We start from the raw sequence: 53,028 nt of genomic DNA, 5'->3' as shown, positions 1-53,028 counted from the left end.
GTCAAAAACGTCTTCGCCGTAATCGCCACGCTCCACGGCATCGATCTGGGGCTGGGTGACGCCGACGCCGAGCGCGATCGGCACATGCTGGCGCCACTCATAGGCGCCGCCTTCGAGGTGCGCGACCTGCAGAATCAGCAGTTCGCGGTTCACCGGGCTGAGCTTCTGCTTGTGCAGGATGGAATTGCCGAGCCGCATCGCCGGGATCATGTTGGCTTTCGCATGCGCCATCATGCGAAAGATGTTCAGCTTCACCGGCATCCTGTCGAAGGATGCGCGGATATCCCCGCTGGTGGTTTCCGGATCAATCAACGGCAGTCTTGCCACGCGTGCCTCCCCCTGGCTTTTTTTGGCTTCCTGTCGAGGAATAGCACAGCGATCGGACTGTCGGGAAACGGGTGGCATGGCCGTCCCGGGGACAAGACAGTGGCGGCCTGTCGATTTGTCAGGAAGCCACACCATGCCCGCGCTCGACCAAACGCCTCGCCTGCCAAAAACCTTCAACCGGCTGGCTTGGTCCAATCTGGCGGCGCAGTCGGCCGAGCAGATCGCGCTGGCGGCCGCTCCCATCGTCGCCGTCCTCCTGTTCGGGGTCGGCGAGGGCCGGACCGGCCTGCTGCAGACCGCGCTGACGCTGCCATTCATCCTGTTCGCGATCCCCGCCGGCCTGCTTGCCGACCGCATGTCGCGGCGCCGGCTGATGGCGGGCTCGGAAGCTTTGCGCGCGGCGGCACTGGCCGCCATTCTCGGGCTGATCTGGCTCGACGGGCTGACCCTGCCGCTGCTGGCCCTGCTCGGCTTCGTCGCGGTGTGCGGTACCGTCGTCTACAGCGTGGCGGCGCCGGCGCTGGTGCCGGCGCTGGTGACACCGGGCCTGCTGCCGTCAGCCAATGCGCGGATCGAACTCGCACGCACCGTGGCCTTCGCCAGCGGCCCGGCGCTGGGCGGCGCGCTGGTGGGTTGGACGGGGGCTGCCCCCGCTTTCGGCGTGGCCGCTGCGCTTTCCGTGATCGCGGTGGTGACGCTGTCGGGCATCCATGAGCCGGCCCGTGCGCCGGTGCCGCGCCGCCATCCGCTGCAGGAGATCAGGGAAGGCGCCGCTTTCGTGCTGCATCATCCGCTGCTGCGGCCGGTGTTCGTCACCCAGTTCATCTTCAACACCGCGTCATTCCTGCTGCTGGCCGTGTTCGTGCCCTATGCGGTGCGCCGGCTCGGAGTGTCGGCGACCGGCGTCGGCCTCACACTCGGGATGTACGGCGTCGGCATGGTGGTCGGCGCGCTGCTGGCGACGCGGGTGATGCGCCGCCTCAGCTTCGGCACCGTGATCGGGCTCGGACCGGCCACCGGTTTCGCCGCAGCCTGCGTGATGGCGCTGACCACGGTGATCCCTTCACCATGGCTGGCGGCGTTCAGCTTTTTCCTGCTCGGCGCCGGCCCGATCCTGTGGGTGATCTCGACCACCACGCTGCGGCAGTCGGTGACGCCGCCGTCGCTGCTGGGCAGGGTCTCCGCAATCAACATCATGAGCTATGGCGCCCGTCCGCTCGGCTCGGCGCTCGGCGCCCTCGTCGGCGGTGTCTTTGGCGCAGAGTCCTGCCTCTATCTGGCCGCCATGATCTTCGGCGCCCAGGCGCTGGTGATCCTGCTGTCGCCCGCGGTGTCGCTGACGCGGCAGCCGGACATGGTCGGAGAGCCGGCGCAGGCATAGCCGCACCGTCGGCACGCCGACTCTCAAAGCCCAACGTCCCGTTATTGGGATGATGCGCAGCATCAGACCCGAAATCTTGAGATTCCGGGTTCCATGCTGCGCATGGCCCCGGAAGGACGGTTGCCTTTTTGCATCCCTGCTCCGTCCAAACCAGGTGTCCCGTTCCGCATTGTATGATATACATCATCCAAACCACCGCGGGAGTTCCGATGGCCGACCAGACCGTAGCGATCGACGCAGGCCCGCGCCCCGAGGCCTCCTCCACCGTCCTGCAGATCGCGGTGCTCGCCACGCTGGCCGCAACCGGAACGCTCGCCACCAACATCCTGCTGCCCTCGCTGCCGCAGATGGCGGCGTCGCTGCAGGTCTCGACCGCCGAAGTGACGGCATCGATCACCGTGTTCCTCGCGGTATTCGCGCTCGGCCAGCTCGTGGTCGGGCCGATCTCGGATCGCTACGGCAGGCGCTGGCCGGTGCTGGCGGGCTTTGCGGTGTTCATCGCCGGCAGCATCTGGTGCGGCCTTGCCACTGATCTCTCCAACCTGCTGATCGGCCGCGTCATCCAGGCCGCCGGCGCCTGCTCGACCTCGGTGCTGTCGCGCGCCATCGCCCGCGACCTGTTCACCGGCCCGGCGCTCGGCCGCGCCATGGCGCTGATCATGATCGCGATGGCGGCGGCGCCCGGCTTTTCGCCGCTGCTGGGCGGCGCACTCGATCAGGCTTTCGGTTGGCGTTCGGAATTCGCCTTTGTCGGGATCTTCGCAGCCATCGCGGCGATCGCCTATGCAATGGTGCTCGGCGAAACCCATCATGCGACGCGGACGCCGCTCAACCCGCGGGCGATCGCCTCAAACTATCTTGGCCTGATCGCCGACCGCCGCTTCGTCGTCCCGGCCGCGACCGTCAGCCTGATCATGGGTGGACTGTTCGGGATATTTTCCGCCGCCCCCCGCGTGCTGATCGAAGGCATGGGATTCACCCCGATCGAACTCGGCCTGTTCTTTGCGGGCACCGTCCTGATCGTGTTCGCCGCCGGCATGCTGGCGACCAGACTGGCGCCGCGCCTCGGGCTCGACCGCGCCATCCGGATCGGTCTTGTGCTCGCGGCCACCGGCAGCATCGCCATCCTGCTGGTGTCGCTGTTCCATGCCAGCTTCCTGCCGTTCCTCGCCGGGATGTGCGTGTTCCTGCTCGGCATGGGCATCGTCAATCCGCTCGGGACGGCACAGGCGCTATCGCCGTTCGGCGAAAAGGCCGGCGCCGCCTCGGCGCTGGTCGGCTTCTGGCAGATGATGAGTGCCGCGATCGCGGTCTGGCTCGCCGCCACGGTATCGCATGACGCGATGTTCGCGCTCGGCAGCGTGCTGACGGTGGCGGCACTGGTGGCGGTTGCGCTCTACACGATGCGGGCGAAGCAGATCTAGCCCGCCAGATACCGCTCATAACTGCCGGCCACCACCTCGTCCGCGGCAATGTCGGGATCGAGGGTGTAGAGATCCTGTGCGCGGCTGATGCCGCGCAGCGCGAACCGGCCGGTGGACACCAGATATTTGCGCCCGGTAGCGTCGAGGCCGCTGCGAAACTCCGACGACGTCAGCAATTCGCGATCCACCGAGCGGCACATCGAGGCGATCCGGCTGACCTCGTTGACCGCCGGTCCCACCACCGTGAAGTCGAGCCGGTCGTCGCTGCCGATATTGCCGTAGAACACCTCGCCGACATGCAGGCCGACATGGGCCGTTGTCACCGGCCGGCTCCCGGCGGATCGCTTCGCATTGAGGGCCTTCATGTTGTGCCGGAAGCGATGCTCGGCCCGCAGCGCCGCGCGCCGCGCCACCGTCATATTTGCGTGGGTGAACATCGCCAGCACGCCGTCGCCGATCAGTTTCAGCACCTCGCCGCCGGCATCGTGAATAGCGTCGATCGAGGCTTGCGCATAATCGTTGAGGAACGGGATGATCACGTCCGGTCCGATGCTTTCGCTGATCGCAGTGGAACCGCGCAGATCGGAAAACCACAGCACCGTGTTGATCCGCTCGGTGACGCCGCGCGAAATCTTTCCGCGCAATACCTGTTCCGACGCGTCGCGTCCGAGATAGACCCGGCCCAGCGTCCGCGCGATATCGACCTGCGCGGCTGACTTGATCGCGAGGCCGAGCACCGGCACCAGGTCGCGCAGGGCGGCGAGGCCCTGATCGCCAAAACCCTCATCACGCCGGGTCGTCCAGGTCGAGTAGAAGCAGTCCATCTGACCCATGGTACCGGCTTCACCGAACCGGTGCACGAAGGCCACGAAATGCTTGTGACCCTTGGCGGCGAGATCCTCGATCATCGAAAAGTCGAGCGAGCCGATGTCGGACAGATCTATCGTGATCTCGTCGGTGCCATGCTCGAGCATGTGGAAAAAGGTCGAGCGCCGCCAGTTCTCTGCAGCCGTGCCCTCATTGCTCGATCCGTATTCGAAGACGTCGCGCTCGTTGGTATCGGAATCGTTCCAGCGAAATCCGCGCCCCTCGAAGATCGGATGCAGCGTATCGACGAAGGCGAGACCGCGCGACAGGTCGAGCCCGCCTGCCCGGCACCGCTCGCAGAAACCGCGAACCAAATCGTTCTCGGGCAGGCCGGTCAGCCCCTGGCGGACCAGCCAGTTCATCAGACGCAGGCGGGACGTAAGTTCCATGGGCACATTATGCCCGCAATCGGTCTGACGAACATTCTTTCGAATTATGTCTTGATATGTCGACAGATAGATTAACAAATACCGGTATTTTCGATCATTTTCCTATCTTTTGGGGTCTTTTGTCACTAAATTGTCATCAGATAAGTCCAGAGATATCGACATGAATTCCAGATCGACCTCCCGGAAAGCTCCAATGGACGAAGGCAATCGCGAAGCGGTAGCCATCGAAGGCTTTGGATCGCTGGCGCAGCCGACCCGGCTCGCTGCGGTTCGCCACCTCCTCGCGGTCCACCCGCAAAGTCTGCCGGCCGGCGAGATCGCCCGGCTCTGCGACGTGCCGCACAACACGATGTCGACGCATCTGGGCATTCTCAGCCGCGCGGGTCTGATTTCAGCCGAGAAAGACGGCCGCTCGATGAACTATCGGGCCGACGTCACCGGCTTTCGGGGCCTGCTCGAATTCCTGTCGCAGGACTGCTGCCACGGGCGGCCGGAACTGTGCGGGGACGCTTTCGATCTGCCATCCCAAATCATCGCCACGGAACCGACGGAGAAGTTCATGACGCCCGCATTCAATGTCCTGTTCCTGTGCACGCAGAATTCCGCCCGGTCGATCATGGCCGAAGCGCTGCTCGAGAAGATCGGCCGAGGCCGTTTCCGGGCCTATTCCGCCGGATCGAATCCGGCCAGGCAGCCGGTTCCGGAGGTCATCGACCGGCTGACGGCGCTCGGCCACGACGTGTCGCGCCTGCACTCCAAATCATGGGACGAATTCAGGGGACCTGACGCTCCCCGCATGGACTTCATCATCGCCCTCTGCGACGCACCCAATAATCAGTTCTGTCCTGATTTCGGCAATCAGTTCGTCACCGGCGCCTGGCCCCTGCCCGACCCGGCGCTGTTCACGGGATCGCCGACCGAGCGCACCACGCTTCTGAACGAACTGTACGCGATGATCCGGCGCCGGATCGAGATCTTCACCAGCCTCCCCTTCGACTCGCTGGACCGCATGGCGATCAAGGCCCGCCTCGACGAGATCGGCGATACCATGCGCGAAGCGCCCTGAGGGAATCGAGATGAGAGTTGGCATCAATGGCATGGGCCGGATCGGCAGGCTCGCGTTGCGCGCGGCGCTCGGCGGCATCCATCGTCCCCAGAGTGATCCCCGCGCCGGCAACCGACTCGAGGTCGTGCATATCAACGAGCTGAAGGGCGGCATCGCGGCGACCGCGCATCTCCTCGAATTCGACAGTATTCACGGACGCTGGCACGAGCCCGTCGCGGTCGAAGCCGATGGTGTCGTCGCCATTGGCGGGCAGCGCATCGGCTTCAGCGAACAGGCCGGCCCCGGCGACATCGCATGGGGCGATCTCGGCTGCGACGTCGTGCTGGAATGCACCGGAAAATTCCTCAAGCCTGATCAGTTGCAGGCCTATTTCGACCGGGGCGTCAAACGGGTGATCGTGGCTGCTCCCGTCAAGGACGAAGCCGCCCTCAACATCGTGGTCGGCGTCAACGACCAGCTCTACGATCCGGCCCGGCACCGGCTGCTGACGGCGGCATCCTGCACGACGAACTGTCTGGCGCCGGTCGTGAAGGTCATCCATGACGCCATCGGGATCAGGCACGGTCAGATCACGACGATTCATAACCCTACCAATACCAATGTCGTCGTCGACGCGCCGCACAAGGATCTTCGCCGCGCAAGGTCGGCCCTGCTCTCGATGCAGCCCACCACGACCGGGAGCGCGACCGCCATCGCGCTGATCTATCCGGAGCTGAAGGGCAAGCTCAACGGTCATGCCGTTCGGGTGCCGGTGCTGAACGCCAGCCTGACCGATTGCGTGTTCGAACTGAAACGTTCGACCACCATCGAAGAGGTCAATCAGTTGTTCAAATCCGCCTCGGAAAGCGTGTTGGCGGGCATCCTGGGTCTGGAGGACCGGGCGCTGGTGTCGGCCGACTACAACAACGATCCACGCAGTTCGATCGTCGACGCGTTGAGTACCATGGTGACCGATGAGACCTTGCTGAAGGTCTACGCCTGGTATGACAACGAGGTCGGCTACGCCTGCCGGATGGTCGATCTCGCCAACATCGTCCAGCGCGCGGGCGTGTAGTTTCCATGGTCCGGAACTACCTCATCGTCACCGCGTCCTATTGGGGCTTCACGCTGGTCGATGGCGCGTTGCGGATGCTCGTCCTGTTCCATTTCTTCCGGCTCGGATATACGCCGTTCACCCTCGCCTTTCTGTTCCTGCTCTACGAGGCGGCGGGCATTGCCGCCAATCTCGCCGGCGGCTACTTCGCATCCCGTTTCGGCATTCCCCGCATGCTCGCGATCGGCCAGGCGCTGCAGATCGCCGGCCTGCTGATGCTGTCGGCGCTCGATTCCGGCTGGGGAGCCGTGGCATCGGTAGCGTGGGTGGTGATCGCCCAGGGCATTGCCGGCGTCGCCAAGGATCTGACCAAGACCGCCTCGAAATCAGCGATCAAGGCAACCTCGGCCGACGGCAGCGGGCAGCTGTTCCGCTGGGTCGCCTGGTTCACCGGTTCGAAGAACGCGATGAAGGGCATCGGGTTTTTCATCGGCGGCCTGTTGCTCGATCTGGCCGGATTTGCGCCGGCGCTGTGGATGATGGCCGCCTTGCTCGGCGTGATCTTCGTCGCAGGCCTGCTTCTGCTGCCCTCGCAGCTCGGCAAGGCCAAGTCCTCGAAAACCATCCGCGAACTGTTCGGCAAATCGCGCGGCGTGAACCTGCTGGCTGCCGCCCGCATCTTCATGTTCGGCGCGCGCGACGTCTGGTTCGTGGTCGGACTGCCGGTGTTTCTCTACGCCAATGGCTGGCGCTTCCTCGAAGTCGGCGGATTTCTCGCGGCCTGGACCGTCGCCTATGGCGGCGTGCAGGCCCTCGCTCCCATGCTCGTCAGCCGCAGTCCGGACGGCCTGAGCCGCGAGGTCCCGGCGGCGCGGATGTGGGCGGCGGTGCTCGCCGCGGTGCCGATCGCCCTGGCGGTCGTCATGCAGACCACCGGTGTCGTCCGCCCCGACCTCATCCTGGTGATCGGACTGGCGCTGTTCGGTTTGCCGTTCGCGGTGAACTCCTCGCTGCACTCCTATTTGATACTGGCCTATGCCGGGTCCGAAAAAGCCGCCGAGGACGTCGGGTTTTACTACGCGGCCAACGCCGCCGGACGGCTGCTGGGAACCGCGCTTTCAGGCGTGCTCTACCAGTTTGCCGGGATCACGGGATGCCTGGTCGGTTCGGCCGTGATGTTGCTGGCGTGCTGGCTGATCACGTTTCTGCTGCCGACCAACCCGGGCCTGTCGCCCGCGCACGAGCAGCCCGCCTGATCGGCGCTGGAGCGCTTCAGGGTCTTCGCAAAGCGGATGCGAGGAAACCGGATCTGCCTCATCGACGGTTGCAAGGACGATCGATGCTCGCGCGGGCACGGTGCATCGGTTTCGAGTGATCCGCCGTCCATTAGTGTGGACAGGTCTCGCCGAACAGGCTCGCCGTAATCGAACTGTCACAAGCCGGCGATACACCTCGTGACGGACAAGGGGTGGCGATGCTGGAAATTAGCAATCTTGCCAAGCAGTTCGGCACAATGCAGGCGCTGGATTCGGTCTCGATCCAGGTTCCTCCGGGACAGTTCGTCGCTGTCGTCGGCTGCTCGGGCGCCGGAAAGTCGACACTGCTGCGACTTATCAACCGTCTGGTCGAGCCCACATCAGGCGCGATCTCGTTCGACGGCCAGAACGTATCGCTGTTGAAGGGTCATCAGCTGCGCGAGTGGCGCTCACGTGCGGCCATGATCTTTCAAGGCTACAATCTCTCTCCCCGACTCGACGTCCTGACCAACGTGCTCGTGGGAGCCAGCACCTCCATTCCGCAGGCCCGCAGGCTGCTGCGGCTGTATACCAAGGCGGAGCGCCTGCGTGCGGCTGCTGTGCTTGACGATCTCGGCCTGGTTGAAAAGGCGTTCGAGCGGGCGGAACGCCTCTCCGGCGGCCAGCAGCAGCGGGTAGCGATTGCGCGCGCGCTGATGCAGAAGCCGAAGCTGATACTGGCGGACGAACCCATTGCGTCGCTCGATCCCCTGAATGCACGCGTGGTGATGGAAACGCTCAGGCGCATCAACGTCGAGCTGGGCATTACCGTTCTGTGCAACCTCCACAGCATTGAAACCGCCCGAATGTACGCAAGCCGCGCCATCGGACTGCGTCAGGGACGGCTGGTGTTCGATGGACCGATCTCTGCATTAACCGACGAGGCAACGTCGGAAATATACGGCGGCACACCCGCCGAAGCAGAAAGCGACGCGCTTTCCGAAGCGGCGTGAGTTGGACATCCCGGATATGAAAGGTGGATCTATGATGCGGTTTGCAACAATCGTTGGCGCCGGCATGGCGCTGATCACTTCCGTCACAATGGCAGCTGCCGCCGACTGGCGCGAGAAATACAAGGAAATCGGCTTTGGCGTCATTCCGGTCGAAACCCAGACCCAGACATCCAGCACCATGGACGGATTCGCCGCCTACGCATCGAAGAAGCTCGGGGTTCCCGTCAAGATTTTTACCGCGACCGAGTTCATCGGCATCAACAACGCCCTGGTCGCGGGCCAAATCCATATGGCATGGACGAGTCCGTCGGCCTATGCCGGCACCTGGCTGGACTGCAAAGGCTGTGTCGAGCCGCTTGTAACCGCCACCGACAAAGACGGAAACCTGGGTTACAACTCCGTGCTGATCGTGAAATCCGACAGCCCTTACCAGAAGTTTGAAGACCTCATGGGCAAGAATGTCGCCCGGACCGAGCCCAATTCACAATCGGGCTTCCTCGTGCCGACGGTCGAATTCGCAAAGATGGGCAAGCCCGTCGAGACCTACTTCAAATCGCCGATCTCCGGAGGCCATACCCAGTCGGTACTGGGCGTTCTCGGCGGGACATACGATGCCGCGTTTACCTGGACGACGAAGGGCGACGGCTACGGGCAGATCCGAACCATGATCGACAAGAATATGCTCAAGCGCGAGCAGATCCGGGTCATCTGGGAATCTTCGATCGTTCCTCCCCCTCCCGTCATTGCCCGCAGCGACCTCCCCGCCGACCTCAAGGCGGAACTGACCAAGCTGTTCGTCGAACTTCACAAGGAAGACATGGCTCTCGCCGAGGCGGTCGCCAAGGGCAAGACGCAGGGCTTCGTCCCCGTCGATCACAAGACGTATGACTCGACCGTCGAAATGCGCAAACAGCTCAAGGATTCGCGCAAGTCCTGATCCGGATGCCGGTCGAGAAAACATTCGGGCCGAAAATGCCTCATCCTTCTGGCCCGCATCAACGTCTGGCGGACTTCGGACTCGCGTCCCAGGCCCGTCAGGCTGCTTCTGTCAGGTTCATCAGCCTGGCGGCGATTGGATTCCTCGCGGCGCTGGCATTCGCCGCCCATGTCAGTCGCTTCGACATCTGGCAACTGATCCACGGAATTCCGCGCGTCGGCGAATTCCTCGGAGGCATGGTACCGCCGATACGCCTGCCAACCCTGTGGAGCGATATCTCCAGCTGGTATTGGGGCCTGGGCAAATGGCTCCGCCTGTTGTTGACCACCGTGACCATGGCCCTCTTCGGCACCGTGGCGGGCACCCTGATCGGCGGCGCCCTGAGCCTGCTCGCCTCGGCAAACATGGGCGTCAGGCCGGCCACGGTCTTTGTGGTCCGGCGGACACTTGAGGTGGCGCGGACCGTTCCGGACCTCGTCTGGGCGCTGATCTTCCTGTTCGCCTTCGGCCTCGGCCCGCTCGCGGGCGTTCTGGCGATCCTGGTTCATACGATAGGCGCCCAAGGCAAGCTGTTCGCTGAAACCAACGAGAATGCCGACATGCGACCGATAGAGGGCGTGCGGGCATCCGGCGGAACCTGGATCGATGAGATCGCGTTCGGCCTGCTGCCGCAGGTCATGCCGAATTACGTTTCCTATACGCTGTGGCGCTTCGAGACGAACATTCGGAGCGCAACCATCATCGGTTTCGTCGGCGCTGGCGGCATCGGCATGGAATTGTACGAGTCCATCAGTCTCAACTATTTCGATGATGCGGGCGCAATCCTGATCATCGTGTTTCTTGCCGTTACGCTCATCGACATGGCGAGCGAAGCGCTTCGGCTGCAAATTACCGGCCACGCCGCCTGACCCGGCAGGAAGGAACGGTTGACGTTGTCATTGACCCTCGAAGCATTGCCCGGCGCCCGCGCGGCCTACCTGGAAGCAGCGATACGGCGCCCGCTGAGCAGACGGATCAAGAGAGTCCTGTTCGCAGCCCTTGCGAGCGCGATCCTCGTGTACTCTGCCTGGGTCTGCGAGATCTTCTCTCCGAAGCTTTTGGCTGGACTTCCCAAGCTCGGCAACGCGCTGCTTCTGATGCTGTCGCCGTCGGGGTTTCAGTACCTTCCGGAATTCCTCTGGGGCCTTCTCGAAACAATCTCGATGGCATTTCTCGGAACGCTCATCGGCGCGGTTTTGGCGGTTCCCCTGGCGATCCTGTGCTCCAGCAAGACATTTCCCATTCGCATTCTGCAATTTGGCTTTCGACGCTTTTCCGACGCCTTGAGAAGTTTCGACCACCTGATCTGGGCCCTGGTCTTTGTCCGGGCAATCGGACTGGGTCCGATCGCCGGAATCATGGCCATTGCGCTGGTCGATCTCGGCACGCTGGCGAAACTCTACTCCGAGGCCATCGACAATGCCTCGAAGGGTCCCGTCGAGGGCGTGCGGGCGGCCGGGGGGACATGGCTTGACGAAATCCGCCTCGGCATTCTGCCGCAGGTTCTTCCCGTCATGCTTTCGGCCACCCTCTACATGTGGGAGTCGAATACACGGTCGGCGACGATCCTGGGCGTCGTCGGGGCCGGCGGCATCGGCTATCAATTGGCCGATCGCCTTCGGGTTTACGAATTCGGACAGGCAAGCCTGATCATCATACTGATCGTTGTGGCGGTTTCCGCCATCGATAAACTCTCGGCGTGGCTTCGCTTCCGCCTCATCGGCAGCGCCTGATCCGGATATTTGTTTCGCGGCAGCGAGCGCCGCTCCGCCACCGCGGCTGTGCGTTACCGCATGGTGGAAGTCTCGGCGGAATGGCGTTCAGGTCAGACGCGACACCACGCCGGCGCCGGCCAACAGCAGCACCACGACCCATGGCGGCACTTTCCAAACCGTGAGCAGCAGAAAGCCCGCGAGTGCGAGCGCAAAATCGCGCGGGGTCAGAACCGCGCTGGTCCAGACCGGGTTGTAAAGAGCCGCCCCGAGAATACCGACCACGGCCGCGTTGGTGCCGCGCATGGCAGCCTGGGCGGCGGGCCGTGTGCGCATCGCATCCCAGAATGGCAGCATGCCATAGACCAGCAGCATGCCCGGAAGCAGCAACGCGACGAGGGCAATGGCGGCACCGGCAAGGCCGTTCGGCGGAGGTCCGGTTACCGCACCGAGATAGGCGGCGAAAGTGAAGAGCGGCCCCGGCACCGCCTGCGCCAGTCCATAGCCCGCCAGGAAGGCCTCGGTGCTGACCCATCCGGGTGTCACGACTTCAGCCTGAAGCAGCGGCAGAACGACATGGCCGCCGCCGAATACGAGGGCGCCCGACCGGTAGAATGCATCGAACAGCGCGAGCGCCTGCGAACCGGTCGCCGAAACGACGAAGGGAACGATCAGCAGCAATGCGGCAAAGAGAACCAGCGCGATGACGCCGGCTCGCCGGGTGACCGGAAAATGCAGATGCCCGGAAACCGGCGCGACCTCTCCCCGGCAGAGCCAAAGGCCCGCACCTGCGCCAAGCACGATCGATGCGATCTGCCCGAACGATCCCGCGAAAAAAACAACGATCGCGATTGCGGCAAGTGCAATGCCGGCCCGGGTTCGATCGGGTGTGAGGGTTCGCGACATGCCCCAGATGGCCTGGGCCACCACCGCGACCGCGACCAGCTTGAGGCCGTGCAGAAAACCTTCGGCAACCGGTCCCGTGAATGCGGCGGCGCCCATCGCAAAGGCGAACAGGATCACGGCCGAGGGAATGGTGAAGGCGAACCACGCGGCAAGGCCCCCCAGCAGACCGTTGCCGCGCAGTACGCCGAGGCAAAAGCCGACCTGGCTGGAGGCGGGCCCGGGGAGAAACTGACAGAGCGCGACCAGGTCGGCATAGGCGGCCTCATCGAGCCATTTGCGGCGTACCACCAATTCATCGCGGAAGTAGCCGAGATGTGCGATCGGCCCGCCGAACGACGTCAGGCCGAGTTTCAGGAACGCGATAAAGACTTCACCGACGCTTCCCGAGACCGCCCTGGTACTCATCCGAAAGAATCCCCCTGCCGGATGTCGGCGCTTGATCGCTTCGCTCGTGAAGTAACGGACGCGGGCCGTTTGCCAGACCACGTCGCCGCTGGCCAGCTTGGTGCCCTCGGAGTGCGAACGATACCGGGAACCGGTCATGGGGCCAAGCGCGTTCCGCATTGTGTCACACGCCGCTGGCATGACCGGGCGCAAACTATATTTCTATCATTCTAGAAATATAGTTGACAACCAGGATGAAATCCGGCAATCTTGCATCATGAAACTCGATGACGCCGCCGCACATCTGGAAGCCCTCGGCAATCCGACCCGGCTGAAAATCTACCGCGCGCTGGTTCGCGCCGGGGATGCCGGGCTGCCTGTCGGCCGGCTGCAGGACAAATTGAAGATCGCGCCCTCCACCCTCTCCCATCACATCAAGGCGCTGATGGTGGTCGGACTGATCAGCCAGGTGCGGGAGGCAACGACGCTGGTTTGTCATGCAAACTACGACGTGATGCGGGGACTGGTGGATTTTCTGGTCGCCGAATGCTGCAGCGGTGTCGCCGAATGCAAGGACACCAAGACCGCCGCCTGATCTCGCGCGGCGCATTATTTCGATACTTCTAGTTTGACAGGAGGATACCATGAACCAGGCAAAAACCGTCACGATCATCGGAGCCGGCCCGGTCGGGCTGGCCGCGGCCGCCCATCTGCTGGAACGCGGGCTGAAGCCAATCGTGCTCGAGGCCGGCGACAGCGTCGGTCATTCGGTGCGGCAATGGGGCCATGTGCAGCTGTTCTCGCCATGGGAATACAATGTCGACCGCGCCGCGGAACGCCTGCTCGCCGCGACCGGCTGGAATTCTCCCGAGCCCGAGCAGTATCCGACCGGCAATGAGCTTGTAGAGCGCTATCTCGAGCCGCTCGCGGCCAAGACGACGCTCGCGAGCCACATCTATACCTCGGCTCGCGTCACCGACATCAGCCGCGTCGGCTTCGATAAGCTCAAGAGCAAGGGCCGCGAAGCCGCCCGCTTCGAGCTGCGCTATCAGAACGGGCAAGGCCCGAAAAGCATGCGGGCCGATGCCGTGATCGATGCGTCCGGCACCTGGCATTCGCCCAATCCGGCGGGCGCCAATGGCCTGCGCGCCACCGGCGAGACCGAGGCGGCCGGCAGAATTGCGTATGGCATGCCTGACGTGCTGGGCAAGGACCGCGCACGCTATGCCGGCAAGACCGTCGCGGTGCTCGGCGCCGGCCATTCGGCGATCGGCACACTGACCGATCTTGCCAGGCTCGCGACCGAGGCGCCGGAAACCAGGCCGGTCTGGCTGTTGCGCGGCAACGATCCCGCCAAGGCCTTTGGCGGCGGCGCCAACGACAAGCTCGCCGCCCGCGGCGAACTCGGCGCCACCTTTGCCGCGCTGGTCGCGGCCGGCCGGATCCAGGTCGAGAGCGAATTCCGGGTTTCGCACCTTGCCGCCGACGGCCCTCGCCTCACCGTCGCCACCGGTGCCGGCAGTTGCTGCCGCCAGGTGGTGGTGGACGAATTGATCGTGGCCACGGGCTTCCGGCCGGATCTCGATTTCGTCCGCGAGCTGCGCATCCAGCTCGATCCCGCGATCGAGTGCCCGGTCGCGCTGGCGCCCCTGATCGATCCCAACGAACACAGCTGCGGCACGGTGCGGCCGCACGGCGCGCGCGAGCTGGCGCAAGCCGAACCCGGCTTCTATTTCGCCGGCATGAAGTCCTATGGGCGCGCGCCGACCTTCCTGATGCTGACCGGCTACGAACAGGTGCGATCGATCGCCGCCGAGCTCGCCGGCGACCATGAAGCCGCTTCGCGCGTCGAACTGGTGCTGCCGGAAACCGGCGTCTGCAGCCGCGTCGATGCACCCGGCGCAAGCCAGTGTTGCGGCGGACCGGCACCATCGGCCGTTGACGCCTGTTGCGTCGCCGACGCAAATGCCAAACAAGAAGGAAAAGCCGGATGCGGCTGCGGCTAGCGCGGTCCGAACGGAGATAGGTGAGTCAGATTCCGCTGGAAGGCCGATCCGTCATCGTCGCGATGTGCCTGGGGCAACTCGGCAGTCTGCTTCCGCACGTCGTGGTGTCGTCGGTGCTCGCCGCGTTCCTGATTCCGGAATGGCAGTTGAGCGGCGCCCAGGCCGGCCTGCTGGCGGGCTCCGGCGCCGCCGGCTACATGCTGACCGTGCCGGTGCTGGCGACGCTGACCGACCGGATCGATGCCCGCAAGATCCTGATCGCGGGCTCGGCGGTCAGCGCACTCGGCACCCTGCTGTTCGGGCTGTTCGCCACCGGACTCTGGACCGGCGCGCTGTGCAATGCGATCGCGGGGATCGGTTTCGCCGGCGCCTATATGCCCGGCCTCAAGGCGCTGACCGACCGCCTGGCGCCAGGCGATTCTTCCCGCGCCATCACGTTCTACACGTCGAGCTTCTCGTTCGGCGTCGGCCTGTCGTTCCTGGTCTCGCAACTGGTTGCGGACAGTTTTGGCTGGCGCAGCGCATTCTTCGTCACCGCCCTTGGTCCGATCGCGATGCTGGGCGTCTGCCTGCTGTTGCGGCCAGTACCGCCGAAACCGGCGCAGGGCCGCCTGCTGGATTTTGCGCCGGTGTTCCGCAACACCCGGGCGATGGGGTTCGTGCTCGGCTATGGCGCGCATTGTTTCGAGCTCTATGGCATCCGGACCTGGCTGGTGGCGTTCTGGACCTTCGTCATCGCCAGCAACGGGCAAAGCTCTGTGTTTTCGCCGATCGTCGTCAGCGTCGTATTCACGCTGCTGGCGATGCCCGCCAGCATTCTCGGCAATGAACTGGCGCTGAAGTACGGCCGGCATCGCGCCATCACGGCCGTGATGCTGAGCTCCGCTGTCGTGGCCATGCTGATCGGCGTATTTTCAAACCAGTCGCCCTTGCTGTTGCTGCCGCTGATGCTGGTCTATGCCATCACGGTCCCGGCCGACTCCGGCGCATTGACGTCGGGCATGTCGATGGCGGCGCATCCCGATTATCGCGGCGCCACCATGGCGGCGCATTCCACCGTCGGCTTCAGCCTGTCGGCGCTCGGCGCCTGGGGCGTCGGCGTCGCGCTCGACCTCGCCGGCGGGCCGCTCAGCGCCACCGCCTGGATGGCGGCATTCTCGGTGCTGGCCGCCGGGATCTTGCTGGGGCCGGTGGCGCTATACTGGTCCCGAACCGCAGCACCGCAATCATGACGCCGCCCCAGCTTCCGATCGTCCTGGCGCTCGGCACGACGCAGACGCTGGCATGGGCCTCGAGCTACTACCTTCCCGCGATCCTGGCCGATCCGATCGGGCGCGATCTCGGCGTTTCCTCGAACTGGATCTTTGCCGCCTTCTCGGCGTCGCTGGTGATATCGGCCCTGCTCGGCCCGCGGGTCGGCCGGCAGATCGATCTGGTCGGCGGCCGGTCGGTGCTGTCGCTTTCAAATGTGACGCTGGCTGCCGGCCTCGCGCTGCTCGGCCTCTCCTACTCGATTCCGGTGCTGGTGATCGCCTGGCTGCTGCTCGGCGTCGGCATGGGTGCAGGCCTGTACGATGCCGCCTTCGGCGCGCTGGGACGGATCTATGGCGACGCCGCGCGCCGCTCGATCACCGGCATCACCCTGCTCGCGGGATTTGCCTCCACCGTCGGATGGCCGCTCACCGCCCTTGGACTGGAGACGATCGGCTGGCGCAACACCTGCTTTGCCTGGGCCGCCGCGCACATCCTGATCGGCCTGCCGCTCAACTTCTTCATGCTGCCCGCCGTGAAGGGCGCCAAGGCGGCCGTGGCGACGGCCGTCAAGCCGCACATCGCGATCGACCGCACCATGATCCTGCTGGCGTTCGCCTTCGCGGCGGCCTGGACCGTGACCGGCGCGATGGCCGCGCATTTGCCGCGGATCCTGGAAGCCGCGGGCGCCACCACGCTGCAGGCGGTGGCCGCCGGTGCGCTGATCGGCCCGGCGCAGGTTGCCGCCCGGGTTTTCGAAGCGAGTTTCCTCAGCCGCTATCATCCGCTGGTTTCGACCCGCCTTGCCTGTCTGACCCACCCGATCGGCGCCGCCATCGTCGGGCTGGTCGGCGGCCCCGCGGCCAGCGCGTTCGCGGTCTTTCACGGCACCGGCAACGGCATCCTGACCATTGCGCGCGGCACGCTGCCGCTGGCGATCTTCGGCCCTCAGAATTACGGCTACCGGCTCGGCATCATCGGCGCGCCGGCGCGGATGGCGCAGGCCGCCGCCCCGTTGGCGTTCGGCCTGCTGATCGACCTGATGGGCAGCCGGGTCCTGATGGTCTCCTCCGCGCTCAGCCTGTCGGCGCTGCTGGCGCTGTTCCTGCTGAAGAAGTCGCCGCCGCCGCCAAGAGACATGCTCGACGGATAGGGCTTCCCATCCCGCGCCGTTTCGCGCAAAACCAACGCATGGACAACGACACCGGCCCGATCCGACGTTTTGCGCGGTGGGCAATCACACCGCCGCAATCCTATGCGGTTTATTTGCTGGCTCTCCTCGTGGTGGCGGGATCGTCGTTCTATGCCGGGAGCCTGGCGCCGAAGAAGCCGACCGGGCTCGGACCTCCGCCGGTGTCGGCCCCGCGCAACTGAAATCCCGGACGCCGGCGCCCCCGCCCAAATTTGAGTTCCAACGACCGGAACAAATTGCGCGCTGCCGCTTAATAATCCCAAGCCGTTGCGCTGGAGATTGCGGATGCCAAGAACTGGCTCGAATGTACCCTATGGGGCGGATCAGACCGTCTATCTCGTCGTCGACCGCCAGGGCCGGCAAGGGGCGGTCTATTGCGAGATCGAGATCGAGCGGACCGACACCGAAACCATCGTCGCCGACCTCCTCGCCGGGCAGTTTCATGATCCCGTCCGCGTGACCGCCTACAACACGCTCGAACACTGGTCGCGGGACATCTCGAGCGATATCGCCGCCGAAATCCAGACTCGCTGCGACATCGAGGGCACGGCCGTACCGGGGCATGTCGAGGACTTCGTTCGCCACCACATCAATCCCGTCCCCCAAAATTCGCGGCGTTCTCAAGAGCGCGCGCCGGTGTTGACCCCGGTCGGTTAGGTTCGAAACGTCGGCACGTTGACACCCCGCGCAGGTTTCGTTGTAATGGGGCGATGGGGACGTTGCGATCTCCCCACGAGGCGTCATGCCCAAGTATCGCGTCCCGTATCTCTCACGAGGGCGCCCATGTCATCCTTCACAACGATATCTGCCGACAAACTCGCACGCCTGATCGGCACCGCGAGCACCCCTGCCTTGATCGATGTCCGCACCGACGAGGATTTTGCCGCCGATCCCCGGCTGATTCCCGGCTCTGTCAGACGAAACCACCAGCAAGCCTCCGACTGGGGCCGGGAATTTTCGGGCCGCTCCGCCATCGTGGTCTGCCAGCGCGGCCTGAAGCTTTCCGAAGGCACCGCGGCCTGGCTGCGACATGCCGGATCTTCCGCAGAAGCGCTCGAGAACGGTTTTGACGGCTGGAAGGCCGCCAAGCTGCCGCTGGTGCCGGCATCAAAACTGCCGGCGCGCGATGCGCAAGACCGCACCGTCTGGGTCACCCGGGCGCGACCGAAGATCGACCGCATCGCCTGTCCCTGGCTGATCCGCAGGTTCGTCGATCCGAACGCCGTGTTTCTGTTCGTGACGCCCTCCGAGGTGGTCGCGGTCGGCGAGCGTTTTGCCGCCGTGCCGTTCGATATCGAAAACGTGTTCTGGAGCCATCGCGGCGAACGCTGCACCTTCGACGTCATGGTGGAGGAATTCGGCCTCGCGACCCCGCCTTTGCTGCGGCTGGCGATGATGGTTCGCGCGGCCGATACCGGCCGGCTCGATCTGTCGCCGGAAGCTCCCGGGCTGCTGGCGGCATCGCTCGGGCTGTCGCGGATGTATGATGACGATCTCGAACAGCTCGAGGCCGGTATCGTGCTCTATGACGCGTTCTATCGCTGGTGCCGCGATGCATCGGGCGAAACCCATAACTGGCCCGGCAACAAGGCAAAGCCATGAGCGATACCGTGGCGGCTGAGAAGACCACGGGAGCGGATGCCGGCCACAGCATCAGCTTCGGTGAAGCGTTTCGGGTCTGGCTGCGGGTCGCCGTCCTGAGTTTCGGCGGCCCGGCCGGGCAGATTGCGGTGATGCATCGCATCCTGGTCGAGGAAAAGAACTGGATCTCCGAGAGCCGGTTCCTGCATGCGTTGAACTACTGCATGCTGCTGCCGGGACCGGAGGCGCAGCAGCTGGCGACCTATATCGGCTGGCTGCTGCACCGCACCGCCGGCGGCATCATGGCCGGCGGCCTGTTCATTCTCCCCGGCGTCATCGCCATCATGGGGCTGAGCTATATCTATGCCGCCTTCGGCAAGGTCGGGTTCGTCAAGGCGCTGTTCTTCGGGCTGAAGGCCGCGGTGCTGGCGATCGTGATCCAGGCGGTGGTCCGTCTCGGCAAGCGCGCGCTGCGCAACCGCATCATGGTTGCGCTGGCCGCCATCGCCTTCGTCGCGATCTTCTTCTTCAACGTGCCGTTCCCGATCATCATCATCGCCGCCGGCCTGATCGGATTCTTCGGCGCCCGAAGCGGACGCAGCGAGTTTGCCGCGGTCGGGCACGGCGGCGGCAAGGGGTCGGCGGCGGTCGACGGCATGCTCGGCGACGTCGTGCCCGACCATGTCCGCGCCAGCCTTCCCCGCGCGTTGAAAGTGAGTGCGGTGTGGCTGACGCTGTGGCTGGTACCGGTCGCGGCCCTGCTGATCGCGTTCGGCGAGGCCGATGTGTTCAGCCAGATCGCGCTGTTCTTCTCCAAGATGGCGCTGGTGACGTTCGGCGGCGCCTATGCCGTGCTGGCCTATGTCGCGCAGCAGGCGGTCGAGCAGTATCACTGGCTGCAGCCGCGCGAGATGCTCGACGGGCTCGGGATGGCCGAGACCACGCCCGGACCGCTGATCATGGTGCTGCAATTCGTCGGCTTCATGGCCGCGTTCCGCGATCCCGGCACGCTGTCGCCGATGATGGCGGGCACGCTCGGCGGATTGCTGGCGACCTGGGTCACCTTCACGCCCTGCTTCCTCTGGATCTTTCTGGGCGCGCCCTTTATCGAAACCCTGCGCGGCAACAAGGGCCTCGCCGGCGCGCTCGGCGCCATCACCGCCGCGGTGGTCGGCGTGATCCTCAATCTGTCGATCTGGTTCGCGCTGCACACCGTGTTCCGCGAGACCTGGCCGGTGCGAACGTTCGGCCTGTCATTCGATATGCCGGTGTGGTCGAGCGTCGACGTCGCCGCCCTCGCGCTGGCGATCGCGGCGGCGACCGCCATCTTCCGCTTCAACATCGGAATGCTGACGGTGCTGGCGGGTTCCTGCGCGGCCGGCGTGCTGTTGCGGCTGGCCGGGGTGATTTAAGGTTGGGGCCAACCGGATTCGCAAGCGCGCCATCCAGCAACCGGACTTCGTTGCTGCGCGATGCCCTCTCCGCGTCGTCCCTGCGAAAGCAGGGACCGATAGCCACCGGCGTTGGTGTGACAAAGATTGTTTCCTTCATCGCGCCATAACGAAGGCGCAACGCGGTATGGGTCCCGGATCGGCGTTCGCTTGCGCTCACTTGTCCGGGACGACGCGAAGGCGAGTTTCTCATTCAAGCGCACTCTTACACCACGTCCGCCGGCGCCAGTTTGCACGGTTCGCTGCCGGCCTCGATCTGCAGCGTGGCGTGCTCGATGTTGAAGCGGTGCGAAAGCTCCGCGCGCACGTCCTGCAGGAATGAATCGTCGGTGCCGCCGGGCCGCACCAGATGCGCGGTCAGCGCGGTTTCGTTGGTGCTCATGGCCCAGATGTGGAGATCGTGCACCTCGGTGACGCCGTCGAGTTGCGCGAGATAGTCCCTCACCTCCGCAAGCGCGATGCCTCTGGGCACGCCGTCGAGCGCCAGATTGACGCTGTCGCGCGCAAGGCCCCAGCCGCTCGCCCCCACCACGGCGGCGATTGCGAGGCTGATGGCAGGATCGACCCACAGCCACCCCGTCAGCATGATCAGAAGCGCCGCGACCACCACGCCGGCGGAGACGCCGGCGTCCGCCGCCATGTGCAGATAGGCGCCGCGGATATTGAGATCGCCCTCCCGGCCGCGCATGAACAACAGCGCGGTGGCGCCGTTGATGGCGATGCCGAGCGCGGCCACCCAAACCACCGTCCAGCCCGCCACTTCGGCAGGCGCCCTGATCCGGTCGATGGCCTCGACGGCGATGGCGCCGACCGCGACCAGCAGCAGGCCGGCATTGGCCAGCGCCGCGAGGATCGAAGCCCGCCGGTAGCCATAGGTATGCCGCTCGGTCGGCCGCCTTCGCGCCAGCCATCCGGCACCCCATGCCAGCACCAGCGCAATCACGTCGGAAAAATTGTGAACCGCATCCGAGATCAGCGCCAGCGAGTTGGCGGCATAGCCGAACACCAGTTCGGCCGCGACGAACGCGGTATTGAGCGCGATGCCGACGGCAAAGGCGAAGCCGAAATTATCCGGCGCATGACTGTGCGCGTGGTCGTGACGATCGTGGGGTTGGGCCATGACGCTTGCGATCATTGTGCGGCCGACTGGTTCGGCCGCTTGCGACTATAGCGCGTGAAATGGCGGATACTATTACGGGCATATTCGTCGTCCCTACGAACGCAGGGACCCACCGGCCGTGGTGTTGTGCGCAGTTCCGCATGATCGAGAGGACAACGCGGTATGGGTCCCTGCGTTCGCAGGGACGACAGGACTACTCCACGCCCTTGCCGAACTTGTTCGACTTCGGCAGGCCGTGCGCGAGGCGGCCGGCGTCGGCGCGGTTGCCGCGCCAGTCGGTCAAATCCTTCCAGCTCATGCTCTGGTCGCGCCCGGCGGAATCCTTCCAGGTCAGCCCCGCCTTGGCTTCGAAGGTCGCGACATCCGACAGCGACGCGCTCGTGTATTTCTGCAGCCGCACGCCGCGGCCGCGCGCCATTTCCGGCACCTGGTCCAGCGGGAACACCACCATCTTGTGGTTGGTGCCGATCACGGCGACGGTGTCGCCCGCCACGGTCGCGATCGCACAGGCTTCGTTCGGCATTTCGACGTTCAGCACCTGCTTGCCCTTGCGGGTATTGCCGACGCAATCGTCCTCGTTGACGACGAAGCCCTGGCCTTCGAGGCTCGCGATCAGGAACTTGCGGCCGCCCTTGTTGACGAACAGCGAGACGATCGCGGTCTCCTGCTCCATGTCGATGAACATGCGGATCGGCTCGCCATGGCCGCGGCCGCCCGGCAGTTTTGCCACGTCGAGCGAATAGAATCTTCCGTTGGTGGCGAACAGCAGCAGCTTCGAGGTGGTCTCGGCGAAGAACGCCTTGTCGAGCTTGTCGTCGGTCTTGAAGGTCAGGGTCGAGAGATCGGCGACATGGCCCTTCAGCGTGCGTACCCAGCCCTTTTCGGAAACCACCACGGTGACCGGCTCGCGCTCGACGAAGGCTTCCTCGATCGCGGCGAGGTCATGCTCCGGCGCGTCGGCGAACACCGTGCGGCGCTTGCCGAGCGGCGTCTTCGGCCCGAAAATGTCGCGGACTTTCCGCACCTGGTCGCCGACCTTGGCCCACTGCTCGGGCTCGGAGGCGAGAATGCCCTTGATGCCCTTCAACTCGGCACGGAGGTTCTTGTCCTCGGTGCGGATCTCGAATTCCTCGAGCTTGCGCAGACTGCGCAGCCGCATGTTGAGGATGGCGTCGGCCTGAACATCGGTCAGCTTGAACGCTGTCATCAGGGCCGGTTTCGGCTCGTCCTCGTTGCGGATGATCTTGATCACCTTGTCGATGTTCAAATAGGCGATCAGGTAGCCGCCGAGCACTTCCAGCCGGTGCTCGATCTGCTGCTTGCGGTAATTGGAACGCCGCAACAGCACGTCGCGCAGATGGTCGAGCCATTCGCGCAAACACTCGGCAAGACCGAGCACCTTGGGAATGCGGCCCTTCACCAATACGTTGAGGTTCAGCGGTATCCGGCTTTCCAGCTCGGTCAGCTTGAACAGCGATTCCATCAGCAGTTCCGGATCGACCGCGCGGGATTTCGGCTCGATCACGAGACGGATGTCTTCGGCCGATTCATCGCGGACGTCGTCGACCAGCGGCAGCTTTTTCTCCTGCAGCAGTTCGGCGATCTTCTCCACCAGCCGGGACTTCTGCACCAGCCAGGGGATTTCGGTGATTACCACCACCCAGGTGCCGCGGGCGCCCTCTTCCTGACTCCACTTGGCGCGGGTGCGGAATGCGCCGCGCCCGGTCATGTAGGCTTCGGCAATGCTCTCCTTGGAATCGACGATGATGCCGCCGGTCGGGAAATCCGGACCCTTCACCGATTTCAGCAGCGTCTTCGATTTGGCGTCGGGCTTGTCGATCAGATGCAGCGCTGCGTCGCAGAGCTCCGCGACGTTGTGCGGCGGGATCGAGGTCGCCATGCCGACGGCGATACCCTGGGCGCCGTTGGCGAGCAGGTTCGGGAAGCCGCCGGGCAGCACGATCGGCTCTTTGGTCTGGCCGTCGTAATTGGCGCGAAATTCGACGCCGTCCTCGTCGATGCCGTCGAGCAGCAGCCGCGCGACCTCGGTCATGCGCGCTTCGGTGTAGCGGTAGGCGGCCGGGTTATCGCCGTCGATATTGCCGAAATTGCCCTGGCCGTCGACCAGCGGATAGCGCGAGGAGAAATCCTGCGCGAGCCGCACCAGGGCGTCGTAGATCGACTGGTCGCCATGCGGATGGAACGAGCCCATCACGTCGCCGACGATCTTGGCCGACTTCTTGAACGGCGTGCCGGGGTCGAGCCGCAGCAGGCGCATGCCGTAGAGGATGCGCCGGTGCACCGGCTTCAGGCCGTCGCGGGCGTCTGGCAGCGCGCGGTGCATGATGGTCGAGAGCGCATAAGCGAGATAGCGCTCCTCGAGCGCGTCGCGCAGTCCGACCTCATGGATCTCGGCGGGTTCGTCAGGTGGAATCAGTCGTTTTCCCATCGGGACGGGTTATCCGCTGGCAGCGAATCGGGCAAGAAATGAATCGCGTTCCACACCCCCGCGCTCCGCCAAGGCTGCTTAACAGGCACTTCCGGCGGGAGCCGGCCGGGCTGCCTATCTGTGCATGGGGTTGTTTTCACGATTTTCGTCGGCTGCACGGCAAGCCCGTCATGCGGCTACGGCAGCAACGCCGTCGGCTTCGCCCGATGTCTGGTCACCGCATTGATGAACCCGTCCCGGGCGTCGGAATGGCCCTGCCCGCGCGGCTCCAGCACGTGGCGCAGCAGGAACCGGCCGGTGAGCACAAAACCGTCCTGCAGGTCCTGGTCGGACCAGCCATTGGCTCCCCCGCCGCCCTCGCGCAAGAACGCGGGCAGCCGCAACAGCCGCTCGCGCCAGGGATCGCCGGCCCGCCGCGATACCGCGCCGCCGGATTTCGGCGAGACGTAGATCAGGTCGGCGGTCTCGCCGGTCGCGGCGCAGTTTTCCAGATCGAGCCCGAAGCCGAGTTCGGCGAGCATGGCGAGTTCGAATCTTATCAACTGGATGGCGGCTTCGCCGATGTCGTCGAAATCGTCCAGCGTGCGCTCCAGCATCTCGTAAATGTCTTCGTGCGGATCGCGCTCGGGCAGCAGGCGCGCCAGCGAGGCCAGATGGGTCACGCCATAGGTCGCGTGCGAGGACGCCAGCACGGTGGCGGCGCGCAGCCGCGTGCCTTCCATGACGTAATAGCCGAGATGCTCGTCGAGCCGGGCCCGCCACACCGCCGACACGCTGTTGCCGGGCTGCAGCAAGGGACGCATCCGCTTGCCGGCGCCGCCGCGCACGAGGCCGAGATGGCGGCCATGGCCGCGGGTCAGGAGTTCGACAATGGCGGAAGATTCGCCATGCCGCCGCACCCCCAGCACGATGCCCTCGTCAGTCCATTCCATGGCGAGAGGATACAGGATTCCATTGGGGCGCGCAGCTCTCGCGGCCGTCATTCCGGGGCGATGCAAAGCATCGAACCCGGAATCTCGAGATTCCGGGTTGCGCTGACGCGCGCCCCGGAATGACAGGATGGGTGGAGACGCAGGAACATTCGCCCCCTCCGTCCGTTGTGACCGCTCCTTCCCCGGCCACGGCCTGACTTGGCGGAGGTCTGCATGGACCTCCGCGGATATCTTCTATTGGCAGACACCGTCCCCCCGATGATCAAGCTGCAGCAGCCCAAGGGCACCGCGCTGATCAATCTCGCAGTCGCAGGCCTGATCGTCACCGGTCTGTACTTCGCCCGCGAAATCCTGGTTCCGGTGGCGCTCGCGGTTCTCTTCAGTTTCGTGCTCGCTCCCTTTGTCATCCGGCTGCAGTCATGGCGGGTGCCGCGACGGCTGGCGGTGCTGGTCGCAGTGTTCGTCGGCTTCTCGATCATCTTCAGCCTCGGCGGCCTGATGGTGTCGCAGGCCAACCGGCTGGCCGAGGAATTGCCCGGTTACCAGCAGACGCTGCGTGACAAGATCCAGGGCCTGCGCGGGGTCGCAGCCAGCGGCTCCAGCACGCTGGAGCGCGCCTCCAAGGTGCTGCGGGAGCTGGACAGCGAATTGCACAATCCCGCCCGCGGGCAGGCCATCGACGGCCTGCGGCGGCAGCCGAACGACAAGCCGATTCCGGTGGAGATCAGGCAGCCCGATCCCGGCACGCTGACGACCCTGGTGGCCATCATCCAGCCGCTGATCCAGCCGCTGACCACGACCGGCATCGTCGTCATCTTCGTGATCTTCATCCTGATGCAGCGGCAGGACCTGCGGAACCGCTTCATCCGGCTGGCCGGATCGCAGGACATGCAGCGCACCACGGCCGCCCTCGACGATGCCGGGCAGCGGCTGAGCCGGCTGTTCCTGAACCAGATCATCGTCAATGCCTCGTTCGGCCTGCTGATCGGAATCGGGCTGCAATTGATCGGCGTGCCGAGCGCGCCGCTGTGGGGCCTGATCGCCGTGATCCTGCGGTTCGTGCCCTATGTCGGCACGCCGATTTCGGCGGTGTTTCCGCTGATCCTGGCCGCGGCGGTCGGCACCGGCTGGGAAATGCTGCTGATGACGCTGGCGCTGTTCGCGACGCTTCAGCTGTTCGCCGCCCAGGTGGTGGAGCCGCAGGTCTACGGACGCAGTTCCGGACTGTCGCCGGTCGCCATCGTGATTTCGGCGTCGTTCTGGACCTGGCTGTGGGGTCCGATCGGTCTGGTGCTGGCGACGCCCCTCACCGTCTGCCTGGTGGTGGTCGGCCGCCACGTCGACCGCCTGCAGTTCCTCGATATCCTGCTCGGCAACCAGCCGGCGCTGACGCCGCCGCAACTGGTCTACCAGCGGATGCTGGCCGGCGACCCGATCGAGGCGTCGCAGCAGGCGCAGACCTTTCTCGCCGACGCCTCGCTGGAGGATTATTATGACACCATCATGCTGGACGGCCTGCGCCTCGCCGAGGCGGATTCGCGTCTCGGCCGGCTGGACCGCGAGCGGATGGACCGCGTCCTCACCACCGTGCACGAAGTGGTCGACGACCTCGAAACACATGAGGACGCTGCGGTCGTTGAAGTCGAAGAAGTCGAGACCAGCCCGCTGGCGCGCCTCGACACCGACGAGCAATTGCCGACCAGCGTGCCGGAGCGATGGCAGCAACCGGGAGCCGTGCTGTGCCTTCCCGGCTCCGGCAAGCTCGACGAAGCCGCCGCCGTCATTCTCGCCCAGATCATGAAGCGACGGGGGATCGGCGCCGTGGCCGAGGCCGCCGATGCCTTGTCGATGTCGCGGTTCTTCTCGCTCGATCTGTCGCCGGCCACCGCATTCTGCATCTGCTACGTCGGCAAGCCATCCGACGCGATGATTCAGTACACGGTCCGCAGGCTGAGCAAGAAGAGCAAGGGCGGCCGCATCATCATCGCGCTGCTCGGCAGCGAGAGCGACGCGGTGACGCCGGGGACGCGCGATATCACGACGGTGGTGGGCGATTTTACCGCCGTTGCGGACCTCATCGCCGAGATCGCCTTCAAGGCTGCCCGCGCCGCGGAAGTCGTTCCCGATGCCGGGAAGGTCGAGATTGATTGACGGCTACGCGTTGAACCAGTCCCGCGCGTCGCCGGTGAAGGAAAAAAACAGGGCGGCTGCCGTCAGCGTGCACGAAACGACCTCGACCGCGCTGCTGAACTCCAGGCCCCTTGCGCCGATCACATGCACCAGCGTGATCGCGGAGAGCATCAGGGCGGCTGACAGAAACCAGCGCGGCCAGCTCTTGCGCTGTCGCGCGGCGAGCTGGACGAAGTGGACCAGCACCAGGATCAGCGCGGCCGCGATCAGGCTTTCCGCCATGATCATCGATTCCGTCACTTGCGCGGTCGGCGTGCGATCGCGGAACGCGACCGACACCGCGTCGAGCGTCAGCGACAGATAGAGCAGGACTTCGAACCACAGCACGTTTCTCGGTACGGTCATCGCGACGCCTTCTATTCCTTCGGGAATTCGAGGCCCATTTCACGGTAGCGGTTGGGATCGTCACCCCAGTTTTCGCGCACCTTCACGAACAGAAACAGGTGCACCGGAACGCCCACGATCTCGGCGATCTCCTTGCGGGAGTCCGCGCCGATCGACTTTATGGTGGCGCCGCCCTTGCCGAGCACGATCTTGCGCTGGCTTTCGCGCTCGACGAAAATGGTCTGCTCGATGCGGATGGATTTGTCCTTGCGCTCCGTCCAGCTGTCGGTCTCGACGGTGGACTGGTACGGCAGTTCCTGATGCAGCTGGCGAAAGATCTTTTCCCGGGTGATCTCCGCCGCCAGATGCCGCATCGGCGCATCCGACATCTGGTCTTCCGGATAATGATACGGCCCCGGCGGCACCATCGCGGCAAGGGTGTGTCGCAAATCGTCGACGCCGTCACCGGTCATGGCCGAAACCATGAAGGTCTCGGCGAATTTCAGCCGCTCGTTGGCGGCCTGCGCCAGCTTCAGCAGCTTTTCCTTGTCGACGATATCGACCTTGTTGATGACCAGCAGCTTGGGATGATTGACGGTCGCCACCTTGCTGAAGATCGACTCGGCCTCCTCGTCGATCCCCTCGCGGGCGTCGAGCAGCACGCATACGAGGTCGGCGTCATGCGCCCCGCTCCAGGCGGTGGACACCATGGCGCGGTCGAGCCTTCGTTTCGGCATGAAGATGCCGGGCGTGTCGACCAGGATGATCTGGGCGTTGTTGTCGATCACGATGCCGCGGATCAGCGCCCGCGTGGTCTGCACCTTGCGCGAGACGATGGTGACCTTGGAGCCGACCAGCGCATTGACCAGCGTGGACTTGCCGACATTGGGGGCACCGATCAGCGCGACGAAGCCGCAGCGTGTCGCCGCCGCCGGCGCGACGCCGTCCTCGATGCCGTCTTCGACGTGGTTTTGGGGTTCAGCTGTCATTGTTACCGCCACCGACGCCTTCACGCTCTATCATGACCGATGCCGCGACCTTTTCGGCCGCGCGCTTGCTGCCGCCGATACCTTCGGCCGGCTCGAGGCCCGGCAGATCCACCGCGACGCGAAACTGCGGATCGTGATGCGGTCCGCTGCGCTCGACCTCGCGATAGACCGGCGTCGGCAGTCCCTTGCCCTGCGCCCATTCCTGCAGCACCGTCTTGGGATCGCGCAGCGGCCGACGGGGCTTGCGCATCCGCTCCACCCAGTTGCGTTCGACGAATTGCGCCGCCGCGGTGTAGCCCCCGTCGAGAAAGATCGCGCCGATCACCGCTTCGCAGATGTCGCCTAGCACCGATTTGCGCAAGCGCGCGCCCGCGCCGGCGCCGACCGCGCCGAGCTTGATGTCGTCGATCAGCCCGAGCGATTTGGCGACATCGGCACAGCTTTCCTTGCGCACGAGATCGGCCAGCCGCTTCGACAATTCGCCCTCGTTGGCGTTGGGAAAGGCGCGATACAGCATGTCGGAGACGACGAGCCCGAGCACGTGATCGCCGAGGAACTCGAGGCGCTGATAGCTGTCGCCGCGCTTGCGCGAGGATTTCAGCGCGGAGACGTGGGTGAATGCGGTCGTCAGCAGTTCGGGATCGGCAAATTTGTGCCCGATCCGCGCCTCGATCGCCGCGGTCGCGGCCTTGGCGCTGACCTTGCTGCGCTTTTTCTTCACCGCCGCGGGTTCGCTCGCGGCCTCAGGCAGACCGCGTGCTTCGTCCGACGCGGAGGATGTCTGGAGATCGGGCGATTCGTCGTTCATCGCACGATGGAGAAAATACGATTCCAGCGCACCGCGGTCGGCCAACGCCAGAACATCCAGGCGGTTTCGCCCTCGGCAATGGAGAAGAAAATCATCTGGGCCCGGCCGACGATGTTCTCGAAAGGCACATAGCCCACCGCCGACAACACCCGGCTGTCGGTGGAGTTGTCGCGGTTGTCGCCCATCATGAAGAGGTGGCCGGCCGGCACGGTATAGATCGTGGTATTGTCGTAAAATCCGTTGTCGACGCAATCCAGCGATTCGTAGGTGACGCCATTCGGCAGCGTCTCCCTCCAGCGCTTGACCCGCGCCGTGGCGTCGGAACCGCAGGGGTCCTCGCCGATGAAGTCGCTGAGGCGTTCGCGCTTGATCGGCGCTTCGTTGATGTAGAGCAGACCCTCCCTCATCTGGATGCGGTCGCCGGGCAGCCCGATCACGCGCTTGATGTAATCGGTGGAATCGTCCTTCGGCAGGCGGAACACAATGATGTCGCCGCGGGCCGGCTCGGAGCCGAAGATGCGTCCCGAAAATATCGGCGGCGACAACGGGATCGAATAATGGCTGTAACCGTAGGAATATTTCGACACGAACAGGTAATCGCCGACCAGCAGCGTTGCCTTCATCGATCCCGAGGGGATGTTGAAGGGCTGAAACAGGAAGGTGCGGATCACGAGGGCGATCAGAAGCGCATGGATGACAACGCGGATGGTTTCACCCAATCCGCTTTCAGTTTTTGTCCCGGATGTCACGCTCATCGCTTTCCCAATTCCCGTCGCGACAGACGCGCGGTGGCAGAGCATTTTCCTCACGCGAAGCGTTCTCTTCGCGTCGAGAAAATGGTCTTGATTCTGATATTGTGGACCAGTTCCGGCGCGGCCTGAACTCGCCCTGCTTCGATATTCCTGCGGCGTTTTAGACGGTTGTTCGCAGCCACGCAATCAACGGCCACATGAAAACTTCCTAATCCGTTGAACTGGCGAAGATTTTTAGTTTTGTACCGGACCGCTGAAGATGCCGGCGCCGACCTTCAGGCTTTGCCCGGATTGACCGCCGAAATTATGACGAAGGCCTGCGCCAGCGGCCAATCGTCGGTAATCGACAGATCTATGCGCGCCTCCAGGCCCTCCGGCGTCAGCGCCTCGAGCCGGACCAGCGCCCCGCCGGTCAGCTGCATGGTCGGCCGCCCCCCCGGCAGGTTCACCACCCCCATATCCCGCCACCAGACGCCCTGGCGGATTCCGGTACCCAGCGCCTTGGAACAGGCCTCCTTGGCGGCAAACCGCTTGGCATAGGTCGCAACCACCATCTTCTCGCTCTTGGCACGGCGCCCGGCCCGGGCGCGCTCGGCCTCGGTGAAAACCCGGTCGAGGAAGCGGTCGCCGTGGCGCTCGATCACCTTGGCGACCCGGCGGATGTCGATCAGGTCGGAGCCGATGCCGATGATCATGCGCCCGTCCGGTTGGCTTCGCCGCCGCCGAGTTTGGCGCGCCCGCGGTCCATCGCCGCCCGCATCGTCCGGACGGTCTCGCCGAGTCCGACGAACAATGCCTCCCCGATCATGTAGTAACCGATATTCAGTTCCATGATCTCGGGGATGCCCGCGATCGTCTCCGCGGTCGCATAATCGAGACCGTGACCGGCATGGACTTCGAGGCCGGCCGAGCGCGCCAGCGCGGCACCGGCGACGATGCGCTGCCACTCGGATTCCGCCCTGGCGGTGTGGCCATCGACCACGGCGTCGCACCAGGCGCCGGTGTGGATTTCGATGACAGGCGCGCGCAGCCTCGCCGCCATTTCGATCTGGGCGGGGTCGGCGGCAATGAACAGCGATACCCGAACCCCCGCGTCGTTCAGGCGCGCGATGAACGGCGCCAGCAGGTTGTGCTGCCCGACCACGTCGAGGCCGCCCTCCGTGGTGAGTTCCTCGCGGCGCTCGGGTACCAGGCACACCGCATGCGGTTTGGTCGCCAGCGCGATCCGCAGCATGTCCTCGGTCGCCGCCATCTCGAAGTTCAGCGGCCTGGAAATCTCCGCCTTCAGCCGCGCCATGTCGTCGTCGCGGATGTGGCGGCGATCCTCGCGCAGATGGGCGGTAATGCCGTCGGCGCCGGCCTCGATCGCGAGCAGGGCTGCGCGCACCGGATCGGGCCGCTCGCCCGCCCGGGCGTTGCGCAGCGTGGCGACGTGGTCGACATTGACTCCGAGACGCAGGGGGGGAGCAGGCATGCGGACTTCCGACGCAGTTTAGAGGAAGACGAAGACACTCGAACCGTCATGCGCGGGCAAAAGCGCGAAGCGCGTCTTCACCCAATATGCCCCGCGCATCCATCTTCTTCGTAAAGATGGATTGCCGGGTCAAGCCCGGCAATGACGAGCCTCGTTACCCATTGACGCGGTCGACCCGGGCGACGACGGCCTTGGCGCGCAACTGGGCGATGATAGCGCTGAGATGCTTCAGGTCATAGACCTCGAGATCGATGGTGAGTTCGGTGAAGTCGGGCGAGCGCCTGGACATGCTGATATTGTCGATATTGCCGTCGTGCTCGGCGATCACGGTCGCCACCTGGGCGAGACTGCCGGGCTCGTTGACATTGTCGACGCGGATTCGCGCGGGAAAGCGCTGCGGCGTCGTTTCGTCGACGTCCCAGCGGACGTCGAGCCAGCGCTCCGGCTCCTCCTCGAAGTCCTTCAGCGCCGGCGACTGGATCGGATAGATCGTGATGCCCTCCCCCGGCGTCACGATCCCGACGATGCGGTCGCCCGGCACGGCGCCGCCGTTCGGCGCGAATTTGACCGGCAGATCGGAATTGATGCCGCGTACCGGGATCGCCGACGGGCTGCGTCCGGGATCGGGCGCCGATTTCAGCTTCAGCTTGACCGCGAGGCTCTTCTTGGCGGCGCCATAGCGCACCACCCGTTCTTCCTTGTAGTCGGGATACATCGCCCGCGCGACGTCGGAGGCCTTCATCTCGCCGCGCCCGACCGACGCCATCACGTCGTCGATCGAGGCGCGCGCCAGCCGCGGCAGCGCGCCCTTGAGCTTGTCGTCGGCGTATTCGATCTTGGCGCGCGTGAACAGCCGCTCGACGATGCGGCGGCCGAGCCCGGCATACTGGTCGCGCACCGCGGTGCGCGTCGCGCGCCGGATCGCCGCCCGCGCCTTGCCGGTGACCGCCAGCGATTCCCACGCCGAGGGCGGCGCTGCCTGGGCTTCCGAGGTCAGCACCTCGACCTCGTCGCCATTCTGCAGCTCGGACGACAGCGGAGCGAACTTGCCGTTGATCTTGCAGCCGACCGCGCTGTTGCCGACGTCGGTATGCACCGCATAGGCGAAGTCGATCACATTGGCGTGGCGCGGCAGCGCGATCAGCTTTCCCTTCGGGGTGAAGCAGAACACCTGATCGTGAAACAGCTCGAGCTTGGTATGCTCGAGGAACTCCTCCGGATTGGCGCTGTCGGACAGGATTCCGATGGTATGGCGGAGCCAGGCGAAGGCGTTGGATTCGCGCTTCAGAAGCTCGGTCGGCGATCCCACGCCATCCTTGTAGAAGGCATGCGCGGCGATGCCCAGTTCGGCGATCTGGTCCATCTCCTCGGTGCGGATCTGCAGTTCGACGCGCTGGTTGCCGGGACCGATCACGGTGGTGTGGATCGACCGGTAGTCGTTCTGCTTCGGCGTCGAGATGTAATCCTTGAAGCGGCCGGGCACCACCGGCCAGGTGGTGTGCACGACCCCGAGCGCGCGGTAGCAGGCCTCGACGTCATCCATCACGACGCGGAATCCGAAGATATCGGACAATTGCTCGAAGCCGACCGACTTGCGCTCCATCTTGGTCCAGATCGAGAACGGCCGCTTGCGCCGGCCATAGACATGCGCCGCCATGCCGTTTTTCTGCAGGTTCTTGGATAACTGGCTCTCGATCTCGCCGATCAGGTTGCGGTTGCGGTCCTCCAGCGATTCCAGCCGTTGCATCACCACCGAGTGAGCTTCCGGATCGAGCATGTGGAACGACAGGTCCTCGAGTTCCTCCCGCATCTCCTGCATGCCCATTCGGCCCGCGAGCGGGGCATAGATGTCGAGCGTCTCCTCGGCGATCCGACGGCGCGAGGTCGGCGGCACGAATTCGAGCGTGCGCATGTTGTGCAGGCGATCGGCGAGCTTGATCAGGAGGACGCGGACGTCGTCGGCGATCGCCAGCAGCAGCTTGCGCAGGTTCTCCGCCTGCTTGGCCTCGCGCGACACCAGTTCCAGCCGTTTCAGCTTGGTGAGCCCCTCCACCAGGGCGCCGATCTCGTGGCCGAAAACCTGATCGATTTCGGCGCGGGTAGCCTCGGTATCCTCGATGGTGTCGTGCAGCAGGGCGGCCACGATGGTGGCGTCGTCGAGCTTGAGATCGGTGAGGATCGCCGCGACCTCGAGCGGGTGGGAGAAATAGGGGTCCCCGGAAGCGCGGGTTTGGGTGCCATGCGCCTTCATGGCGTAGACATAGGCGCGGTTCAGCAGATCTTCGTTGGTATCCGGGTTATAGGACCTGACGCGCTCGACCAGGTCGTATTGCCGCATCATGCCGGTTCGCGACGATTTCACCGGCTTCGGCGGCGGCAGGGCCGAGGTTGGCGCCACCGCAACCGATTCGGTCGCGGCCTGCATCTGCCGTGGGCTGCGGCGCCAATACGCCATCGAATGGTTGCCTCCGTGCCGGACCCGAACGCGCCCGCCTCACGATATAAACTAGTGTGTTCCTGGCCCGAGCATCACCCGTTCGGAGCGGTAAATGTTCGATTTCGGACTTGAAGGCCGCAGCATCAGGGCCGCGCCCGTTACCGAGCCATCGTAACCACGAAAATGTCAACAAAAGCAAAGGCCCGGACGAATGTCCGGGCCATTGGCAAACCAGGCGGATGCGGAAAAGCCCGAGGGCGTCGCCGCGACGGCCTATTCGTCCTCTTCCGGCTGTTCTTCCGGCGGCGCAAGGCCCTCGAGGCCCTTGAGCAGCTCTTCCTCGGTCATCCGCTCGACCGCGACTTCGGTATCGTCGGCATCGACGCTGGCCCCGGCCGACCCGATCAAGGGCACGGTATCGGGCTCCGGCTCGTCGACTTCGACGAATTTCTGCAGGGAATGCACCAGTTCTTCACGCAAATCCTCTGGCGAAATCGAGGAGTCGGCGATTTCGCGCAGGGAAACGACCGGATTCTTGTCGTTATCGCGATCTACCGTAAGTTGCGATCCCGAGGAGATCATGCGGGCGCGATGCGCTGCCAACAGGACCAGATCGAACCGATTGTCGACCTTATCAATGCAATCTTCTACGGTGACGCGCGCCATCGACTGTCGCTCCGTTAAATGGGACGAATGTGTTGATTATGCCGCGGTAATTATAGGTCCCGGCGGCTTTCCGCAAGACCAATTTGTGAATTGCCTTCTCGTTGGGCTCTGGTAACCCCTCCCCCGGGGCCACAATGGCCGGAGCGTCCGGACAGGGCAATTGCCGTCCAGGACAAGAAATCGCTTCATTGCCTCGTCAATAACGTAGCGGTCGTTTAACCTGTCCGCACCGCATTGCAGTGGTGCTGGTGATGGGTATATTCACCGAACTTTAGGCAGCATATGCTGGAAATGCGCGGCTTGGTTGCCGCCGCGCCAAAAACCTAACAACAACGTGAGAACCTTTGATGTCACCTGCTTCCTCCAAGATCGCGCTCTTTATCGATGGCGCCAATCTGTATGCTACCGCCAAGACGCTCGGCTTCGACATCGATTACAAGCGCCTTCTCAAGGAATTCCAGAGCCGTGGCACGCTGCTTCGGGCGTTCTATTACACCGCGATCATCGAGGATCAGGAATATTCCTCGATCCGCCCGTTGATCGACTGGCTCGATTACAACGGTTACACCGTCGTCACCAAGGCGACCAAGGAATTCATCGACGCCAGCGGCCGGCGCAAGGTCAAGGGCAACATGGATATCGAGCTCGCGGTAAATGCGATGGAGCTCGCCGAGCATGTCGACCAGATCGTGCTGTTCTCCGGCGACGGCGATTTCCGCTCGCTGGTCGAGGCGGTGCAACGCCGCGGCGTCCGCGTTACCGTGATTTCGACGATTTCGAGCCAGCCGCCCATGATCGCCGACGAACTGCGCCGCCAGGCCGACGTCTTCACCGATCTGGTGGAATTGCAATCCAAGCTCGGCCGCGATCCGTCCGAGCGTCCGGCTCCGCGCGAGCCGCGCCATCATGCGCCGCAATTCCTGCAGCGCGCGACCACGATGGCGCCGAGAGCCGATGACGACGAATTCGAGGATTGAGATCGATCCGCGGCGCGGCCGCAAGCCGCCCGCCCTCCCTGCCGCACCCGACCGCAATTGCCCGCTCTGTCCGAGGCTCGCGAGCTACCGCGACTCGTTGCGCGCGCGCGAGCCGGATTGGTTCAATTCGCCGGTGCCGTCGTTCGGCGATGCCGATGCCGCGCTGTTGATCGTCGGCCTCGCGCCCGGCGTGCAGGGCGCCAATCGTACCGGGCGTCCCTTCACCGGCGATTTCGCCGGCGACCTGCTTTACGCCACGCTGCTGGAATACGGTTTTGCCAGAGGCGTCTATCAGGCGAGGCCCGATGACGGACTGAAACTGGTCGACTGCCGGATCAGCAATGCCGTGCGCTGCGTGCCGCCGCAGAACAAGCCCTTGCCCGTCGAGATCAACACCTGCCGGCAGTTCCTGATCGCCACCATCGCGGCGATGCCGAAATTGCGGGCGATCGTCGCACTCGGCCGCGTCGCCCATGACTCGATGCTGAAAGTTCTCGCGCTTCGCGCCGCGGCGGCGCCGTTTGCGCACGGCGCGATCCATCAGGCCGGTGCGTTCAGGCTTTACGACAGCTATCATTGCTCGCGTTACAACACCAACACGCGGGTGTTGACGCCGGAGATGTTTCGCAGCGTGTTCGCGAAGGTGCGCGCGGATCTGAATTCGTAGGGTGGGCAAAAGGCGCTCTTGCGCCGGGCCCACCCTCTAACGAAATCGCTGTTTTTCGGGTCGGCGCGCTGCGCTTTGCCCACCCTGCGAATTCACGCCCGGTTCTGCTTCAGCCACTCCGCCACATCGGCGGCATTTCGATCGGGCGGAAACACCGGATAGAACACGTGGGTGATGCGCGCATCGTCGATGACGAGCGCCAGCCGCTTGATCAGGGTCTGTCCCGCCACTTCCATCGTGGGCAGGTTCAGGGCCTGCGTCAGCGCCAGTTCGGCGTCGGACAACACCGCAAACGGCAGATGCAGCCGTGAGGCCATCTCGGTCTGGTAGAGATTGCTCTGCGTCGACAGCCCGAATACGCGCTGGGCGCCGGCCGCTTTCAGCTCCGCGAACAGGTCGCGAAAGGAGCAGGCCTGCGGCGTGCAGCCGCGCGCGCCCGGGATCAGGTCCCAGTCGTCGACCAGGCTGATCTTGCCGGGCTCGCCGGTCCGGGGATAGGCGAATACCACGGTACGCCCCGGCAGCGCCGACAACGTCACCGAGGTATCGTCGGTCGCCATCAGGCTGAGCGGCGGGATCGTCATGCCCACCAGATGCGCCGCCGCACCATCGTCGGTCGGCGCCGGAATCTTGCTCCAGTCGACTTCGAGCAGGTTTTTCTGGTTCATTGTTCTTGCCTCGTCATCCGACACAGCCCGAACCTCATGGTGAGGAGGCGCGCTTGAAAGCCTGGTTTCATCCTTCGAGACGCGCGCAAATGCGCGCTCCTCAGGATGAGGACCGAACGCTATCCCCGCGCCCGCAGCAGGCGGCCCTTCTCCCTGCCCCAGTCGCGCTTCTTCTCGCTCTCGCGCTTGTCGTGCAGCTTCTTGCCCTTGGCCACGGCCAGCAACAGCTTGGCGCGGCCGCGCTCGTTGAAATAGAGTTTGAGCGGTATCAGCGTCATGCCGTCGCGATCGACCGCGCCCATCAGCTTGTTGATCTGCTTGCGGTGCAACAGCAGTTTGCGCGGCCGCTTCGGCTCGTGGTTGAAGCGATTGGCCTGCAGATATTCCGGTATGTTGGCGTTGATCAGCCAGATCTCGCCATCCTTGGTATCGGCATAGGATTCGGCGATAGTGGTCTTGCCGTTGCGTATCGACTTGACCTCGGTGCCGGTCAGCGCGATCCCCGCTTCCATCGTGTCCTCGATGGCATAGTTGAACCGGGCCTTGCGATTCTCGGCGACGACCTTGATCGCGCGCTCGTTCTTTTCGGCCATACTGAAAAATGCCTTGGAGTCTATCCCGGGATCCGGCTTTGACCGGCAGCGATAGCACCGGCGCCCGGCCGGCGCACGTCAAGACTTTTTGAGCAGATCGCGGATTTCGGTGAGCAGCTCTTCCTGGCGGGTCGGCTTCGGCGGTGCCGGCGCGGCTTCATCGCGCCGCTTCAGCTTGTTCATGAACCGGATGACCAGGAACAGCACGAAGGCGATGATGATGAAGTTCAGCGTCAGGGTCAGGAAATTGCCCCAGGCCAGCACCGCGCCCTGCTTCTTCGCGTCCGCCAGATTGGTCGCGGTGACCGCGTTCGACAGGCCGGTGAAATAGTTGGAAAAGTCGAGCCCTCCAGTGATCGCACCGATGATGGGCATGATGACGTCGCCGACCAGCGAGGTCACGATGCCGCCGAAGGCCGCACCGATGATGACGCCGACCGCGAGGTCGACCACATTGCCCTTCATTGCAAATTCGCGGAATTCCTTGAGCATCTGCAGCCCCTTCTGTTCGGCTTCGCGGACCGGGAGACTCATGACGGCAATGTCGGGGCTCAGTTGATCAGGCCCGCATGCACCATGGCGTCGCGGATGACCTTGCCGGTTGGCGGCGTCACCGTCATCAGCGGCAGCCGCACTTCTTCCTCCAGCCGCCCCAGCAGCTTGAGGCCATGCTTGGCTCCGGCGAGGCCCGGCTCCTTGAAGATGGCGTCATGCAACGGCGTCAGCCGGTCCTGGATCTTCAATCCGGTGGCATAATCGCCCTTCAGCACGGCGGTCATCAGGTCGGCGCACAGCTTCGGCGCTACATTGGCGACGACCGAGATGCAACCATGTCCGCCGGCGGCCATATAGGCCAGCGCTGTCATGTCCTCGCCGGAAAGCTGGATGAAATCCGGTCCCATGGCATGGCGCTGCTGCGACACGCGGGCCAGATTGGCGGTGGCATCCTTGACGCCGGCGATATTCTTCAGCTCGAACAGCCGGGTCATGGTCTCCACGGACATATCGACGACGGAGCGCGGCGGGATGTTGTAGATGATGATCGGGATGCCGATCGCGTCATTCACCGCCTTGAAGTGTTGATACATCCCTTCCTGGGTCGGCTTGTTGTAATACGGCGTCACCACCAGCACGGCATCGGCACCGGCCTTCTCGGCATGCACGGCCAGATCGACGGCCTCGCGCGTGGAGTTCGAGCCCGCTCCGGCGATTACCGGCACACGTCCCTTCGCCTCGTCGAGACATATCTCGACGACCCGGTGATGTTCGGCGTGGCTGAGGGTCGGACTTTCACCCGTGGTGCCCACCGGCACCAGGCCGTGCGACCCCTGCTCGATTTGCCAGCTCACCAGGCCGCGGAACGCGGCTTCATCGATCGCGCCGTTCTTGAAGGGCGTGACCAAGGCGGTGTAGGAGCCCCGAAAACTGGTCTTGGCTGCCATGGACTTCCTCCGAACGCTCGTTGCGGGCCGTTTTTTTGGCGGTAAGGGACAATTCATACCGGGTCTGCCGGACCTGGGAAAGGCCGGCTGGCCGCGATTTTGCCGCGGTCATGGCGCAGAGATCGGATTCGCCAGTGATTTTAGTGTTTTGTCCACATATTCGATCAGAATAGAGCTAGTGCATCAGCGATTGAATGATTCGCCGTTAGGAAAGCCGTGACCCGACCCGCCCGCGCAGCCGCATTGCGATCGACGGCATTGGCGACAAGCATGGCGCTTGTCGTGGGACTTTCTTTGGCATTTTCGGGTGTTGCGGTGGAGGCTGCGCCCAAGCCCAAGGTTCCGTTGCCGAAACCGCGGCCGATCGCGCGACATATGGTTGCCGCCACGCCGGCCAAAAATACCGCGCCGGCCGCGATCGCCGCGCCGGCCTCGACTTCAGCCTTCGCACCAGCCTCGACACCAGCCCTGGCGCCCGCGGTCCGCCAGCCGCCACGCAAGCCGGCGGTACCGGCCGCGATGGCCACGACGTCGTCGACCTCGCAAGCCGATATCGAGGCGCTGGAAAACGTCATCGAGCTGGTGCGCAAGCGCAAGCCCGCCGATGCGACGCAGGCGCAAGCCGGCATTTCGGATCCGGTCGCAAAGAAACTCGCGGAATGGATCATCCTGCGCAGCGAGGACAACAGCGTCTCGGTCGAGCGCTATCGCGCGTTCGTGGCGGCCAATCCGAGCTGGCCATCGCAGATCTTCCTGCGCCGGCGCATCGAGGCGGCGCTGTGGGACGACCGTCGCGACGACGCCACCATCTGGGCATGGTTTGAAAACGAATCGCCGCGTTCGGCCAAGGGCAAATTCTCGCTGGCGCGCGCGATGATCGCGCGCGGCGACCGCGCCAATGCCGAGCGCCTGGTGCGCAGCGCGTGGCGAACCGATTCGATCTCCGCGGACACCGAGAGCGCGGCGCTCGAGCTGTTCGGCGCATTGATCACACCCGGCGATCACAAGGCGCGGATGGATTTCCTGCTCTACGGCAAGGAGACCGAGGCCGCGCTGCGCGCCGCCAAACGGCTCGGCGCCAACCAGGTGGCATTGGCCAAGGCCCGCATCGCCGCCAACAATACCAAGGCCACCAACGCCAGGGCGCTGCTGAACGCCGTGCCCGCTGAGTTGCATGGCGACCCCGGCTACATCTTCAGTAAGATTCAACTGCTGCGGCGCGACGACAAATTCGCCGAGGCCGCGCAGCTGATGCTCGGCGCGCCGAAGGATCCCGGCCGGCTGCACAATCTGGACGAATGGTGGATCGAACGGCGGCTGCTGTCGCGGAAATTGCTCGACATCGGCGAAAACCGCACCGCCTACCTGATCGCCCGCGACGCCGCGCTGCCCCCCCGCGACATCTACCAGACCGAGCAGCAATTCACCGCGGGCTGGATTGCGCTGCGTTTCCTCAACGATCCCGCAACCGCCGCACAGCATTTCGCGCGCATCGGCGTCGGCAGCGTCAACCCGACCGCGCTGGCGCGCGCCGGTTACTGGCAGGGGCGCGCCGCCGAAGCCGCCGGCCGCGCCCAGGAAGCGCGCGCGGCCTATACGCGGGCGGCCGAGCAATCGACCAGCTATTACGGCCAGCTGGCGCGCGCCAAACTCGGACTGCCGCAGATCGAACTGAACGGCGCCCCCGGCGGCAAGTCGCGGGGAATCGAGCGGCTGGAAGTCGTCCGCGCGGTGCAGCTGCTCTATCAGATCGACGAGCCCGAGATGGCGATCCCGATTCTCGCCGACCTCGGCGAAAACGGCGATCCGGATGCGCTGGTGGGGCTCGGCGAACTGGCGTCGCGCCAGGGCGACGCGCGCGGGATGCTGCTGCTCGGCAAGGCTGCCCTCAACCGCGGGCTGCCGTTCGAATACTACGCCTATCCGGTGGTTGGCATTCCGCCGTTCAAATCGATCGGCCCCGAGGTCGAACGCAGCATCGTCTACGCCATCGCCCGCCAGGAGAGCGCCTTCAATCCAAGGGTGGTCTCGCCGGCGCAGGCCTACGGGCTGATGCAGGTGACGCCGGATGCGGCGCGCTATGTCTGCAAACGGCACGGCGCGACGTACGACCTCGCCCGGCTGAAAAACGATTCGGTCTACAACGCCACCCTGGGCGCCGCCGAACTTGGCGGGCTGATCGAGGATTATCGCGGTTCTTACATCCTGACCTTCGCAGGCTACAATGCCGGCCGCGGCAGCGTCAGGAAATGGATCGAGCGCTACGGCGATCCGCGCGACCCCAAGGTGGACGCGGTCGACTGGGTCGAGAAGATCCCGTTCTCGGAGACCCGCAACTACGTGCAGCGGATCATGGAGAATCTGCAGGTATATCGCGCCCGTTTCGGCGGCGGGACGCGGCTGCAGATCGAGGCCGATCTGCGCCGCGGCGCCAGCATCGAATAGCCCGCGGGCTGATCTCAAGGCTCTTGCGTCGATTGCCGGCCCTAAGACGAGAGGGCTCCGGGCAGAGCCGGCGCGCCCCCGCCGCCAACAAAAAGCGTGAAAACAACCCCATGCACAGAATGCCTGGGATAGCGGTCCGCATCCCGGCACCAGATCTGGTATGACGCGATGCGGCTGTGGCCGTCGGAATCAAGAAAAACCCCCGGCAGTTTCCTGCCGGGGGTTCTTTAGAGAAGTGTCAGACGATCGGGATCAGAAGTTACGCTGAGCGCGAACGTTCAGGAACACAGTGCTCTGGTCCTTGAACTCGTAGAGAGCGGTCGGCTTCGGAGCAGTCGCGGTGAACACCGAGCTACCCGACATCTTCTGGTCGAGGAAGAAGGCGCCGACTTCTGCCGAGAACGTCAGGTTCTTGACGGGAGTCCAGCGGGTGACCATGCCAACCTGGGCAATGTTGAAGTCCGGGTTGCAGCTGTAGGTGCCGGCAGCGCCGGCAACTGCGACCTGGCCCGGGTGGGTTGCCGCGAAGCCCAGGCAGTAGGCTCCCTTGGCAGAGCTGAACACGCCGTTGACCGCGTCGGTGTTGTTACCGTCGTAACGGACCGCAGCGTAAGCACCCCAAAGGCTGGTCGACCAGTAGGGATCCCAGTTGTGGTTGAACGCACCGCGAACACCCCAAGCCTTGGTCAGGATGATACCATTGGTACCGCCCGCGCCGGGAAGGTAAACGCCATCGGTGGTGTTACCGAAGCCAACGCTGTTGTAGCCCAAGCCGCTGTCGCCGAACATGGCGAAGCTCGGCGAACCGCCGGAGGTCGAGATGACGTCCTTGGTGTTGCCCTGAGAGTACACTGCGCTGATCTTGATGTCATCGCCGGCACCGGTCGGGATGTTCTTGATCTGCAAGGCACCCTGAACCGAGAAGCCCCACTTGCTGTCGGGATGACCGCTGATTTCCGACAGGTTGGTCGGAACGCCACCGGCGCCCAGCGTGTTGTAGGAAGCGTTCACGAGGTGAGCGCCGGCCGACAACTGGAACAGACCCCAAGCCTGATCGACGCGGATGTTACCGACGATGTCGGGAGCCACGATGCCGCCGTAGGCATTGGTGCCGTTGCCGTTGACGTTGACGCCGAGGGCCAGGTTCTGAACCGAGGTGCGGTGGAACACGGTCGGATCGTCGAGGCCGATGGTGGCCGACACACCGTTGCCGAACTGGGCGGTGTACTGGATGTTGTTGACACCGGTGACGGTGTCATGGCCGCCCATCAGGAACGAGTTGTTGTTGCCCGGATAGCCATGCCACGGAGCCGCGAAGGCCGAGGCCGACTTACCGAAGGTGAAACCAGCGAACTGGATGAACACAAATTCAACCGCGACGTAGCCGCCGCCTGCCGTGGAGAGCAGGCCGCTGTTCAGGCCAGTGGTCTGGGCGCCAACCGGGAGAGCCGGGTTGGTGCTGCCGAAGTTCTGGAACTGGAAGTCGCCCTGGCCGAAGGTGCGGACAACGCCGTATTCGGTGGCGGTGCGGGTATCAACCGTCAGCGCCATACGCGAACGGGAGTTGAACTGATCGCGGAAGCGATTGCCCTGGCCGGCGTCGCCCGAATAGAAGGGCTGACCGTAGACGCCACCGTTGAACGTGGTGTCGACGCGCAGATAACCACCCAGCTTGATGCAGGTGTCGGTGCCCGGAATGTAGAAGAAACCGGCACCATACAGGGAGCAGATCCTCACGTACTCGACCGCTTTGGCCTTGACGGGAAGATCAGCTGCCTGTGCTCCGCTCATGGCGATGAGACCCGCCGCTGAGCCGAGGATAAGGCTCTTAACCATCTTCATGTTAACCTCCAAGTTGCTCTGTAGGGAAGGTTCCGGATCCGCTGGGTGAAACACCCTAAGGTTGGTTCCCTTGTCCCTTAAAACCCGCTTAGTCGCTTCGCGCCTTCGGACACTCCCGCTCAACGCGAGGGACTTAAGCGAACCACCTAACGGGACGACCTCGGGATGCCCCCCTCCGTCGCAAGATGACAATTACCGAACACTCCTGCACACGCAACAAAGGAACGCTCCAGAACGGCACGGGGCAGGCTGTTTTCGGATGGGTGTTGCACAAATAACACGCAACCGTGATCAAGCTTTCGCTGCAAACCATTGTTCTAAAATGTTTTTTTAGATTAGTTCCAGTTGCCCAGCTGACAACCCCGGAAGGGGCCTGCGGCCGGCCTTTCCCTCACATCGCGCCGAATCCTGACGAATCGAGCAGACTGGGACGGCTGATTCCGTCCGAAACGGCACCGCGTCATGCCAATCCGCCGGATTCTGTCATCTCGCTGATGGATTTGCCGCGTACAGCATTACACCGGCTGTGGCGCGCCAGACACCCCGCGCAAGTCCGTTCCTTGCCGATCGGCAACATCAGGTTCCGCAGGAATCACAGAACCCCTTATTTTCCGGGGTCGAAATGCATTTTCGATCTGGTGGGGAGTTGTCGAGGAACAGCTGCGAATGGAACCACGGAACCACTGGCTTCGTTCGGCGGACAGACCGCGAGGCAAAAGCAGGAGAATCCACCACGCCTTCGCAAAGGCCTCGGCCAGGACATCTGAATGATTGATGGCGGAGACTTCAGGAGTGGCGGAGAGGAAGGGATTCGAACCCTTGATACAACTTTCGCCGTATGGCGCTTTAGCAAAGCGCTGCCTTCAGCCACTCGGCCACCTCTCCGGTGCCGGTCTTATGCCTTGAATCCACCGGCAGGGTCAAACCGGAAGGTGGTTGCCATCCGTGTCCCCGGGTCGCACCACCCATCTCAAGACAAGCCGTAAAGCCGCATCGAGAGTTCGTATCCCTCAAGCTCCGCCAGCCAGTTCGCATTCTCGCGCGGCAAGCCACGCCATAGCTGCGAAGCAGCGACGGCGGGAGTTTTTTCCTTCCCTCGCCGCCGGCATCAAATATAGATCACTGATCCTGTCGGCGGCCATGGAGCAGGACGTGACTTCCAGTAAAGACAACCTGATGACGCTGACGTTCCGCTGTCCGGCGGAACTCGAAGGCGTGCTGCCGCCACCGGTGCCGGCGGCTTCGGCCCTTCCCCCCTGGCTCAAGGCGATGCCGGTGCAGGCGTTCAACGCCATCAACGGTCGCGACGAGAACACCGTCAAGCGCTGTCCGCCGTTCGTCGACGCCATGACGTGCGGCTTCCTGATTCCGCTGATGTGCGACCTCAGGGTCGAGAACGGCGAATTTACCTGGGACAATGAAATCCCCCCGGGCGGAGCGGTCAGTTTCGCGCGCTCGCCGATCGGATTCCATGACGGCAGCCAGGTCAGCGGCTCGCCGCTGTTCGAGGACGACCGCTTCCTGATCAAGTTTCATAATCTGTGGACCATCGAGGCGCCGGAGGGCTACGCGGTGCTGTTCACGCATCCCGCCAACCGTTTCGATCTGCCGTTCACCACGCTGACCGGACTCGTCGATTGCGACCGCTACCACGACAACTGGATTCATTTTCCGGCGCACTGGCACGACGCCGGCTTCAGCGGCGTGCTGCCGAAGGGCACGCCGGTCGCGCAATGCGTGCCGGTGAAGCGGGAAAACTGGGTGGCGCGCACCATGCCGTTCACCCCGGAAGAGAGCCAGCGGGCGCACGACCTCACCACGGCGATCGATCGCGAGCCCGGCCTCTACCGGCGGCAGTTCCGCGCCTGAGCCTCAGCCGCGCAGGAATTTCGCGGCGGCGCTCGGCCGCAGGAAGAAGCGGCCGCGCGAGGCGACCGCCAGCGACATGATTGCGCGGCCGTACAGTTCCGGTCTTTCCTGTGCCGCCATCCGGATGCTGGCTTCGCCGGCGTCGCGCTGCCCCATTTCCAGCAGGCATCTGCCCAACTCCGCCCGCGCGATGGCATCGTCGGGCCGCAGCGCTACCACGCGCCGGAAGATGTCGGCCGCGGATGCGTATTCGCCATCCAGCAACATGACCTGGGCGAGCGCGCTCAGCAGGTCGGGCCGGTCCGGCGCCAGCCTGAGAGCCCGCAGCAACAGTTCGCGCGCCGTTGTCCGGTCGTTGCGCTTGAGATGAAGCGCGGCAAGTTCCCGTTGCATGTCGACGGCGTCGGGTGCGAAGGCCAGGCCGCTTTCGAGCGCCGCCATCGCCTCCTCGAACCGTCCCGCCCTTGCCAGCTGAATGCCATGCTCGAGAAATGCCGGCGGATAGGGCGGCCGCCTCGCAGCGGCCCGGCGCAAGTGCTCGAGCGCCTCGTCGAGACGCCCGGCAAGGGCCAGCGCCGCGCCCAGCAAGGTCTCGACAGCAGCATCCTCGCCGCGCCGTGCGGCCTTCTGCAGCGGCGCGATCGCTTCGGCGCCGCGGTTCTGCATCAGCAGCGCCTGACCGAGCAGTTGCGCCGCGCCGACATGGCCGCGATTGGCCTTCAATACCTCGCTCGCGATACGCTCTGCCTCGCCGGGACGCTGCATCCGCAACGCAAGGCTGGCGCGTTCGAGCGCCTGATCGCTGGCGTTCGGTCGTCCGGAACCGGCGGGAAATGGCGGGCGCTTCGACATCGGCCCGAACGATAACCCAAAAGCCGGATTACGCCAGCGGCGGAGGAAGGACCGCGCGGCGGCTAGAGCGCGATGAGATCAGGTTAAACTGGAGCAGCATCGTCACCTCTCCCTTGGGGAGAGGTAAGCCGCATCCGCGTCGACCTTGTTGCGGGCTTGCCTCGGATTTCGCAAGGGTTTCATCCGGACTACGCGGACCTCACTGTCCGCGCCGCTTTAGCCGCCTCCGTTCGCAGGTGGTCCCGGTGAAAGCTTCGCCGGGCTGACGCCGGCGGATGCCGATGTGCTCCCGCTCGTCGCGCTGGTGGAGCGACGCGTGCGGCTTCGCGCTCGCGACGGGCGATAATATCGGCAACCCAGCGATCGACGAGGCGGTTCAGCAGGGTTCCCAATTCCGGCAATATCGATGTGTCCGTCGACAATGGCTGGATCCTGACGCGAATGGCGGTCATGACAATTTCCTGGAAGTTACAACTCAGTCGCTTGGGCAATCCGCCGTCGTCACCAATAAGCCGCCCTGCGGGATCCTGAAGGGGTCTGCTGGTTTGCATCGGCCAGGCGAACTCCGGTATCTATCTTGTAAAACACGACCCCGTGCGAAACGAGAATTCCGACAATGGCGCCTATCAGCAAGATTCGTTTCAACACGACTCGATCCTCTTGAATGGAAGAGCCACAGATAGTTTCCAATACGTGCATCGTCATCCTCCGTTCGGACGAAACCCGATTACAATATTTTGATTCACGAAAGCGCGAGCACGACCGCGGTCGCCTTCAAGAGGCGTGTCAGCTCGCCAGCGGCGTGGCGAATCCCGCCACCAGCTTGACCAGGTCGGCCTGACGGCCGACGCCGGTCTTTTCAAACAAGCGGGCGAGATGAGTCTTGACGGTAGTCGCGGCGACGCCGAGCGACGCCGCGACCTCAGGAACGCCGCCGACATGGACGATGGCAAGCAGCACGCGCAGCTCGGTCGGCGTCAACTTGTAAATCTCGCCAATGATCGCGGAGGACGGGCAGGCCTCGATAGCCGCTTTGCGAACGAACAAGGCGGCGACCGCATTGTAGGCCCGGCCGGCGTCGCGGCGTGCGCCCGAGGTCAGCGGGAGCACATGTGCGACGTGGCGTTCGCCATGGCGGTCGGTCAGCGGCAGCGCAATGCCCTTGATGCCGAGCGCCGAATCGCCGGCGCCGGCTGCAACGAGCAACTCACGCAAGGCCGCGTTGACAGGCGCATCACCGGCAAGCCGTCCGCAGGACGTTCTGCGCAGAAAGTCGGCGGCGGCGAGTATGGTGTTGCCGGCGGTATTGGAGTGGACGATGCGGCCGTCGGCGTCGACGAGGATCATGCCGGCGCTCAGCCCGTCGAGAATACCCGTCAGGCATGTCGCCTCGGCTTCCTTGCGATGGATGGTTCTGCCGATCAACACTGCGCGGCGGACGTGGGGAACGACCAGCGCCATGCGGCGGCGCATGTCGGCGTCGACGAGGCCGCTGCCCTCACGCCGTGCGACACTGAGAACTGTACAGCTGTTTGCCGATTTTTCGATAACCGCGCTGGCAATGTCGATCCAGCCGTGCGGCCGGGCCCATTCCCGATAAAACCGGCCGCGGCGAAATTCCTCATAAGACATGAGGTCCGTGGTGCTTACGATCTGCTCGACTCCGACCGACAGCGGGTCCGCCGCGGAGACGAGCTTCGGATAGCTCTCGGAATAGGCCCGCAGGCTCTCGGGGTCATGGCCGATGTAGCAATACAAAAGGTCGGCGTTTTCCAGGGTGTTGCCCAACGAATCGCCCACGGCATGCTTCGAGAGCAGGCCTCCCGAATGGCCGCCGGCGAAGTCTGCAATCCTGTCGAGAACCGCGATTCGGTGGTCGGGATCGAGCACGGCGTCGTAAATATTGCCGATCAAAACTGAAAATTGTTCGCTATCATCCATCACAATCAGTCCCGGTATAAATGGTATCGAAAGAAACAGCAGTGGTGTCCCACCGCATACATTCCGATACAGCGGCATTTCCATGACGGCGCAAGCCGGGGACATCATTGCGTGGCGCGAAACGGCTAGCTGACGCTAAAGGATTTTCACCTATTGCTTTTTGGAATCGACTCGCCCGGACGGGGACGCAGCCTCCTCTCATCGGAGGACTCTGCGTCAAGGCGAGAATTCACGATCGCCGTGCTGGCCGCTGGAGCCAGCCAACGAGCCAGTCTTGCCGGCAGCGCCATCCCTAGAGCGGCAGGCCCACACTGTGCAGCGCGTCGAATACCCGGTCGCAATAGGATTGCGGCAGCGGTGGCAGGCCACGCTGCACTTCCGAAACGGTCAGGTCGGGATAGTGCTCTCGCAACGCGGTCACGCTGCGGCGGGCCTCGGTCTCCGCTCCCACCAGAACGTAGGCGGGGCACATGGTGCGGTGGATCCAGGTCGCTGACGGATGTTCGGCCAGCGCGCGTTGCTGCCAATGGGCCGCCTCGGCATAACGGCCCGACTCGAAATGCGCGCAGCCGATGCCGACCATGCTGTTGAACGCGAGGCTGTCATCCGGTGCGAGGTCGAGCGCGATCTTGAGCCGCTCGATGCCTGAGTCCGCCTCGTTGTTGTAGACGTCGAGCCATCCGCTGCGGCTCCACGCCCAGGCCGAGCCGCCATCGATCGAGAGAGCCTTGCGGATCATCACTTCCGCTGCTTCGAGGTCGTGCAGGAAGGTGAAGGTGTTGCCGAGAATGGCAAGCACGGTCGCGTCTCCGCCAAGAGTCTGCGCCTTGCGCGCCAATTCAGCGCTCTTGGCGCGGTCCTCGTTCGGAGTCGAGGCGAAATGGTAGACCACGCGCTGGCCATACGCCCACGCCGCCAGTGCGGTCGCCAGTGCATTGTCGGGATCGCGCTCCATCGCGCGTTCCAGCAGGTCAAGCGCGTGCGCATTGCCCTCGGCATTGAGCGACAGCACCCAGGGCATCGCCCGCAACGCCATGTCGTGCGGGCTCAGCTCGGCCTGCGGCTTGCGGCTGGCGCGGTCGATTTCCGCGAGCCGCAGGCACGGCTGCATCGCCGCGATGATCTTGGTGGCCAGATGCTCGTCGAGAGCGGCGTCATGACCAGGCGCACCGTCGGATCGATAGGCGGTCAGATGACGGCCGGTTTCGGCATCCATCAGCCGGAAAGTCAGGCGCGATTGCCGGTCCGTTCCGCTGATAGCGCCGATCAAATGGTAGCGTGCCGCGCCCGGTTGCCGGACCACGGCGGCGCCGGCCCGCGCGAGTGCGATAGCAAGCTCATCGGCGATGCTTTCCGCGATATCGCGATTTTCCGGGCCGGTGTCGATCGGGCCCAGGGCGATGGTGGGCCGATCGCGGGTAGGGATCGTAAACGACGGCATCGACCTTAGCGCATCGGCAAAGACATCCTGACGCTTCACCGTCTGCGAGGGCGTTTCTCCGAAACGGCGACGATATTCGACGGAAAACCGCCCGGAATGTGGGAAGCCGCAGCGCTGAGCGACATCCATCACTTTTGCATCGGGAACGCCCTGGAGCAGTTCGCGGCGCGCTGTCTCGAACCGGATGTCACGCAGGGCCGCTTGCGGCGTCTTGCCGAGAAATTCCCGGAATTGCCGCTGCAGCGTGCGGCTGGACAGGCCCGCGGCCTCGGCCAGTTCGCTCACGCTCCAGTCGCGCCCGACATTCGCGCGCATCGCATCGAGCGCGCGGCGGACGCCGCGCGGCAGCAGCGGCGTGCTCGAAGCCCGGTTGGGACATGCAGTCATGGAAGACTCTCCGGCGATATGACGTTGAACAACCGTTTCGCTGAAAAAGTTCATGATCGGGATAGCTCTGTCGCGAACTGGATAGAAAACGGCTGACCTCTCAGTCTAGGTCTTCGGAACGGGGAATAGGTTCAATCAGGAGCAATTTCTTGAGATAAGGAGCATTTTAATGACAGGTCTCTTGGCGGTTTCCTATGGCATATGCGCCTATGCCGTGTTTTTCGTCACCATCCTTTATGCCATCGGTTTCGTCGGCAACTGGGTGGTTCCGAAGTCGATCGATTCGGGCATTGCCGGCCCATTGATCGAAAGCGCGATTATCAACACCATGCTGCTGGTGCTGTTCGCCGTTCAACACAGCGTGATGGCGCGCCAGGGTTTCAAGCGATGGTGGACGCGCTTCGTGCCGCCCTCGATCGAGCGCAGCACGTATGTGCTGATCTCCAGTCTCGTGCTGTTGCTGCTTTACTGGCAATGGCGGCCGATGCCCGCGCCGGTCTGGACGGTCGACAGCCCATTCATTGCAGTCGCGCTGCAGGCCGTTTCCTTGCTGGGCTGGGCGATGCTGTTTGCGAGCACCTTCATGCTCAGCCATTTCGAGCTGTTCGGCCTCAGCCAGGTGTTCGCTCGGCCGTTCGGCCGGGATCTGCCGGCGGCGAAATTCCACACGCCGCTGCTCTACCGGGTGGTGCGCCATCCGCTCTATCTGAGCTTCCTGCTCGCCTTCTGGGCGACACCGACGATGACCGCAGGCCACCTGCTGTTCGCGCTGGCGACCACCGGCTACATCCTGATCGCCATACAGCTTGAAGAGCGCGATCTGATCGGAGCGTTTGGCGACGAGTACCGCCGCTACCGGGAGCGCGTTTCGATGCTGATTCCGCTGCCCGGCGGCCGCAAGTCCGACGACCGGCCGATTGCGGGGTCGCGACCCGCTGAACGGTAAATCATCCGGGCCCGCCGGTCGCGGCGGGCCCATCCTCTCTCGCATCAACACCACCAACGAACCCAAACGGAGAACAATCATGGTTGCATCTACCGCCGTTCAGAGCGCCCAGCCCAGCCCGGTCGATCTGTCAGCCCTCAAGACCCGCCAGCAAGGCGCGTGGTCATCCGGCGATTACGCCGTGGTCGGCACCACGCTTCAGATCGTCGGCGAGGAGCTGTGCGAAGCCCTCGATATCCGCGCCGGGCAGAAAGTGCTCGACATCGCCGCCGGTAACGGCAATGCCACGCTCGCCGCGGCCCGCCGCTGGTGCGACGTCGTATCCACCGATTACGTGCCGAGCCTGCTCGAGCGCGGCCGGCTGCGCGCCGCGGCGGACGGCCTGTCGATCGATTTCAGGGAGGCGGATGCCGAAGCGCTGCCCTTTGCCGACGGAAGTTTCGACGTCGTTGTCTCGACTTTTGGCGTCATGTTCACGCCGGACCAGGACCGGGCTGCGGCGGAAATGCTGCGGGTATGCCGGAGCGGCGGCAAGATCGGTCTCGCCAACTGGACGCCGGAAGGCTTCATCGGGCAGCTCTTCAAGACGCTCGGCAAGTATCTGCCGCCGCCGGCCGGTGCGAGGTCGCCCGCATTGTGGGGCACCCGGCCACGCATCACGGAAATGTTCGGGCCTTCGGCGCTCGTGATCAATGCCGTGCCGCGGAACTTCATGTTCCGTTACCGGTCGCCGGAGCACTTCCTGGAAATCTTCAGGAACTACTACGGTCCGATGCTCAAGGCTTTCGCCGCGCTCGACACCGCCAACCAGAGTGGACTGCGAGAAGACCTGCTGGCGTTGATCGGACGGATGAATCGCGCCGAAGACGGCACGATGATCGTTCCCAGTGAATACCTCGAAATCGTGATCACCCGGCGCTGATCGGTTCTGTGGTGCCGGCCGTCGTACCGATCCATAGTTGGTACGGCGGCCGTGTGTTTATCCGATGAGAATTTTGTTTGAAGTATTTTGCCCGATTTTGAGGAACGCATACCATGATCGAACACGCAGGCGGATGCATCGATTACGACGAAGCCGGAACCGGCCCGACCGTTGTGTTGGTGCCGGGCTCATGCAGCACCGGCGCCGCATGGCGGCCGGTGATGGCGCAGTGGAAGGACAGGTTTCGCGTCGTCACGACCAGTCTGCTTGGTTATGGCGGCACGCAGGAACGCCGCAGCGTTGCCGACACCGATATTGCTCACGAAGCCGAGGCGCTCGAAGCGGTGATCCGTTGCGCAGGCTGCCCGGTGCACCTGGTGGGACACTCGTTTGGCGGCCTGTCCGCGGTCGCCGTCGCGTTGCGCGGGCGCGTGCCGTTGCAGAGCCTGACCATTGCCGAAGCGCCCGCGCCGGAAATCTTGCGGCACGTGGGCGAGTACCGCCACTATCTGGCATTCCGAACCATGTCGGACGCCTATACCGGCGCCTATCAGGCCGGTGACAACGCCGCGATCGAAAAGATGATCGATTTCTATGGCGGCGCAGGTACTTTCGCCGCTTGGCCGCAACGCGTTCGCGATTACGCATCGCAAACCACGCCCGTGAATCTGCTGGACTGGGCCAGCGCCTATGACTTTGATCTGACGCCCGACCTGCTCACGACGATCGGGACTCCGACGCTGGTGTTGTGGGGCGAGGACAGCCATCCTGCCGTCCGACGTGCCAACCAGTTGCTCGGCCAATTCATACCGAACGCAGCCACGGCCGCGATTGCCGGCGCCGCGCACTTCATGATTGCGACGCATGCCGGCGAGGTGGCGGGCAGGATCGCGCAACACGTCGTGCGCGTGGAAGACGCCACGGCTGCGCCTGCGCTGGCCTAGAAAAATCACTCAATACCTGCAATCGCAAATCGAGGAGATCCGAAGTTTAGGATCCTCTCGAATTGCAGGTTGCCTGCCTCGCCGCCGGATATGACGATCGCTATTCCGCCATCGCCTCGCCCGAGCCACCGAATTCCTTCGGGAAATCCTTCAGCTTCGGCAGGCCGTCGCGGATGGGCAGCACGGATTCGGCGTAATTGACGTGAACGCCGGGGGTGAAGGCGAGCGTCGGGATCGTCGCCGCGAACACATCGACGAGGCCGAGCGGCGGATGATTGTTCATCAGATGGCCGCCGCACCTCGCGCAGTACTGGCGCTGGCTGAGGGGGGTCTTCTGGAACATCGCCACATGCTCTGCGCCCTGGGTGATCCGCACGGCCGCCGGCTTCCACAGGCTGAACGCGTTGACGGGCCCGCCCGACCACGACTGGCAGGAACGGCAGTGGCAATAGCCCATGGCCTCCGGCTCACCTGTGACCTCCAGTTTGACCGCGCCGCAAAAGCAGCTTCCAACATGAGCCATGGCTCTTCCTTTCGCGTTGGTTTCGCATTCCTGTGCTGGAATGGCTGCTTCCATGCTAACAGGGCGTTTGCCGCGTGCATCCGTCGATTGAACGATGAATCGGTCCATCGCGGAGATTTTACTGCTTCGCCGCTCCTGCGATATGCCGGCCCGCGATATAGCCGAAGGTCAGTGCGGGCCCAAGCGTGATGCCGGCGCCGGGGTAGTTCCCGCCCATGATGCTCGCCATGTCGT

48 protein-coding genes and 1 tRNA gene are annotated in these 53,028 nt (G+C 64.2%); 25 read left to right on the top strand and 24 right to left on the bottom strand.

Annotated elements, in window-relative coordinates; translation table 11 throughout:
• A partial coding sequence (locus tag Q8R73_RS01770; RefSeq protein WP_305717833.1) for a carboxymuconolactone decarboxylase family protein occupies nucleotides 1-327 on the bottom strand: 327 nt, incomplete at its 3' end.
• 133 nt (nucleotides 328-460) lie between these two features.
• Between Q8R73_RS01770 and Q8R73_RS01765 the strand changes: the two genes are divergently transcribed.
• On the top strand, nucleotides 461-1,708 hold the full coding sequence (locus Q8R73_RS01765) for an MFS transporter (protein WP_305717832.1): 1,248 nt from the start codon (nucleotides 461-463) through the stop codon (nucleotides 1,706-1,708).
• Between the two features lie 209 nt (nucleotides 1,709-1,917).
• On the top strand, nucleotides 1,918-3,132 hold the full coding sequence (locus Q8R73_RS01760) for a multidrug effflux MFS transporter (RefSeq protein WP_305717831.1): 1,215 nt from the start codon (nucleotides 1,918-1,920) through the stop codon (nucleotides 3,130-3,132).
• Here the strand turns inward: Q8R73_RS01760 and Q8R73_RS01755 are convergent.
• Nucleotides 3,129-4,388, bottom strand: coding sequence for an adenylate/guanylate cyclase domain-containing protein (locus tag Q8R73_RS01755; RefSeq protein WP_305717830.1), 1,260 nt, complete (start codon nucleotides 4,386-4,388; stop codon nucleotides 3,129-3,131). The two genes, Q8R73_RS01760 and Q8R73_RS01755, sit on opposite strands and share 4 nt — an antisense overlap.
• 193 nt (nucleotides 4,389-4,581) lie before the next feature.
• Here Q8R73_RS01755 and Q8R73_RS01750 point away from each other — a divergent pair, with 193 nt between their 5' ends.
• The 7 genes from Q8R73_RS01750 (at nucleotide 4,582) to phnE (Q8R73_RS01720) (ending at nucleotide 11,444) form a co-directional block, all read left to right on the top strand.
• A complete protein-coding gene (locus Q8R73_RS01750; RefSeq protein ID WP_305717829.1) occupies nucleotides 4,582-5,454 on the top strand; it encodes a helix-turn-helix domain-containing protein in 873 nt (290 codons plus the stop codon).
• A 10-nt stretch (nucleotides 5,455-5,464) separates the two neighbouring features.
• Nucleotides 5,465-6,508, top strand: coding sequence for an ArsJ-associated glyceraldehyde-3-phosphate dehydrogenase (locus tag Q8R73_RS01745; protein WP_305717828.1), 1,044 nt, complete (start codon nucleotides 5,465-5,467; stop codon nucleotides 6,506-6,508).
• A gap of 5 nt (nucleotides 6,509-6,513) precedes the next feature.
• The gene (gene arsJ / locus Q8R73_RS01740) at nucleotides 6,514-7,743 is read left to right on the top strand and encodes an organoarsenical effux MFS transporter ArsJ (RefSeq protein WP_305717827.1); all 1,230 of its coding nucleotides are present in this window, start codon (nucleotides 6,514-6,516) and stop codon (nucleotides 7,741-7,743) included.
• 218 nt (nucleotides 7,744-7,961) lie between these two features.
• Complete coding sequence (gene phnC / locus Q8R73_RS01735) at nucleotides 7,962-8,735, top strand: phosphonate ABC transporter ATP-binding protein (RefSeq protein WP_305717826.1); 774 nt, start codon at nucleotides 7,962-7,964, stop codon at nucleotides 8,733-8,735.
• Between the two features lies 1 nt (nucleotide 8,736).
• Complete coding sequence (gene phnD, locus Q8R73_RS01730) at nucleotides 8,737-9,672, top strand: phosphate/phosphite/phosphonate ABC transporter substrate-binding protein (RefSeq protein WP_305717825.1); 936 nt, start codon at nucleotides 8,737-8,739, stop codon at nucleotides 9,670-9,672.
• 5 nt (nucleotides 9,673-9,677) lie between these two features.
• Nucleotides 9,678-10,580, top strand: a complete 903-nt coding sequence (gene phnE, locus Q8R73_RS01725) for a phosphonate ABC transporter, permease protein PhnE (protein ID WP_305717824.1) — start codon at nucleotides 9,678-9,680, stop codon at nucleotides 10,578-10,580.
• 24 nt (nucleotides 10,581-10,604) lie between these two features.
• On the top strand, nucleotides 10,605-11,444 hold the full coding sequence (gene phnE, locus Q8R73_RS01720) for a phosphonate ABC transporter, permease protein PhnE (RefSeq protein WP_305717823.1): 840 nt from the start codon (nucleotides 10,605-10,607) through the stop codon (nucleotides 11,442-11,444).
• Nucleotides 11,445-11,531: 87 nt separating this feature from the next.
• On the opposite strand, the gene chrA (Q8R73_RS01715) is transcribed toward phnE (Q8R73_RS01720), so the two are convergent.
• On the bottom strand, nucleotides 11,532-12,734 hold the full coding sequence (gene chrA, locus Q8R73_RS01715) for a chromate efflux transporter (RefSeq protein WP_305717822.1): 1,203 nt from the start codon (nucleotides 12,732-12,734) through the stop codon (nucleotides 11,532-11,534).
• 256 nt (nucleotides 12,735-12,990) lie between these two features.
• Here chrA (Q8R73_RS01715) and Q8R73_RS01710 point away from each other — a divergent pair, with 256 nt between their 5' ends.
• The 8 genes from Q8R73_RS01710 to chrA (Q8R73_RS01675) all read left to right on the top strand — a co-directional run bounded on the left by Q8R73_RS01710 (nucleotide 12,991) and on the right by chrA (Q8R73_RS01675) (nucleotide 20,155).
• Nucleotides 12,991-13,308: a helix-turn-helix transcriptional regulator gene (locus Q8R73_RS01710; RefSeq protein WP_305717821.1), complete on the top strand. Its 318-nt coding sequence runs from the start codon at nucleotides 12,991-12,993 to the stop codon at nucleotides 13,306-13,308.
• 49 nt (nucleotides 13,309-13,357) lie between these two features.
• Nucleotides 13,358-14,719 carry an FAD-dependent oxidoreductase gene (locus tag Q8R73_RS01705; RefSeq protein WP_305717820.1) on the top strand — a complete coding sequence of 454 codons (1,362 nt, stop codon included), beginning with the start codon at nucleotides 13,358-13,360 and terminating at the stop codon, nucleotides 14,717-14,719.
• Nucleotides 14,720-14,781: 62 nt separating this feature from the next.
• On the top strand, nucleotides 14,782-15,951 hold the full coding sequence (locus tag Q8R73_RS01700; protein WP_305717836.1) for an MFS transporter: 1,170 nt from the start codon (nucleotides 14,782-14,784) through the stop codon (nucleotides 15,949-15,951).
• Entirely contained in the window at nucleotides 15,948-17,123 is a 1,176-nt protein-coding gene (locus Q8R73_RS01695) for an MFS transporter (protein WP_305717819.1), read from the top strand. The genes Q8R73_RS01700 and Q8R73_RS01695 overlap by 4 nt, the downstream gene beginning before the upstream one ends.
• Nucleotides 17,124-17,161: 38 nt before the next feature.
• Nucleotides 17,162-17,344: a hypothetical protein gene (locus tag Q8R73_RS01690; protein WP_305717818.1), complete on the top strand. Its 183-nt coding sequence runs from the start codon at nucleotides 17,162-17,164 to the stop codon at nucleotides 17,342-17,344.
• A 103-nt stretch (nucleotides 17,345-17,447) separates the two neighbouring features.
• Entirely contained in the window at nucleotides 17,448-17,819 is a 372-nt protein-coding gene (locus Q8R73_RS01685) for a hypothetical protein (RefSeq protein ID WP_305717817.1), read from the top strand.
• Nucleotides 17,820-17,945: 126 nt separating this feature from the next.
• Nucleotides 17,946-18,764, top strand: a complete 819-nt coding sequence (locus tag Q8R73_RS01680; protein WP_305717816.1) for a sulfurtransferase/chromate resistance protein — start codon at nucleotides 17,946-17,948, stop codon at nucleotides 18,762-18,764.
• Complete coding sequence (gene chrA, locus Q8R73_RS01675; RefSeq protein WP_305717815.1) at nucleotides 18,761-20,155, top strand: chromate efflux transporter; 1,395 nt, start codon at nucleotides 18,761-18,763, stop codon at nucleotides 20,153-20,155. Before Q8R73_RS01680 ends, chrA (Q8R73_RS01675) begins: the two co-directional genes overlap by 4 nt.
• 244 nt (nucleotides 20,156-20,399) lie before the next feature.
• On the opposite strand, the gene Q8R73_RS01670 is transcribed toward chrA (Q8R73_RS01675), so the two are convergent.
• The 3 genes from Q8R73_RS01670 to recO form a co-directional block, all read right to left on the bottom strand.
• Nucleotides 20,400-21,314 (bottom strand): cation diffusion facilitator family transporter, encoded by a 915-nt coding sequence (locus tag Q8R73_RS01670; RefSeq protein WP_305717814.1) that lies wholly within the window; start codon nucleotides 21,312-21,314, stop codon nucleotides 20,400-20,402.
• Nucleotides 21,315-21,507: 193 nt separating this feature from the next.
• Complete coding sequence (parC, locus tag Q8R73_RS01665; protein WP_305717813.1) at nucleotides 21,508-23,763, bottom strand: DNA topoisomerase IV subunit A; 2,256 nt, start codon at nucleotides 23,761-23,763, stop codon at nucleotides 21,508-21,510.
• Nucleotides 23,764-23,939: 176 nt separating this feature from the next.
• Nucleotides 23,940-24,695, bottom strand: a complete 756-nt coding sequence (recO, locus tag Q8R73_RS01660) for a DNA repair protein RecO (RefSeq protein ID WP_305717812.1) — start codon at nucleotides 24,693-24,695, stop codon at nucleotides 23,940-23,942.
• 237 nt (nucleotides 24,696-24,932) lie between these two features.
• Here recO and Q8R73_RS01655 point away from each other — a divergent pair, with 237 nt between their 5' ends.
• Nucleotides 24,933-26,846, top strand: a complete 1,914-nt coding sequence (locus tag Q8R73_RS01655; RefSeq protein ID WP_305717811.1) for an AI-2E family transporter — start codon at nucleotides 24,933-24,935, stop codon at nucleotides 26,844-26,846.
• Nucleotides 26,847-26,849: 3 nt separating this feature from the next.
• Here the strand turns inward: Q8R73_RS01655 and Q8R73_RS01650 are convergent, their stop codons facing one another.
• From Q8R73_RS01650 to rpoZ, 8 genes are all read right to left on the bottom strand, one after another.
• The gene (locus Q8R73_RS01650) at nucleotides 26,850-27,230 is read right to left on the bottom strand and encodes a hypothetical protein (RefSeq protein WP_305717810.1); all 381 of its coding nucleotides are present in this window, start codon (nucleotides 27,228-27,230) and stop codon (nucleotides 26,850-26,852) included.
• Nucleotides 27,231-27,241: 11 nt separating this feature from the next.
• A complete protein-coding gene (era, locus tag Q8R73_RS01645) occupies nucleotides 27,242-28,198 on the bottom strand; it encodes a GTPase Era (RefSeq protein WP_305717809.1) in 957 nt (318 codons plus the stop codon).
• On the bottom strand, nucleotides 28,188-29,006 hold the full coding sequence (gene rnc, locus Q8R73_RS01640; RefSeq protein ID WP_305717808.1) for a ribonuclease III: 819 nt from the start codon (nucleotides 29,004-29,006) through the stop codon (nucleotides 28,188-28,190). Before rnc ends, era begins: the two co-directional genes overlap by 11 nt.
• Nucleotides 29,003-29,761: a signal peptidase I gene (gene lepB / locus Q8R73_RS01635; protein ID WP_305717807.1), complete on the bottom strand. Its 759-nt coding sequence runs from the start codon at nucleotides 29,759-29,761 to the stop codon at nucleotides 29,003-29,005. Before lepB ends, rnc begins: the two co-directional genes overlap by 4 nt.
• 272 nt (nucleotides 29,762-30,033) lie before the next feature.
• A complete protein-coding gene (gene acpS, locus Q8R73_RS01630) occupies nucleotides 30,034-30,453 on the bottom strand; it encodes a holo-ACP synthase (RefSeq protein WP_305717806.1) in 420 nt (139 codons plus the stop codon).
• Entirely contained in the window at nucleotides 30,450-31,232 is a 783-nt protein-coding gene (locus Q8R73_RS01625) for a pyridoxine 5'-phosphate synthase (RefSeq protein WP_305717805.1), read from the bottom strand. Before Q8R73_RS01625 ends, acpS begins: the two co-directional genes overlap by 4 nt.
• Nucleotides 31,233-31,386: 154 nt before the next feature.
• Nucleotides 31,387-33,687: a bifunctional (p)ppGpp synthetase/guanosine-3',5'-bis(diphosphate) 3'-pyrophosphohydrolase gene (locus Q8R73_RS01620; RefSeq protein ID WP_305717804.1), complete on the bottom strand. Its 2,301-nt coding sequence runs from the start codon at nucleotides 33,685-33,687 to the stop codon at nucleotides 31,387-31,389.
• Nucleotides 33,688-33,942: 255 nt separating this feature from the next.
• A complete protein-coding gene (gene rpoZ, locus Q8R73_RS01615; protein ID WP_074276225.1) occupies nucleotides 33,943-34,335 on the bottom strand; it encodes a DNA-directed RNA polymerase subunit omega in 393 nt (130 codons plus the stop codon).
• A 347-nt stretch (nucleotides 34,336-34,682) separates the two neighbouring features.
• Between rpoZ and Q8R73_RS01610 the strand changes: the two genes are divergently transcribed.
• Together Q8R73_RS01610 and Q8R73_RS01605 are read left to right on the top strand one after the other, a co-directional pair.
• A complete protein-coding gene (locus tag Q8R73_RS01610) occupies nucleotides 34,683-35,312 on the top strand; it encodes an NYN domain-containing protein (RefSeq protein WP_305717803.1) in 630 nt (209 codons plus the stop codon).
• Nucleotides 35,290-35,979, top strand: a complete 690-nt coding sequence (locus Q8R73_RS01605; RefSeq protein WP_305717802.1) for a uracil-DNA glycosylase — start codon at nucleotides 35,290-35,292, stop codon at nucleotides 35,977-35,979. Before Q8R73_RS01610 ends, Q8R73_RS01605 begins: the two co-directional genes overlap by 23 nt.
• A gap of 92 nt (nucleotides 35,980-36,071) precedes the next feature.
• On the opposite strand, the gene Q8R73_RS01600 is transcribed toward Q8R73_RS01605, so the two are convergent.
• From Q8R73_RS01600 to dapA, 4 genes are all read right to left on the bottom strand, one after another.
• On the bottom strand, nucleotides 36,072-36,647 hold the full coding sequence (locus Q8R73_RS01600; protein WP_305717801.1) for a peroxiredoxin: 576 nt from the start codon (nucleotides 36,645-36,647) through the stop codon (nucleotides 36,072-36,074).
• A gap of 119 nt (nucleotides 36,648-36,766) precedes the next feature.
• Nucleotides 36,767-37,240, bottom strand: a complete 474-nt coding sequence (smpB, locus tag Q8R73_RS01595; protein WP_305717800.1) for an SsrA-binding protein SmpB — start codon at nucleotides 37,238-37,240, stop codon at nucleotides 36,767-36,769.
• A gap of 78 nt (nucleotides 37,241-37,318) precedes the next feature.
• The gene (gene mscL, locus Q8R73_RS01590; protein WP_305717835.1) at nucleotides 37,319-37,732 is read right to left on the bottom strand and encodes a large conductance mechanosensitive channel protein MscL; all 414 of its coding nucleotides are present in this window, start codon (nucleotides 37,730-37,732) and stop codon (nucleotides 37,319-37,321) included.
• A gap of 59 nt (nucleotides 37,733-37,791) precedes the next feature.
• A complete protein-coding gene (gene dapA / locus Q8R73_RS01585; protein ID WP_305717799.1) occupies nucleotides 37,792-38,682 on the bottom strand; it encodes a 4-hydroxy-tetrahydrodipicolinate synthase in 891 nt (296 codons plus the stop codon).
• Between the two features lie 270 nt (nucleotides 38,683-38,952).
• On the opposite strand from dapA, the gene Q8R73_RS01580 reads away from it, so the two are divergent.
• Nucleotides 38,953-41,127: a lytic transglycosylase domain-containing protein gene (locus Q8R73_RS01580; RefSeq protein ID WP_305717798.1), complete on the top strand. Its 2,175-nt coding sequence runs from the start codon at nucleotides 38,953-38,955 to the stop codon at nucleotides 41,125-41,127.
• A gap of 252 nt (nucleotides 41,128-41,379) precedes the next feature.
• On the opposite strand, the gene Q8R73_RS01575 is transcribed toward Q8R73_RS01580, so the two are convergent.
• A complete protein-coding gene (locus Q8R73_RS01575) occupies nucleotides 41,380-42,969 on the bottom strand; it encodes a porin (protein WP_305717797.1) in 1,590 nt (529 codons plus the stop codon).
• 793 nt (nucleotides 42,970-43,762) lie between these two features.
• Nucleotides 43,763-43,854 (bottom strand) — tRNA-Ser (locus tag Q8R73_RS01570).
• 291 nt (nucleotides 43,855-44,145) lie between these two features.
• On the opposite strand from Q8R73_RS01570, the gene Q8R73_RS01565 reads away from it, so the two are divergent.
• Nucleotides 44,146-44,838, top strand: a complete 693-nt coding sequence (locus Q8R73_RS01565) for a hypothetical protein (protein ID WP_305717834.1) — start codon at nucleotides 44,146-44,148, stop codon at nucleotides 44,836-44,838.
• Between the two features lie 3 nt (nucleotides 44,839-44,841).
• Here Q8R73_RS01565 and Q8R73_RS01560 read toward each other — a convergent pair whose 3' ends face one another.
• The 3 genes from Q8R73_RS01560 to Q8R73_RS01550 form a co-directional block, all read right to left on the bottom strand.
• Complete coding sequence (locus Q8R73_RS01560) at nucleotides 44,842-45,690, bottom strand: tetratricopeptide repeat protein (protein WP_305717796.1); 849 nt, start codon at nucleotides 45,688-45,690, stop codon at nucleotides 44,842-44,844.
• A 786-nt stretch (nucleotides 45,691-46,476) separates the two neighbouring features.
• Nucleotides 46,477-47,715, bottom strand: coding sequence for a LuxR family transcriptional regulator (locus Q8R73_RS01555; protein WP_305717795.1), 1,239 nt, complete (start codon nucleotides 47,713-47,715; stop codon nucleotides 46,477-46,479).
• Nucleotides 47,716-47,923: 208 nt separating this feature from the next.
• Nucleotides 47,924-49,459 carry a helix-turn-helix domain-containing protein gene (locus Q8R73_RS01550; protein WP_305717794.1) on the bottom strand — a complete coding sequence of 512 codons (1,536 nt, stop codon included), beginning with the start codon at nucleotides 49,457-49,459 and terminating at the stop codon, nucleotides 47,924-47,926.
• Between the two features lie 169 nt (nucleotides 49,460-49,628).
• Here Q8R73_RS01550 and mddA point away from each other — a divergent pair, with 169 nt between their 5' ends.
• From mddA to Q8R73_RS01535, 3 genes are all read left to right on the top strand, one after another.
• Nucleotides 49,629-50,405, top strand: coding sequence for a methanethiol S-methyltransferase (gene mddA / locus Q8R73_RS01545; protein ID WP_305717793.1), 777 nt, complete (start codon nucleotides 49,629-49,631; stop codon nucleotides 50,403-50,405).
• Between the two features lie 79 nt (nucleotides 50,406-50,484).
• Nucleotides 50,485-51,327: a class I SAM-dependent methyltransferase gene (locus Q8R73_RS01540; RefSeq protein WP_305717792.1), complete on the top strand. Its 843-nt coding sequence runs from the start codon at nucleotides 50,485-50,487 to the stop codon at nucleotides 51,325-51,327.
• A gap of 113 nt (nucleotides 51,328-51,440) precedes the next feature.
• Complete coding sequence (locus Q8R73_RS01535; RefSeq protein ID WP_305717791.1) at nucleotides 51,441-52,271, top strand: alpha/beta fold hydrolase; 831 nt, start codon at nucleotides 51,441-51,443, stop codon at nucleotides 52,269-52,271.
• Between the two features lie 100 nt (nucleotides 52,272-52,371).
• Here Q8R73_RS01535 and Q8R73_RS01530 read toward each other — a convergent pair whose 3' ends face one another.
• A complete protein-coding gene (locus Q8R73_RS01530) occupies nucleotides 52,372-52,794 on the bottom strand; it encodes a GFA family protein (RefSeq protein WP_305717790.1) in 423 nt (140 codons plus the stop codon).
• Nucleotides 52,795-53,028 lie beyond the last annotated feature (234 nt).

This window comes from Bradyrhizobium sp. (genome assembly GCF_030697065.1).
GTDB lineage: Bacteria > Pseudomonadota > Alphaproteobacteria > Rhizobiales > Xanthobacteraceae > Bradyrhizobium.
Note: the sequence above shows the minus strand (reverse complement) of the source record. Positions and strands in the feature narration are given on the sequence as shown.

Coding starts and splice junctions, on each gene's coding strand:
- Q8R73_RS01620 (WP_305717804.1), bottom strand. CDS start 33,687: ATGGCGTATTGGCGCCGCAGCCCACGGCAGATGCAGGCCGCGACCGAA.
- mscL (WP_305717835.1), bottom strand. CDS start 37,732: ATGCTCAAGGAATTCCGCGAATTTGCAATGAAGGGCAATGTGGTCGAC.
- Q8R73_RS01555 (WP_305717795.1), bottom strand. CDS start 47,715: ATGGAAATGCCGCTGTATCGGAATGTATGCGGTGGGACACCACTGCTG.
- era (WP_305717809.1), bottom strand. CDS start 28,198: ATGACAGCTGAACCCCAAAACCACGTCGAAGACGGCATCGAGGACGGC.
- chrA (WP_305717815.1), top strand. CDS start 18,761: ATGAGCGATACCGTGGCGGCTGAGAAGACCACGGGAGCGGATGCCGGC.
- Q8R73_RS01760 (WP_305717831.1), top strand. CDS start 1,918: ATGGCCGACCAGACCGTAGCGATCGACGCAGGCCCGCGCCCCGAGGCC.
- Q8R73_RS01745 (WP_305717828.1), top strand. CDS start 5,465: ATGAGAGTTGGCATCAATGGCATGGGCCGGATCGGCAGGCTCGCGTTG.
- Q8R73_RS01535 (WP_305717791.1), top strand. CDS start 51,441: ATGATCGAACACGCAGGCGGATGCATCGATTACGACGAAGCCGGAACC.
- chrA (WP_305717822.1), bottom strand. CDS start 12,734: ATGAGTACCAGGGCGGTCTCGGGAAGCGTCGGTGAAGTCTTTATCGCG.
- Q8R73_RS01695 (WP_305717819.1), top strand. CDS start 15,948: ATGACGCCGCCCCAGCTTCCGATCGTCCTGGCGCTCGGCACGACGCAG.
- Q8R73_RS01625 (WP_305717805.1), bottom strand. CDS start 31,232: ATGCCTGCTCCCCCCCTGCGTCTCGGAGTCAATGTCGACCACGTCGCC.
- Q8R73_RS01540 (WP_305717792.1), top strand. CDS start 50,485: ATGGTTGCATCTACCGCCGTTCAGAGCGCCCAGCCCAGCCCGGTCGAT.
- Q8R73_RS01610 (WP_305717803.1), top strand. CDS start 34,683: ATGTCACCTGCTTCCTCCAAGATCGCGCTCTTTATCGATGGCGCCAAT.
- dapA (WP_305717799.1), bottom strand. CDS start 38,682: ATGGCAGCCAAGACCAGTTTTCGGGGCTCCTACACCGCCTTGGTCACG.
- mddA (WP_305717793.1), top strand. CDS start 49,629: ATGACAGGTCTCTTGGCGGTTTCCTATGGCATATGCGCCTATGCCGTG.
- rnc (WP_305717808.1), bottom strand. CDS start 29,006: ATGAACGACGAATCGCCCGATCTCCAGACATCCTCCGCGTCGGACGAA.
- Q8R73_RS01580 (WP_305717798.1), top strand. CDS start 38,953: ATGGCGCTTGTCGTGGGACTTTCTTTGGCATTTTCGGGTGTTGCGGTG.
- recO (WP_305717812.1), bottom strand. CDS start 24,695: ATGGAATGGACTGACGAGGGCATCGTGCTGGGGGTGCGGCGGCATGGC.
- acpS (WP_305717806.1), bottom strand. CDS start 30,453: ATGATCATCGGCATCGGCTCCGACCTGATCGACATCCGCCGGGTCGCC.
- Q8R73_RS01670 (WP_305717814.1), bottom strand. CDS start 21,314: ATGGCCCAACCCCACGATCGTCACGACCACGCGCACAGTCATGCGCCG.
- Q8R73_RS01550 (WP_305717794.1), bottom strand. CDS start 49,459: ATGACTGCATGTCCCAACCGGGCTTCGAGCACGCCGCTGCTGCCGCGC.
- Q8R73_RS01680 (WP_305717816.1), top strand. CDS start 17,946: ATGTCATCCTTCACAACGATATCTGCCGACAAACTCGCACGCCTGATC.
- Q8R73_RS01605 (WP_305717802.1), top strand. CDS start 35,290: ATGACGACGAATTCGAGGATTGAGATCGATCCGCGGCGCGGCCGCAAG.
- Q8R73_RS01700 (WP_305717836.1), top strand. CDS start 14,782: ATGTGCCTGGGGCAACTCGGCAGTCTGCTTCCGCACGTCGTGGTGTCG.
- Q8R73_RS01530 (WP_305717790.1), bottom strand. CDS start 52,794: ATGGCTCATGTTGGAAGCTGCTTTTGCGGCGCGGTCAAACTGGAGGTC.
- Q8R73_RS01560 (WP_305717796.1), bottom strand. CDS start 45,690: ATGTCGAAGCGCCCGCCATTTCCCGCCGGTTCCGGACGACCGAACGCC.
- Q8R73_RS01690 (WP_305717818.1), top strand. CDS start 17,162: ATGGACAACGACACCGGCCCGATCCGACGTTTTGCGCGGTGGGCAATC.
- phnC (WP_305717826.1), top strand. CDS start 7,962: ATGCTGGAAATTAGCAATCTTGCCAAGCAGTTCGGCACAATGCAGGCG.
- rpoZ (WP_074276225.1), bottom strand. CDS start 34,335: ATGGCGCGCGTCACCGTAGAAGATTGCATTGATAAGGTCGACAATCGG.
- Q8R73_RS01565 (WP_305717834.1), top strand. CDS start 44,146: ATGACGCTGACGTTCCGCTGTCCGGCGGAACTCGAAGGCGTGCTGCCG.
- arsJ (WP_305717827.1), top strand. CDS start 6,514: ATGGTCCGGAACTACCTCATCGTCACCGCGTCCTATTGGGGCTTCACG.
- Q8R73_RS01705 (WP_305717820.1), top strand. CDS start 13,358: ATGAACCAGGCAAAAACCGTCACGATCATCGGAGCCGGCCCGGTCGGG.
- Q8R73_RS01600 (WP_305717801.1), bottom strand. CDS start 36,647: ATGAACCAGAAAAACCTGCTCGAAGTCGACTGGAGCAAGATTCCGGCG.
- smpB (WP_305717800.1), bottom strand. CDS start 37,240: ATGGCCGAAAAGAACGAGCGCGCGATCAAGGTCGTCGCCGAGAATCGC.
- Q8R73_RS01685 (WP_305717817.1), top strand. CDS start 17,448: ATGCCAAGAACTGGCTCGAATGTACCCTATGGGGCGGATCAGACCGTC.
- lepB (WP_305717807.1), bottom strand. CDS start 29,761: ATGAGCGTGACATCCGGGACAAAAACTGAAAGCGGATTGGGTGAAACC.
- Q8R73_RS01750 (WP_305717829.1), top strand. CDS start 4,582: ATGGACGAAGGCAATCGCGAAGCGGTAGCCATCGAAGGCTTTGGATCG.
- Q8R73_RS01710 (WP_305717821.1), top strand. CDS start 12,991: ATGAAACTCGATGACGCCGCCGCACATCTGGAAGCCCTCGGCAATCCG.
- Q8R73_RS01650 (WP_305717810.1), bottom strand. CDS start 27,230: ATGACCGTACCGAGAAACGTGCTGTGGTTCGAAGTCCTGCTCTATCTG.
- parC (WP_305717813.1), bottom strand. CDS start 23,763: ATGGGAAAACGACTGATTCCACCTGACGAACCCGCCGAGATCCATGAG.
- Q8R73_RS01765 (WP_305717832.1), top strand. CDS start 461: ATGCCCGCGCTCGACCAAACGCCTCGCCTGCCAAAAACCTTCAACCGG.
- Q8R73_RS01575 (WP_305717797.1), bottom strand. CDS start 42,969: ATGAAGATGGTTAAGAGCCTTATCCTCGGCTCAGCGGCGGGTCTCATC.
- phnE (WP_305717824.1), top strand. CDS start 9,678: ATGCCGGTCGAGAAAACATTCGGGCCGAAAATGCCTCATCCTTCTGGC.
- Q8R73_RS01755 (WP_305717830.1), bottom strand. CDS start 4,388: ATGGAACTTACGTCCCGCCTGCGTCTGATGAACTGGCTGGTCCGCCAG.